Genomic DNA, 57,159 nt, shown 5'->3' with positions numbered 1-57,159 from the left:
GCAGCTCCGGGCAGGAGATTTGTCATGGAAAAGTCGAAGTTCACCGAATAGCAGATTGCCTTCGCATTGCGCCAGGTTGAGTCCGGCACCATCGTCGCCGAGGTTTGTCGCAAGATGGCCGCTCTTCTTTTGCAAGCGGCCACGGAGTCCTTCAAAACCACTAATTTAAGAATCCTGCCAGGCGCCCAGCGCTAGCTGCACTTGCACATAGGCCGCAATCGCATCGGCATGCGCCGCTAGCCCGGCACGGCGCGCCTGTTGCAGGCTGGCGTGCGCCGCCAGAGCCTGACTTTGCGGCTCCAGCCCGGCCTGGCTGCGCGCCTGGCTGTAGCTGGCGGATCGGCTGGCCAAGGCTTCGGCATCCCGTGCGCTGGCCAGTTGCGCCTTGGCGGCCTGCCACTGCCTCAGGCTGGTTTCACTTTCCTGCAGTGCGTTCAGCACGGTCTGCTCGTAGTGATGTAGGGCCGCCTGGCCTTGTTGCTCGGTGCTGGCGCGGCGGGCGGCGCGGCGGCCGGCATCCAGCCAATCCCAGCTGAAGGCAGGGCCAAGCGCATAGCGCAGCGCGTCGGCATTGCCCAGCAGGCCAAAAGGCGCCATCGCTCCGGCTGTCAGATCCAGGCTCAGGTGCGGTAGGTGGGCGCGATCCGCCAGCGCCGCCTCGCCCAATTTACTGCGCAGCTCGGCGTCGGCACGTACCACATCCGGACGCCGCGCCAATAAATCGTGCGGATAGGCAATCGCTGTGTCGGCCGGCACTTCCGGTAATTTCGGCTCACCGCCGGCGCGCGGCGACAACAGCGGGTTGTCGCCGCATAGTACGGCGAGCGCCGCCAGCGCCGATGCGGCGGCGGCGTCATTGGCTGCCAGTTCCGCCTCGAGTTGATGACTGGCGCTGGCGGCGGCCAGGACTTCGCGCGGGTCGATCAGCCCAGCCTGCTGCCGGTATTGCAGTTGGCGGTGACGCTGTCGCAACGTTGACAGCTCATCCTGCAGCAGCTGGCGATTGAGCCTGGCCTGCTGCCAGCGGGTGTATTGGCGGACCACGTCGGCCTGCAGCAGCACTGTGGCGGCATGCAGGTCGGCCGCGCGGATATCGGCCTGGCGCTCGGCCACGGCGGCGGCGGTTGCGGTGCGGCCGAACAGATCGAGCTCCCAGCGCAGGCTTTGCTGCAGCACGCCGATATTTTGCGCCGGCGGACGGGGCAAGCCCTGACGGTACGGGTCAACCTCAATACCTGACAGTTGCTGCCGCTGCGCCTGGCCACCCAGGCTGCCTTGCGGAAGGGCGTCCCGCGCGGCGGCATCGGCAGCGCTGCGCGCTGCCCGCACGGTAGCCAGAGCCTCCTGGCGCTGGTGGTTGCTCTGCATCGCCTGTTGCAGCAGGGCATCCAGCTGCGGATCATGCAAGGCCTGCCACCAGTTGGCCGCCGTTTGCCCCACGCGAATGCCGGCGGCGCTGGCTGCTGGGCTGGCGTGTACCGCCAGCGCCTGGCTGCTGGGCGCAATCTGGCTAGGCGGCACCACCGCCGCACAGCCGCCCAGCAGCGCCAGGCTCACCCAGATAGCCTGGCGCGGGAATGTCAAAATAGGATTAAACATGGTGAATCCTTAGGCGGCCGGCTGGCCGATACGATAGAAACTGGCGTACAGGGCCGGAATCAGACCCAGCGTAATCAGCGTGCCCAGCGCCAGGCCGCCCATCATGACCACGGCCAGGCTGGTCCACACGACACCGCCAAACAGCAGCAAGGGCAGCAGGCCGAGAATGCACACCATCTTGGTCATCACAATGGGGCGCAGACGTTTGGCTGCCGCGTCTTCGATCGCCTGTAGCGCGGGCAGACCTTCGCGCAGGGCTTCGTCAATGGCATCCAGCAGCAGTACGGCGTTGTTGACGATGATGCCAGCCAGCGCCAGCAGACCCAGGGTGCCGACAAAGGTGAGCGTGGTGCCGCTGATCGTCAGCGCCAAGGCGGAGCCGATCACCACGAACGGTATGCTGGCCAGCACGATAAGGCTCTTGCGCACGCTATCGAACTGCCATACGAAGAGGAGGAACATCACCATGACGCAGGCCGGAAGCAGCTTGGTGATGGCGTTGTTTGCGTTAAGGTTTTCCTCGATCTCGCCGCCCAGCGTGATGTTGACCTTGCCCTCCGCGGCCAACTTGGCCATCAGCGGCGCCACGCGGTCGGCAATCGCTTGCGCCGTCAGTTGCGGATGACGCGCCAACAGCGTCACTGTGCGTTGCTGGTTGATGCGTTGGATCACGGCAGGCTGGCTGGCAAGGCCAATGCGGGCCACCTGGCCCAAGGCCACCGGTCGCGCCATGCCTGGCGACTGCACCGGCAAGGTTTGCAAGCGTGCAATGCTGTGGCGCAAGTCTGCGCTGCCTCTTACCACCACCGGCAGCAGGGTATCGCCTTCACGGTATTGGCTGGCAACGCTGCCGGCCAGCAAGGTATTCAGGCTTTGGGCAATATCGCGGCTGCTGAGGCCCGCCGCATGGGCGCGGGCCTGGTCGACACGCACGTCGAGCTGCAGGATGGAGCGCTCAGCGTCACTGCTCAGTTGCTGCATGCCTGGAATGGCCTGCAATGCGGCGTACAGTCGCTCGGCGGCAGCCAGATGGCTGTGTCCGTCGCTGCTGCTGAGACGGAACTGCGCGACGCCGGCATCGGACGATCCCATGGAGAAGCGCTTGGGTTCAAAGCGCACATCAGGAAAGCGCGCGGCCAACTTGCGCTTCAGCGCCGCAATCGCCTCATCGTGGCTCACATTCGCAGCCAGTGTCAGCACCGCATAAGCGCGGTGGCCGGCCGGCGTAGGCGGATTCAGCGCCAGGATGAAGCGCGGGCCGCCATCTCCCATGTAAAGCGCGTGGCTTTCCAGCTCCGGGAAGGCCTGATGGTCGGCCAAGGCGCGGCTGATCGCTTCGCTGCGCGCCAGCGTGTGCGCGGTGCTGCTGTCGGGCGCAAGCTCTATGGCCATTTGCAGCTGGCGGCGCTCGGAAGCCGGCATCAATTCCGTCGGCACGTGGGTAAACAGCCAGCCGGCGCCGACCAGCAGCAGCACCATGCTGCCGATATACGCTGTCTTGTGCCCCAGGATCCAGCGCACCTTGCCGCGATACCAGCCGGTAATCGACTCTATCGCCTGCGCGGTGCGGCTCAGCTTGGCATGCTGATGGGCAAAGCGCTGGCACAGCAAGGGCGTAAAGGTAACGGCCAGCAACAGCGACAGCAGCAGCGCAATCGCCATCACAATGCCCATGCTGCGCAGGTATTCGCCGGTTTCCGTGCTGGACAGCACCAGCGGCATGAAAGTGAGAATGATGGCCAGAGACGAGACCAGCAGCGGCAATAGCATGGTTCGGCCGGCTTCGGCTGCAGCCTCGGTACGTGACTGGCCCAGCGCCAGCCGGCGCTCCATGTCTTCAGCCACCACGATGGCGTTATCCACGAACAGACCCAGCGCAATAATGATGGCGCCGATGGAAATGATGTGCAGGTCTATGCCAAGCAGTTTCATCACCGCCAGCGTGCCCAGCACCGTGGTCGGAACAATGGCGCCGACAATCAGGCCGGTGCGCAAGCCAAGGAACAGCACCACCACGCCTATCACGATCACAGTGGTTTCCATGAACACCTGGCCCACCTGTTTAAGCTGCTTGGTGACGATTTGCGCCTGGTCGGTAATCGGCGACAATTTCATGCCAGCCGGCAGGCCAGCTTCCAGGCGAGCCACCTCGCCACGCAGCGTGTCGGCAAAGCTGACCACGTTGCTGCCGTTTTTCATGGATACCGCAATCACCACAGCTGGGGCGCCATCGACAAAAGCGCCGCCAAGAGGCGGATCTTGCGTGTGGCGGACCACGCGCGCCACCTGGCTCAGCAGCACGCTGCCATGCTCCGGCAAGGTAATCACGGTATTGCCCAGCTCGGCAGGATTGGCGACATCGCCGCTGACGTTCAGCGCCAGTTCGCTGCTGTCAGCATCGACGAAGCCGCCTGGCACCACGATGTTGCGGCGGGAAACCGCATCGATGACGGCCGATGGCGACAGGCCACGCGCGGCTAGCGCCGGGATGTCGAGCAGGATTTGCACTTCCTCGTCACGGACGCCGTGCAGGCTCACACGCTCCACGCCCGGTACGCGTAGCAGGTTGTCGCGCAGTTGGCGTGCGCTGTCGCGCAACTCGCCAGCGCTGTAGCCGCGGCCGCTGAGGCCCAGGGTCATCACGGCCACGCGGCCGAATTCGTCATCCACCATCGGGCCGATGCTGCCTTCCGGCAGTTGGCCGCGCAGCTCGGTCATGCGGTTGCGCAGCCGTTGCCAGACATCGGACAACTTGTCGCCGGACACTGTCGGGTACAGCTCGACATAGGTAAATGCCATCCCGGGACGCAAGGTTGTCCTGACACGTTTCACCTCGGGCAGGCCGAGAATGCTGATCTCGGTAGGGCGGGCGACCAACTGCTCCATGCGCTCGGTGCTCGCGCCGGGGACAAAGCTGAGTACGGTTGCGGTACGGATGGTGACCGGAGGCTCTTCGGTTGACGGAAAGTCCAGTACTAGCCACAAACCGGTAAGCACCAGCGCCAGTACCGCCAGAAAAGTAAAGCGGGGTCGAGCCAGCGCGGCAGCGGCCAGATTGCTCATGGCTGCTCTCCTTCATGCGGCTGGACCGGCGTGATGCGGCTGCCCGGCGCAATGGCGGCGCCACCGGCAACGATGATACGGTCGCCGGCTTTCAGACCGTTCACAACGCTGACGCTGTCATCATGCGGCGCGCCCAGCTGCACGGCGATTTTCTCTACCGTCTTGCCGTCACCGGCTAGCCGCAGCACATAGCCATGCCGCGCGTCCGTGCTTGGCAGCAGCGCGCGCAGCGGAATGACTGCGCCGGAAGACGATTGGGAGGGGATTTGCACCTGCCAGGTATCTCCCGGCTGCGCATCGGACGGCGCACTGACAAATACCTGGCGCTGGCCACCGGCACCCAGGGTGGCGGCGATGCGCAGAACCTTGCCGGCATGGCGTTGGCCTTCATGAAGCAAGGACAGCGACTGGCCAACGTTCAGTTCAATGCCGGCCGGCAGCCACAGTGCCAATTCACGGCCGGCGCCTTCAATGGTGAAGGCCGGGGAGCCAGGACTGACGGCCTGGCCCAGTGCCAGTGCCCGACTGCCGATCACGCCATCGACAGGCGCCCGCAGGCTGGCCTGTTGCAGCGCCCAGTTGGCCTGCTGTTGCTGGGCTTTGGCCGTGATCAGGGCGGTAGTTGCCGTTTGCAGTTCGGCGTGCAATGCGTCCAGCTCGCCCGCGCTGATTGCCTGCGCCTGACGTGCGGCCTCGGTACGCGCCAGCCGCTGGCGCACTTCTTGCAGCTTGGCGCTAGCGGCCTGTTGTTCGCCGTCGGCCGCCGATTGCTGGGCACGCAGCGTGGTGTTGTCCAGTGTGGCCAGCAGTTGGCCGGCACGGACAGGGTCGCCGAGGTTAGCCTGCAGGCTGCTTACACGGCCGGAGACCGCAAACGCCAGCTCGGCGCGCGACACGGCACGCACTTCGGCGATATAGCCGCCAGTTTGGCTGGCCGAGCTGGCAACCTTGACCACCAAAGCAGGAGGGGCGGCGTCCTGCTGGCCGACGGGTGCGGGGGTGTCATTGCAGCCGGCCATGACCAGTGCTGCGCAGCTCATCCACAGCCTGGCCACGGGGCGATGTTCGAGAAAAAATAGGGGCACAATGGCTCTCCGGTTCAAATAAAAGCATGACCCGGCAAGAGTGCCCTGCCAGACCGGCGCAAACTGTAAAAGCCAGAGGGGACACAGCGTGAGGACAAAACAGGCCATTGGCGGTGCTATTGCGGCCAGCAGCAGACTTTCACTGTTGAAACGATAGTTTCAGGAGACAAAATAGGACATTTATGGATCGAATTCGGCCAGAGTGTCATATGCATTACGCAATGGGTGAATTAATTATTCTATTAATTCAAATGCTTGATGTGTTGTCTCTGCCATGACTCATCTATCACCCAAACTAATGAAGTGACAAATCTGGCCATCTACACCACGATTAATGGTGTACTAGCTTTGGAGTTAAGGTGTGAACGTCCCCCTCTCAATTCCGCAGGCCGCAGGGCAAGACTCGCACGCGGCAAGCATTCCGCCTACCACAGCCCGCTCCCTGCTGGGACTGGTGGAAGACCGTGGTTACAGCCCGGAGCGCCTGTGCCAGGGCCTGGGGATACGGTACGAAGATCTGCTATCGCACCAGCTGCTACTATCGCACCGCCAGATCAAGGTGTTGATCTTGCGGGCGCAGGAACTCTTGGGCGAGCTGGCTTTGGGCCTGGTAGCGGGAGCGCGGGAAACGCCGGTCAGTTGGGGAGTGACGGGTCTGGTCATGCTGACCTGTGAAACGCTAGAGGAAGCAATGGAATATGCGCTCGCAAAACAGAACGAAGCCGGCACCATGGTACAGCACCAGGCTAGCATCTACGGCAGTGAAGTGCGCATGCAACTGGTCAGCCATCGTTTCGACTGGGAAATCGAGAACTATCTGATTGACCATGCGATGTCGGGGGCCGTCGCGGTGGCGCGCTATCTGTTGGGCCCGGCGTTCAAGCCGCTGCGGGTCGACCTGGTGCAAGCCATGCCGGCGCACCAAGCGCTATACCGCCAGTTTTACGACTGCCCGGTGCGTTTTGCGGCCGGCAGCAACCTGCTGGTTTTCGACGCGCACTGGCTGGGGGCGAGACTGCCGGGTTACGACCGCATAGCCAGCCAGATGCTACGCCGCCAACTGGATAGCCTGTTGCAGTTGAGCCCCGGCCGCCATCAGCTGATCGAAACCGTCAGTAACCATATCCGATACGCCAGCGTGCAAGGCGCCGACCAGCTGGCAGTGGCCAGCATGGTGAATGTCAGCCCGCGCTCCCTGCGCCGCAAGCTGGAGCAGCAGGGCACCCACTATCGCCATCTGCGCGATGCCACCCGTTACCAGACCGCCTGCCAGCTGCTGGATAACAGCACCTTAAGTCTTGCCGCCATTGCCGAACAGTTGGGCTATGCCGACGCGCGCTCGTTTCGGCGGGCCTTCAAGCGTTGGAGTGGCATGCTGCCAAGCGAATACCGGCGCGATAAATGATTGAGTGTGTTTGATACGTTGACGGCTGTTTCGATTTCGGAGACGGATGCCAGGGAGGTAGGTTGTGACTGTCTGCTAAGCCCGATCTGCTGTCACTTGAATCGCTCCCGCTTCACGTGGGTGGCAAGGCATCTGGAAAAGCCGTGGCGATTCAAACTTTGCCTCCCTGCTGTAGGGAGGCAAAGTTAGTGAAAAAATCATTCCTTGCCAGATAAGGCTTTTTGCACTTTCTTGTCAGCGTAGCAGGAGTGATCAGGTGCAGAGTTCCTGCAAAAACTAACTTTTCTGCGCAGTTGTTGAAAAAGTCTTTTGGTCAAGATGTCCCGAACTCTGAAGTGGCCGTAAGTCGGCCTTTGCTGCCGCTCGGAGGTGCCCCGCGCTACGTCAGCAATCCGTAAGGAAGCTGCCGGTGGCGGTAGGCTCAGTCTGAATGACTGCATTCCTCATCGTCGAGGAACGTATCTCGACCCACTGCGGCCCTTCGCCTCCACAACGGTGCAACGGCAGCAATCAGCGCGGAGCAGTCCCCCACTGCAGCTGCTCATGGACAGCAGATCGGCCATTAGCCGCCGGCGAGTACGGCAGCGGCTAATGGCCGGTTTACACAGAGTTCTGGACATGCCCACAAGTGGCTGTTTCCCCGTCATGGAGGAGCTAGTGGCGGTGTTGAAGCATGATGCCACCGTTTCCGCAGGCATTATGGACACGGCCACGGAGTCAGGCAGATTGGAGGCTGGCATACGTGGATTTCCATGATAAATGACTTGATCAATATGGCATTTGGATGGGGTGATGACTATCAGCAATATCAATTGATATATGGACCTTGGTGTCCGTTTAAACTATGTAAAACTACTGGGTATATCACGCAGCTTTATTCCATTATGAAGGAATGCTTAAATGAAAGGCAGTTGCTTGTGCGAAAGCATCGAATATGAAATCGACAGTATTGATATGCCTATTGGGCATTGCCATTGTCGAACTTGTCAGAAAGCTCATGCAGCAGCATTCGCCACAACCGCGGGAGTAATGCGTGAACATTTCCGCTGGCTCAAGGGCGAGGAAAAAGTAGCTTCTTTTGAGTCATCACCCGGTAAATTTCGTCATTTTTGTCCATCGTGTGGTTCACATTTGGTCGCAGAGCGGACAAATCAGCCCAATGTTATTATCCGGGTTGCCACCCTTGATCAAGATCCCGGTATAAAGCCAGACAAGCACATCTGGATCTCACATGACCTGCCATGGCTAAGCCATGAAAACATTCCAACATATCCTGAATGGCAGCCAGATAGATGACCGATCTGCTGCATACCTGGCCGGCTCATTGGTAGTTGGCCAGCCGAAGTTGCAATTCCTCCCCCAGATATTGACTGTTTTCTCAAGCTTTGCGGTCGTTGGCGTGGTGGACTCAGAGAATCTGCTCAGATACCAAAACCGGACTTTCACCCATCTGTTGGGCAAATGTCCGGTTTTATCTTTTGCCAACGGCCGGAATCGACCCGGAGGGGCCGTTCAGGTCGGTGCCGGTGAGCGGTAGATATCGGAGCTAACCAGCACTACGGACTGGTCATCGGTCTTTGGGACGCGGCAGAACTCTGGGGTGATGCTGCCGAGTGTGGTCTGGAGCAAAGAAATTCAGAGGCTATCGAGCGGGCTGGTTACAGAACGAGCAGCCTGCTGTACGTGAGTGTAGATCATCGTGGTCTGGAGGTTACGATGCCCCAAGAGCAACTGAATGGTCCGAATGTCGGTCCCTGCTGTCAGCAGATGGGTCGCGAAAGAATGGCGCAGGCAATGAACGCTGGCGTGTTTATGGATCTGGGTCTTGGCCATGACCTTCTTGAACGCCCGCTGAATGGTCGAATCGGACGTATGCCAGCGAGCAAGGCGCTTACTGTCTCCCCACGGCCATGAGCACCATGGACGGAAACACATATTGCCAGGCGAACGAGCTGGAAGCGGTCGGATATTTCCGCTCCAGCGCATCCGGCATCGGCGCTAGGCCGCCGCCTCGAGCCAGATCCTCCTCGTGTAGAGCTGCCACTCGCAGCAGATGCTGCTGTAACGGCGAAGCCAGTTGCGCCGGTAGGACTGTCGTTCAATCCTTGCTCCCTTTGCTGTTGCGGATGGAAAGGGTCCGGGCGGTGAAATCCACGTCCTTAACCCGCAAGGTGACGCACTCATGCACGCGTAAGCCTGCGCCATACATCAACTGAGCCGTCAGCCGGCAGCTTCCCTCCATCAGCGACAATACGGTCTTGACCTCATCCTGGGTCAAGACCACTGGAATCCAGTGCCGCTTCTGCACCCGGCGTAGCCCCCGCATCTGTCCCAATGGTTGAGCCAGCACACTCTCATAAAGGAAGACCAAGGCGTTCAGAGCCTGGGATTGGGTCGACGCAGCGACGCGTCGCTGTACGGCCAGATAGTTCAGGAAGGCCTCGGCAGTCCCCATCTCACCAGGATGACGTTTTCCGTGAAGCAGGATGAACTGTCTGATCCAGTAGCGGTATGCCATTTCGGTGTTACGGCTGAAATGGCGGCGCCGGCAGATAGTGGAAACCTGATCGAGCAGCTTGGGACGGTGGGCAACGACTTCACCCCATGAGTGTCACTCCTTCAGGGAAAAAATCGTAGGGTAGCGGGCGTCCGGCGGCATGGCCAGGGCGTCCGGTAGATTGGAGTGGTTATACGGACATGTTCATGACAAAGTGCTTGAAAATTATGGCCTTGGGATACGATAATGGCTGTCAGTAATATCAATTGTTATACGGACCCCGATGTCCGTATAAACACTGTTAGACGGTGGAAAACATCGCGGTGTATCAGGCACCTTAGTCCCACGCCTAGGTCAACGCTTTAAGAAATTGCCTGCATCAGGCTATCAGGGGGACGCAATGGCCATAACATTCAAAGATGCATCTACTGCCGATGCGGAGGCTTTAGTAGTAATTCGCATCAGAGCAATGCGCGAGAGCCTAGAAAGTATCGGACGCTTTAATCCCCAACGGGCTAGAGATCGATTCCTATCGTCCTATGACCCACAGAGCACTAGCATTATCCTTAAGGACAGCCAGACAATCGGCTTCTTTGTTGTCAAATCCATCGACAATGGTCTGCTGCTAGACCACCTTTACATTGAGCCAGAGCATCAAAGCCAAGGCATTGGGGCAATGGTCCTATCTCACGTTTTCGCGGAGGCCGACACAAGGAAGTTACCGCTAAAGGTTGGTGCGCTTCGTGGTAGCCAATCGAACAATTTTTACCTCCGGCATGGGTTTGTAAAAACAGCAGAGGAAGAATGGGATATTTACTATATCCGCCAACCAAAAGAATAAAATCATAGCCATCAATAGCAAGCGACATCGGAAAGCCGATGGAGTGCCATCCAACGTTAAGCGGTGGCATGTTCATAGTCTTTTCGTAACACACCCGCTGGCACTGTTGTTCGGCTATCTGTACAACGAAAAGAAAGGGCGCCTGTCTGATCGAAGCCACCATTCGAATGGCTGATCCGCAGGAGCGACCAGGGGCCGCTCCTGGCCGATTGTACGCGTACAACATGACAGCAGAAACGGCCGTTTGCAAAAATATGCACGACCGCTGACGTTGGTCAGATCTCAATTTGCTCGGAAATCTCCAACGCATCATCTACCTCAATGCCGAGGTACCGTACCGTGCTTTCCAGTTTGGTATGCCCCAACAACAGCTGCACCGCTCGTAGGTTTTTGGTTTGCTTATAGATCAGCGTGGCTTTGGTCCGCCGCATCGAGTGGGTTCCGTAGAGAGATGAGTCCACTCCCGCTGCCTTGGCCCAATGATGCACGATCCGTGCATACTGACGGGTGGAGATATGAGGTGAAGCCTTGACCCTGCTCGGGAAGAGGTCACATGATGGTGCATCGACATTGGAACCTTACCTTACGGTCATGTACTTTTTTGGCGATATGCCAAGCACCTTCTTGAACATGGCGACAAAGCTGGTTGGATTTCCGTACCCTAGGCTCAGTGCAACGGCGGTAACGGTTTTTCCACTGGTAAGAAGATCAATGGCCTGATGCACCAACAGGCGACGATTCCACTCCCCAAGCGTCATCCCGGTTTCATGAACAAATAGGCGTGCCAATGTACGCGAGCTGACACAAGCTAATGCAGCCAGTGCATCCTGATCAGGGTTGGCCATCGGACTACGCGTTAATGTCTCCGTCACACGTACCAAACGGGGATCATGTGCAGAAGGAAGATCAATTGGCGTGGGTTCAGCCAGACTGAGTTCATCAACTAGCACCTGCATGAATCGATAACCCGCCTCATGTGGCTGGTATTTATCCCCCCAATCGCAGGCGCGGATGATCATTTCCCGCATGAGCGTTGTCACCCTGAGTACCGTACAAGCCTCAGGTAACGAGCGACAAGCTATCTCGCTCACAAACAGACTGAATAGCGTGACTTTGCCTGGGAAAAATACATCGTGTTCCTGATGGGGTGGAATCCAGATGGCCTGTGTTGGTGGTACCAGCCATGTGCCCAGAGGCGTGATGACACGGACCACGCCGTGGCTGGCGTAAATCAACTGTCCTCGTGGGTGACTGTGCGCACTGGCGGAAACAGCATCCTGCACGTCCAGCCTGAGGGGAATCACCGGCAAGTCTTTCTCGGCGCGGAACCCTTCGGTCACCGGCGATAGCGTTGTCCGTTTCTCTTTATATATTGTCATTTATTGCCAATTGCGCCACGCCGTAAGCTGACAAGATGATATCACTTACCAAGGAGAAACCTATGAAAGCCACTGACGCTCACAACGAACGGATCATTGATCAGTTCTCCAAACAGTCGGTGCCATTTACGAAAGTACCTGGACATCTTGATGCTATTGACACTCTCGTCTCGATGAGCGGCGTAAAGCCAATGCATACCGTACTTGATGTTGCCTGCGGTCCAGGGATCGTGTCCTGTGAGTTTGCAAAGATCGCGGAGAAAGTTGTTGGCGTAGATGTGACGCCAGCCATGCTGGAGACGGCGCAACGACGACAAACCGAACTCGGGTTACACAATCTGGTTTGGGAACGCGCGGATGCGTTGAGCTTACCTTTTGCAGATCAGACCTTTGACGTTGTGATGACTCGCTACAGCTTTCACCACCTTCTTTCACCAGAAGCTGGCCTTGCTGAGATGGTTCGGGTTTGTAAGCAAGGGGGTGTTGTGCTGGTGGCGGATGTAGCTATTCCTGAACAGAAAGTTGCCCGCTACGACCACCTGGAACGCTTGCGCGATCCTTCGCACACCCATGCATTGACGGAGGTTGAGTTTGACCGCTTGTATCATTCTTCCGACTTAACGGATTGCCGCTACACAAGCTATACGGTCGACATAGAACTTGAGGCCCAGCTCAACGCGTCCTTCCCAAATCCTGGCGATACCGAGATCGTCAGGGACTTGGTCACTCGGGACGTTGGGTTTAACAGGCTGGGGATCAATGCAAGAAACATTGATGATCAAATCCGCTACACCGTGCCGATTCGGGTCTATGCGGGAAGAAAGTAATACTAGATGTTCAGATGAACTGGCCTATAGATCAGCAGTTGTAGCCGCTGTTATTACAATGGCTTTGCTCTGACATGCTACCGAAGTGGACGATTGGCAGGAAGGCCTACAGGAGCCGGGGCAGTCCACTTCTCCAAGGAAAGCAGTCATTTTTTGCATGGCATGATAAAGACCGCTTTGGCCGATCTGCTGTCACTTGAATCGCACCCGCTTTACTCGATTTCGTGTGGGCGGCAAGGCATCTAGAAAAGCTGGGGCGATTCAATAGCATGTAATTGCTATGCCCCATTTTGGTGCAATTTCAACTGTGTGCAAAGAGTGTGCAGTAACTTTGAAAATGTAGGGAAGCAAAGTTAGTGAAAAAAGCCTTCCTTGCCAGATAAGGCTTTTTGCACTTTCTTGTCAGCGTAGCAAGACTGATCAGGTGCAGAGTTCCTGAAAAAAACCAACTTTTCTGCGCAGTTGTTGAAAAAATCTGTTGGTCAAGATGTCCCGAACTCTAATGATTCCGGCCACTCGATTGGCTCCAGTATTTTCGCGGAAGGGGTTGAGCGTTTGGGGTACTTGCGGCGCAAACGCCGCGCCACATCACCGAGGGCATCCGCACGGTCAATGGCATAGTGGATAAGGAGCGCCGCCGCTTCGCGCGGGTTGGCATCCTTATCATGCTTGCGATCGGCTTCCCCGCCGAGTAGGGCCTTGCGCCATCCCTCCGTGGCCCTGGCCGGATCGATCTGGTCGAGGATGCGGGTCAAGCCTGCCTTATCGATTTCGGCGAGAACGCGGATAAACAGGGCGGCCTCGTCCCAGAAGGACGGACTTTGCTGCGACAAGATCGCTGCGATGGGGGCATAGTGCGGCTCCAGAAGGGCGGCCAATAGGCTGGGTCTAGTACGCGCGATACGTGCCAGTATGGCTACGCCGAGCTCCCATTCGCAGTGACCGTGCTTGGTAATGGAAACGGGCTTGCCCGCAGTCAAGTGACGAAAAGCCACTTCGGGGGCCATCCAAGCGAGTAGAGGCGAGAGATTGGTGATTTGGGCTTCATTGCGTGCAATAAGTTTGCTGATGGTCGGTCGGGCCGCGGGAAGCTGCCAAGCCACAGATAACAGCATGCGCGCGTCGCCTATCTCCTCCTTCCAGCCGGGCCCGATGGCGGTTCCGATCCTTTGCCAATCGAGCGCTTGAACCGCTTCTGCGAATACGGTAGGGCAGACTTTTCTCAGGACATCTAAGAGTCCGGCGGCTGCTTGAAATGATCGCTGGTCGCTTTGCGACAGCTTGCCCGCTAGGTATCTCGGCTCCCAGCAGGCGCACATCCGGCGTGCGGCGCGCTTCATCTTGGTTGTGGGGCGCCGCTTTCCAACGTACAGTCCAAGCGGATCGTAGACTCGCAGCGCATGCCAAAAGACATCGTTGAGCTCGTGGAACGCGTCTTGAGGATCGTTTTGAAGCCGTTCTGCGATCGAGGGCGCGAGCGCTTCGATCAGATCGCAGGCCAAAGCCTCATCGACATAGCTGATGTGTTTGCAAAGGTCGGCGACTAAGGAGAGCGGGGCATCAAAGGGCCAAGTGGAGACCAGACGAAAGAGGTAGTCGCGATCAAGCGCAGCCAGGTAGGCGACCTTCCACGGCTCATCGTTCGTCAAGTGACTTAGGGAGATCAACTCAGCGATCTCGCAGGCATGGACCGAGGTCGCGGTGCTGATCGCATCCGCTACGACGCTTGGAGAAACTCGGGCCTTGATGGCGGCGCCCAGTTCTTTTTCATGAGACATGATTTGGTTCACAAGCCTGCCCAAGGCATAGCAGGCGCCTTTGGGTGTGGCCTCGATCCAGCCGACGACGACATCTTTATGGTCTGCGGCACCGATTCCGCCCGGTTCGAAGTAGCTCCTGACTTCGTTCAGGGCCCAGCTTGCATGGAGGATTTCTTCAGGGGTACAGGCGGACCAGGCACGATCGAGCAGCGGACGCAGCCATTCCGGCTTTATTAGGCAAGACCAACGCCCATAGTCGCCAGTGCGCCGCAACTCACCAAGAAGTACCGCAAAGCCCCCCAAAGGGAGCATCGGGTTGGCAAGTGTGGACTGCAGCAGGCGAGCTATTCGATTGATGCCTTCCGGATCCTGGCCACCGAGAATTTGCCCGAGCAGAACGCCTGCTAGGCGCTGGTGAGGACAGCGCAAGTCGGAACGCGTGAGCAGCAGGCGTTGGGTAAGCAACCAGTCAACGGCGGGCTGAAGTTCGGCATCTGCGACGTGGCCTTCTACTTGTGCTCTCAGACTGTCAAAAGGACAGGGCGCGTCGCGAGAGGCAAGCTGTCGGATGGCTGCAGCAGCCAGTACTACGTCCGCGCCAGCGGCGCGCGCGGAATCGGCCATTGATTTAGACCGTCGCCAGCCTCCACCGAGGATGAAACAGAATTGCCATGGAAATTGCGCGGTTTCGGCCTGATTGAGGCGCCAGTCGAGAGGCTCCTCGGACAACCCAGGCCCTACGCGGTCGTCAGCATTCCGGACGGCGGCAAGTGTGCGCTCGGCATCCGCACGAAGGGCGTGGGCGATGACCGCGACTGCTCTCTTGGCGTCAAGGTGAATGGTGCCAGCGGCAGTCACCTTTCCATCCAACAGCGTATGAGCACTCAACACCCATCGGGTAGCTGAGGCTGATTCCTCCAGCGCCCGTAGCTGCGCAGGTGGTGCCAGATGGGCATCGTCAACGATGTAGAGTGTCGGTTCCGGAGTCGATGCTGCGGTCGGAACACCCGCCGTCGGATCGGTAAGACGGAAGGTGCGCCAACCGCTCGCGCCAATGGCTCGTGCGGCCTGCAAGGCGCATATCGATTTGCCTGCGCCGGGAACACCGGCCAACCGCGCCGTCCCGGCTTGGCGGAGCTCCTGAAGCAAGGTTTCGGCCTCTGGCAAGGTCGGGCAGGCGCCAACGTCCGCAGGCCCAAGTGGGCGTCCCATAAGGGCAGGGCCGAGATCGCGCAGCGACATGAAGGAGACCTCCGCCCAGTCAGGAGCCGTGGCAGTCTTTTCAGCCAGTGCGGCTAAGAGCTGTTGGAACGCGCTAGATTGCCCGGGGTAGAATTCCTCGACGACCTTGGGATGGGACGAGAGCAGGCCAACAATCGACTCCCACCCGAGCACTGTCACGGGGAACTGGCCAGCCTTTACGCGCCGCTCCGATACGGCCGCGACGTGCCGTTGAAGCGCTCCGTCGTTTGGAGCTGTAGTAGCAAATACCCACTGACTAAGTTGGGGCGTAAAACGCTCTGCCTTTGCGAGTTCCGCATCGAACTCGTCAGCCGTCGCGGCGGCGCCGTAGAGCTGGTCCTTCCCCTTACACTGCACGCCATAGGTGTGACTCGGCTCGTCTTTCGGTGATCCGAAAACGTCGACACCGTGCTGCACTTGACCCGCCCGGCCGTGCCGCTGGATGAACGTGTTCTCCCATTCTGCCGCGAAGAGGGTGTAGGGAGGCAAAGTAAGTGAAAAAAGAGAGCCTTGCCAGATAAGGCCTTTTTCATTTTGAATGTTTCCTGCTGGGTCAAACAGGTGCAGAGTTCCTGAAAAAATCCAACAATTCAGCGAAGTTGGTGAAAAATTCCTTTTGATCGAAGAATTGAGGACATGTCTATTGGCCTTCTTCATTCAGGATTCCCGGCTTGGGCTAAGGGTTTCTCTCAGTGGCCTTTGACGGGGTCTTGGGCTTCTTTGATCTTACCCGAGGAGGTTGGGTGGCCAGTGCCGGGCACGCTTTGATTCCTAGCGCTCGTACCTCAACCGCTCCTGTATGATTCGACTTAATGTTTGATGCAAAAGCCTGCAGGTGCGCAATGAGTCGGTCGAAGTTCCACACTTCGCCGTTGACTCGCCATGTCCTGTGTTTGTGGAGGCTGATAGCCAGAATCCCGTGACGGCGGTTTTCTGTCCTCAAGTAGTCTCCCGCGAGCTGGCTGGTGAGGGCCTTTTCTAACTCGTTGACGGTCCATCCCATATTGGCATTTTTCACCTCTATGGCGATTTGGATGTCTGCGGACGTGGAGGAAATCAGGATGTCTGGCTCATTCCGATCAGCCACTTCTGCTTCCCGATGCACGTGATAACGGCCACAGCTTCGTTCACTCAGTCGTTCCGTAAGCCAATGCTGAACTTCTTCTTCATCTTCAGCTCGGGCCAAGACTGCACGGCTGGAGGCATCAGCGTTTTCGAGAGAATTAGAGATTTCTGTAAGCACCCCCATCGACAGGCCAAGCAATTGCATGCCGGTTTTGACTGGGGCCGAATACATGCGCCCAAAGTTGAAGACTTCAGCGGCACTCCAGGGAATGATATCTGCATCGGCTTGTGCCATTCCATGAGCGAGTTCTCGAAACCGTAACGAAGAGTCAACGAAATCGGGTTCGCTCGCCAGCATGGTAACGGCAGCGTACGCCTCTGCACCGCGTCTCGACAGTAGTGCGTCCAGTAGTGCGCTTCGGGCCCCGCTTGCCATTTCGCGACGCGTTACCAAAGATTCTGAACTTGAGTGTCGGTCACCAAGGATGGGTACGTAACGGTATGCCAGTCGAAGGAGCTGGATAAGTAAAGTGATTGACATGTTCCTTAGTGCAGGATTCGCTACCCCTTGGCTAACATACGTATTGAACAAAGTACCCAGCCAATGCTGTACCCTTTCGATAAAATCGGATTCTGCTTCAGTAGTTCTTCGCACAAGCTGTGAGATCACATGATTGGCGACACTATCACCATCTAGTACAGCGAGCACTCCCATATACTCGAATAAGCGGTCCTCATCGTGTCCGATCAAGTGCCCTGCCAAACGTTTGTTAGCCAGCTTGAGCACTTCTTTGCTGGGCAAGACATCTAGGCCCCGATTGATGATACGTAGGCAATACCGCAACGTATCTTTTCTGGCTGGTTCTGTTGCCTTCAACAGGCGGAAGACCTCAGCAGTGACTGCTGGTCGAGCTGCGGTATCGTTGTAGGCGGTCTGTACGAGAATGTCGCTGAACTGACCGCCAGACTTAAATTCTTTTCGAACAGCCAAAGTGATTTCTGGCAGCACAGCAACCTGCTTCTTCACAATGAGCTGATCAACCCATTTAGCTTTGATCGTGCCAGCCATGGTTGCATGGCGGATTGCAAGTTGTGCATCCGTGTCGCTCAGCCCGGAAGGCCATCCTGGGTCGAGACTTTCAAGTTCCAAGGCATCGACCGCCAGGATATTGTTGTTTTTGGTTGTGTAGGTATTCCCCGCAGTTATGATGGGTCGTGCTGGTTGGATGCAGCGCCATGCTTTCCGCATTGCGGCCGCATAGTGTTCAGCGACCTCCGGACTGAAGGCTGTGCTGAGTAGTGGCCAGGAGGCCATCCCTTCTTGCCCCTCCTGGGCGGCCTTGAGCTTCAGCCACCTAGTGAGGTTGTGCAGCCGCTGCAGACCGGCCGCCCATGACGTTAACGCCTCCGGCTTGTCCAATATGCCCGGTTCTGACTTTAGCTTGTTACGAAACACGATCCAGGATTCTTTCGCCGCATCACGCTCTTTTTGTGCTTTCTGCTGGTAAGCCTGATTGCTTTCTTCCCATTCTTCTGACCTTCTTGGTGCTGTGTACTCAGTGAAATCTGCAAGCAATACCGAATCATGTGATGTCAACGCGTCGAGAAGCGCATGTTGATCATCAAATTGGCCAGAACGATGCAGAACAGTCAAGATGGCGCTGAACGCAATACGTCGCTCATTTTCGTTGGGCATGCAGCGTGCGTCATGAGAGAGCCAGTCGAGATCCGTTTCGTCCATGGCCCACAGTTGGTGGCGAGTGTGAAGGCCAACCTGAAATATGTGAACAGGAAGAGGCTCCCTAGGTGCACCCTTGCGGGAACTTGCCGCATCAGCCCACATGAGCTGGCGGTTGAGAGATTTGTTTTGCCGCACTTGTGCAGTAAGTGCCTGCACCGCTTCTTCACCATGAATTCTGTACGTTCGCTCAATAGCCATTAGGAGTCGCAACGTACCGTCATCGACCTTTCCAGGGGCGCATTGAGTAAGTTCTGCACTACCCAGTTCAGCAATGCCGGTGCAAAGCTCGTCGTGCCGGTTTGGGGTTTCGCTATCTTCGTCCGTTTGCGGCGGGGCAAAAACTAGTGTAGCGATTCCGGCAACCAGATGCTTCTGCGCGTCACGCGATGGAGATTGGCTATGGAGTGCGGCAAGGTGCGGCGCAAAGCCTTCCGTCGAAAAGCGCTGTGCTGACTGCGATCGGTCGATGAGCTGTAGTAAGTCAGCGGTATTGAGGTGCCATGGGTAAAGCAGGTTGGCTAGTTGTGGTGCCAAGCGGGCGCTCAAGCGATCTGGTTCCGCACGAACCTGATTTGCAAGCGCCTTCAAGCCAGAACGATCCTCGCATGCGACAAGAGCGCGGGCAGCCAGCAAGCGGGTGTACTGATCTTGAGACCGGTCCAGAGCGGCCTGCTTTGCAAGGTCCACGCACTCCTTAATGCGGCCTTCTTCTATGAACTGCAGCAGGTGTAACCTGAAATTAGCTCGTGAATTGATATTCCATGCTCGGCGGACTGCTTTGGCGAGTGCAGGATCGGAGAACATCCATGCAGCTCTATAGTCGATGTTCTCTGCATCAAGTTGGCCCACTGCATCGAGTTTTGCATATGAGTCCAGCAAGGACTCTCGGACATCCAGCGAGAGCGATTTGGGGTCGCCATGCACGATAAGTGCAGAAGGCTCCCTTTTAATCAGTTCGTCGCGCACGGATGGCTCCCACTGAGACAGCCAGGTTGCCACGGCGAGAAGGCTCGGAACCACCGTCTTGACACCGTAAGGTTCTGCGAAGAGTAGCCCGTGAATTTCCGTGATGGGGCAGTTGTTGTCCAGCAACGAGCGGAGCCAGCTTGCAGCGAGGTATTCCTGTGTCACACGATGGTGAAATTTTACGCGTCCATACGTGCTCGGGGCGAACAGCCCCGTCCTCAGTAAAGCACCCACAGCCCCTTGATCCCAGTCGTTCAGAACATTGGAGGGGTCAATGGAGCCGTGTGATAACGTTGGGTCGGGCTCCTGCCCAGGGGCCTTTAGCGAGAAGGACTTACCGAGTACCAAGGCTGCTGCAAGCCGTTCAGCCCCCTGCCTGGCTTTTTCAGGGCTCAGGACATCGGCACCTGGTCGGTAGGCATCTTCTTCCCGAAGCTTTCGACATACACCTTCCTCAGTCATGTCACGGAGCGACCGGAAGGCTTTGTGTTCGCCCCAGTAACCGATTAGTTCGATAAGGTCCCCTGGACGTTCTGCCATGGTGTCCAGCCCGGACATACTTATGGCCTGCAGGAAGGCATCTCCATCTACGCCTGCAGCTATTGCCATTTGCAATTTTTGCTCGTTCGACAGAGGGGCTAGCTGGACCACGAGAAGCTCGTTCGATCTAATCTTCAGCTGCTTCTGAGAGGTAGATATCTGCGGCTGTTTCTTTTCGGTGTTGAAGATAGGAGATAAGAGGATTTCATCGGGATCGCCGAGAGGGGCTGGGGCATCAGCAACTTCCTCAAAGGGCAGCTCGTTCTGCAGCGTTTCTCGATCGGCCTTTCCTTTCCAGTCGCTGGCCCGGCAGCTAACAATAACGAACGACCGATTCAAGTTGGCACGGCCGAGTTCTCGACGGAATGCTTGCAGCGCATTTGAGAACCGTTTGCCATTGAGTCGAGCCTCGTCGATTGAATCCAGAAAGAACCAAGCGTCGCCGGAATCTAAGCACTTCCATGCTCGGAACGACTCAATGTCATCTTCATTAAGCGCAGCCTCAAAGCCTCGATCAGCTAAATCCTCGATGCGGACGAAGAAAGCCAGACGTCCCTGTTTATTGAGGAAGTCTGCACGAAACTCGAGTTCTTCTGTTTTGCCGCTTAGCGCCTCTGCGAGCAGCACAACACGGCGATACGCTAATAAGTCCGGCCAGCTGAGCCAGCCGCCGTACTTACGCCCCCAGTGAGGCCCCCAATCGACTATGGCGTCCTTGTCTTTTGCAAGCGGGACGAACAACCTGTCGAGGTTGATAAATTTCATGTTGCTATGGCTCCCTGTGGATCGCCCCCGTTTTCTAGATATTGTGAGGCTGCCGGTGCTCTGGGAATGGTTGTTCCGGTGACGATTGAGATAGCAAAGAAGATTGTTGAGTTTGTCACTAACCCTGCGGTGTAAACTTTCCATATGGGGCGACATCCAACATCACTTCACCTGCAGTTGTCCGCCCCTCATGTCAAACGTAGACTGCAGCTTTTCGGCCAAAGCAGACGTTTGAGTCCCAGGAGGACTGTGACCACTTACCAGTTGGAGGTAGCCAGAAAAGTATCTAGCAAACGTAAGGCGATTCAATGGCATGTATCCGAGTTGGTGAATGGCCACGAATTTCTAGTCTCTTGATTATATCTTCGCACGTTTGCGTCGCTTCTTGTAATCAGAGTTATCTGCTCCTTTCACCCAGGCGCCCTGCGATGGATCATGGAGAAGAAAATCTGGGCTGATGCCTAATGGCGTTATGGTGACTCTTGTTTGCGAGCCAATAGTGGAGATCGCAGTGACTTCGCCAATAACTGAACGTTCAGCCTCCGTGGATAAGTGAGTTCCCATCGATGTCATGCTCAAGGACATCCAAAGGTCGAAGAGAAATATCAGTCTGACGTTAGTCGTGCTAACGGAGCCCTGTAACCATCGACCATTATTTGGATAACCGTCAGGGTTTTTCAAAATATCAATTTGCGATCTGAAAAACACAAGCATTCCGTTCCTGACGTACATCTTTAAGCAGTCCTTATCCTGTAGCATGTCAGTAATGTCGAGTACCCCAGAGTTTTGAATTAGCCTACCTAAGATGTCAGAGACGTAAATGGCCATCTCTTGAGCGCGGGACGAATCAAAAATATAGTCCTTTTTGGGCTTTGCTAAGGTTTCTTGCCACTTGTCCTCCGGTGCGATATGACCATTCTTTTCAATGAAGCCATTTTTAAGTAATATATTCGCATGCGGATCAATTAATTTTATGTACAAACATGGCAGGTTCTGGGTCATAGCACGTAAGCGGTCTAGGTGGATCCAAAACCATCTAGCTTCTCTATGATATGGAGACAGTAGTGCTTCGCGATAGGAATCGCGGATTTTCTTGGCCTTATCGATCCATTCCCGCTTAGCCTCTCTGATATCGGTAGCTGAGAGGGAATTTTTTGCGAGACCACCAGAGATGTGAGCTCTGTCATGGTCTATGAGGCAAAGGACCGCTAAATTTTCTTCTTCATGTGTTCCACCATCACTCCATTCTTTTATGTGATGCACCACGATGGCACGCTCTCGTTTGTGGCAAATACAGCAGATTCGCCAACTTTCTTCGAATAAGCGTTTGAGCGTAGCTGCGGGAATTGCCGGTCGGTTGTCTCGGATGGCAACAATATGTGAGTCTTCTAAGCCGAGCTTTTTAAGCTCACTGTCATTCATCTTTGCGAGGCCTCCCAGCGTCTTCTTTGCGAGAGCCAAATTCTGTGCCAGAACTGACGGAATGTTGCGGGAGAGTAGAGCATTCAGCGTTGAAACCATAATTTGGCATCCAGATGGCATCGGTGTGACCGATCAATTATGATCGGGAGCAGCCGCCGAATGATGCCAGAAATCAGCGGTACGGTTTAGTAGGAGGAGTACCTAGCGAAACTAGACTTTCGTCAGCTCCGAAACCTTTGACGTGACACTGATCCCAAAGCTGAGGAGGAACTAGGTCTGTTCAGCCCAGAGCTCATGGACTGCTTACCTGAAAATATCGGCCGCTTATGCAGCAGTGGCTGTATGTCGGCCATGGCTGATTAGCAGTCTACCCAACGCAGATATGGCCGCTCGTCGGCCATTCTCACCGTTCGGCTTGTCAGCTTGACCCGTCAGCAATGGTACGGTTACCTGCTGTTCAAGGCCGAGCCGTACGCAACGACAGCTATCAATCAGCGAACGTGAACTTCCGACCCAAAGTGGTCACCAGTTTTCCCTGGTCGCGAGATAGTATTGCGCCATCCTGGAAACTCGACACCTCTTTCCAAGCCACAAAGGCAGCCAGCCTACTCGTGTTCCTAGACTAAAAATGGCCGATCCTTCGAATAGAACACTGTCTAATCATGACGATCCACGCGCGCGCAAGGATTTCAGCCATTCCAGAGTCTTTATGACGGGGGGATTGTGCTGGTCCGCTGGAATAAAAGGGAGCTCATCCAAATGCAAAACTGAGGAGGCCATGTGGTTAGTGCTAATCTCCCAGGCGTTGATTACGGTCAAATTCTGCTTGCCGATAGGCAAATCGAAAATGGGTTCGGGTTGCGCCATTTTGTTTGGTAGGTGGGCAGGAAGCAGCACGTATCGACCATGACGCGCATAATCTTCGAGGAACAGATCGAGGTTCTGTGTGGTCTTTGGATACATGCGATTGATACGTGAAACGAAGCCGATAATTTTTCCCTCAGAGAGCGGAACATTGTCGGGGTTTGGGCTCACCATCACGGCATAGGCCGCGGGATTGTCGCGCGAAATGCCGCGAACGATGGTGATTTTAAGATCGTCTTTGTCGTCGTCATCGCCGTACCGCTTACGCCATGACTGGAAGATGTCTTTGGCAGCCGAAGGATTTTCGTAAGCGAGTCCTAGCATGGGTGGAGGCGCATTGGGGCCGGGCGGGCACCACATGAAGAGGGTCCCGTTCCATTTCGCCTTGTCCCATTTCTGTGTGTCGATGGGAGAAATCCAGCGCGTTCCCGAATGCTTACCTTTCGCCGCATCGTGCATTTCTTTGGGCGCAAGGCCTTCGCCGCGTTGCGTGTTGCCAAACGACTTAATGGGTTCCGGAGGCAGCACGGGGAACCATGCTTCTGTGCGCTTGACCACATACGTGCGGTCGGCAGGATCGATCCAATCGGCGAGGGAAAGTAGAACGCGATCCCCATGCAGGTTACCAAGCATGGTGGGAACGTCCGAGAATGTCAGTGCGCGATCTAGGGCGCGTTCGTCTTCGAATAGTGCCTTACCCCATGTCTCGACTTCTTGAGGGGCGGCAAAGCGGAGAAAGATTTCGAGGACAGCTTTTTTCATCCAATTCGGAAAGGACAGCGCATCCTCTTTGGTCTTATATTCCATGATCATGCGATGTGTGATCGTGCCAACAGGCTCGCCGTCAACGTCGGCAAACTGCAGAACAGGCGCCAACCCGACAGCATCAGAGGGCACAACCCGCAGCTGTAAGTGGTCCACCTGAGGCAAAATTCGATGATCGAGGCTTGTCGCAAGCAACGCTTCAAGTGAACCGAGTACAGCCTCACCGATTCCGATAGAAACAAGATTGTTGGCGCACACCACATGGATGCGACATCCGAGCACGTTGGATGACAGTATGACGGTTTCGCCAAGTGCGAAGTCTGGAATGGCATACTCCGCTTTCACGCCGTAGTCGCGCAGGTTGCGCATGAAGGCCTCTGCACCTTCGGACGTTTCCTGTTCCGGAATCCAGCCTTCCGCTCTCAAGATATCTTCATTGCCCATCAGGTAAAGCAGAGCGACGCGGGACATCGGTAATGCGAGACGTTCGAGCGCGTCGGGAAGTTGAGCGATTTTGCTCATTTCATTAACAGGCATTTGCAGAAGCAGCGCTGCGATTTTCATCATGTGCGCCTCCTGCACCTTGTCGAGGTGACGGCGCTGCCCGTCAGTGCGCGCTTGCGCATTGCGCACGATCATTTCGAGTTCGTGTGCGCTTAGGATCTGTGGAACGCGACCAAGTTTGAATTCAGTATCGAAGTACCTGGACAAGACAGAGGCGCGCAGCGCGCCTATGCTGCCGTATCTTTTGAAGGCTGAGAATTCCTGACTGACGGCGGCGAGGGTGTAATTCCTTGCCGCCCAAGGAAGTCCAACTTCCTCGAAGGCAAAGCCTGCACCTATCAAAGCGTTGATCAGGTCGTCCTCGTATTCCTCCTTAATGAGCAGTGCGATAACACGTCCGAACCATCGGATTGCGTCGTAGGGTAACCCCTTCGCAAGCTTCTGGTACGCGCGTTGAACATTTTTGGTTGCAGCCTCACCCTCGCTGCTGCGTGCCGCGAGAGCATCGGTGATGGTCTCGAACAGCGTATCGAACTCATCGCTGTCAGCAATAAACTCTCCGAATTGTGTGAGGGCATCCGCAATGCTTGTGAATGGGAATGTTCCTAGCCCTTCGGCTCGTTTGATGATGTCGGTGAACGAGGCCCAGATGTCCTTGAGCGCATCGTCACGATGCTCAACGCCTTCTTCGGTGACCTGGATCATCAGCAACAAGGCTTCTGCATGCAGGGCATTGTTGGGGCGATTTGTCTGATCCGTCAGTGTTTCCAGTGCAGTTTTGAGTGCGGTGGTACGGTCCTTAAGTTTCCCTTTCGATTCGTCCATCGAGCCCGAGTGCACACTCATGCGTATCAGGGGCAGAAGATTGCTCAGACGCTCCAAGTCATTTGCATCGTCTGAACCGAGAGCGAGGTGTTCGACATCGTCGTAGAGTTCAGACGTGCGGATGTGGTCCTCATGCCAGAAATGAGAGGTCCATGCCCACTCATAGGCAATCGCGAGTTCAAGCTTTTTGATATTATTGCCTCGTGCGAGACGAAGTGCGCGGTCAAAGCGTCCGTTCACATCGGCGGGCGCAAGCTCTAGTCCTCGAGCCAGAAGGGCCGCATGTCGCGCATCTTCTATCAGCGCCGCAGGTTGCCCCTGATATTGCGAACCGTCGGCGATCTTTGCCTCAAGGATGTCAAGCTCTGCCGCACGGGTGGTATCACTAGGGCCGAGTTTCTTTGTTTGCTTCTCGGTACCCTTGCCAACGCCAAGCTCCTCGACGGCAATGGCCATGCTGTCGTGCTTGAGGACGCGGTCAAGGAGCCACATACGATCCAGAATGGTGACTGGGATGCCGTGCTGCTTGAGAAGCTCGTCCTGTAGATCAGCCGACTTTTTTGCGGGGACGAACTGGTTCGTCACGCAGATGATCTGATCGTAGTCACGCTTGGTGCTAGCGATGGCGGCAACGTCTGACTTAATTTTTGGCTGCCAGGTCTTCTTAGCGCTAAAGGCGAAGGCCTTACGCTCGCCGGCCTTGTCATTGTCGGGCACGAACCATCGCGCGGAGATTTCACCCGACACGGGGAAGGTCTCTGCGTCAGTCTTACCATCGCCACCGCCAACCGGCCCCGTCTGAGGACGAATATTTGGCGCGATGAATTTCTCGCACAAGCGTTGAGCGAAATTCTCAAACGCGCTTTCGTCTTTCTGATTGGTGAGCGTTTCGAGGTGGTAGGACAGAACCTCGCGTTCGACCTGATATTCTACTTCCGAAACTGAGTCGGAAAACAAGTCAGGGTGACGGTCGCGCATGTAACGCGACGGCGAATATTTTGGTTTTTCGGGTGCGGTCTTTGTCTGTTGGGTCATGATCCGAAAACCTGCAGGACTCGAATGAAAATATCATACTGCTTCTATGACTCCTTTGGTGAGAAGTAGCTACCTTCTTCTCTTAATCAGCCATTACAAATGCGATCGGGCAATGTCCGCTTGTGCCCGGTAACAGATGCGCCCAAACCACTCATCGAGTGTCCGCTTAGGCCGAAAACCAGGCATTGACAGTTTGTAGGCCTAAGCGGCCGGTGAAGCTGTATTTCTTGAAGGACCGCTGTGCAGCGGTTGCTGTCGACGTCCCCCGTTATTGAGTAGCACTCGCCCATTGAGCGAGAAAGCCATCAATCTTTTCTTCGATGTGGCTTTCTACGGTTCGTAGGCGCAGGATGGGAATATTGCTCTTCGTCAGGATGCTGTTTTTCAGGGCATCGCGCATCGCCTGCTCTGGCCGGTCGTGAGAGCCACCGTCCACTTCAATCACCCCCAGCGGGGTTTTACCCACCTTGAAATACACTACGAAATCGCAGCTGGCATGGTTGCGCATGAACGCCACCTCGCGCTCGGTTAAAGCAGGGTTGATCGAAGAGGCGACCTGGTTCAGCCGGACCTGGGCGTGGTATGTCAATGTCCGGTATGGCTCCTTGGACAGCGCTTCACGCAACAGTTGCGCCACGATTTGCTCGGATTGGAAGCGCGAGTCTTCGGGGCGCAGCCTGGCCTGGAGTCGCGCCAGGGACTGGTCAAATTCCCGGTACAGCAGATCAAACGCTGATACCACCGGGGCCCGCGCAATGTGTCCATCCTCCGCGTAATACTCCACATAGCGAATTAAGGCCGCGATATGGCCGTTATTTGCGGTGAAAACCTCATCACCGGTCACCAGGGTGAATCGGCTCTTGGCCCGCGACATCGCTACATTGACCATGCGCGGGTCATCGACAAAATCCAGTCGTTCCTGATTGTGGCGCTTCTTGTCCAGCACGGTGGAGAAGACGATTTCGTCACACTCCCTGCCCTGGAACTTGTGAACGGTATCTTTGACGAAATCCGCAGGCAGGCAGGAGCCAGAGAGCTTGACCTGTGCCCTGAAGGGAGAAATGAAACCGCGGCCGTCCTTGTGCAGCTCGATGGGCTCGCCTTCGCCGTCCAACACCTTGAGCAAGGAGTCCAGTTCTCGCTGATTGGTGTTCTTCCGGGTGTGGTTGCCCTTGGCGGTCAGCACCAGCCGCAGGGGCGCTTCGCCCTTGTCCTGGGTCATTGGGATCAATTCATCGTCATAGAATTGCTGGTTGCAGAACTGGATAATCCTGGGATGGCAGCGGTAGTGCTCTTTTAGCAAAGTCCTGAGTAGCGCATCCTTGAACACGACGATGCAGGAATCCAGCAGGCTGTATCGCTCGCAATCATAGACGTCGGCGGGGGCCGGCAGGTCCAGCTTCACGGGAATGTGCGCCAGTTGCCGACTGTCGCCGACTACTATCAGGTTTTTTGCACAGCCCAGCGCCAGAATGCCAGGCACGATGTCCTGCTGCGAGGCCTCGTCGATGATCACGTAATCGAGGATCGCTCCTGGCGCGATCGAGTTGACGATAGAGTGCGTGCTGCTGCCGATAATCGGAAAGCGCTTCACGAAGTCATCGAAATGATTGCGGTATGTTTTTGTGTCGAAGGTATCCGATGCTCGGTCTGGAGTATGCAGATGCTGCTTCAGATAGCACATTGAATTTACCGTCAATGCTTGCAGCAGGGCAGTGAAATTCCCGCGCGCCAGCGATTCGCGGCAAGTCTGCAGAGCCGCTTCCTTGTCTCTTAGCGCCTTGTCGTAGTAATGCATCTGCAGGGCATGGAAGAAGGACAAACGATTGTCGCCCTGAGCAAAAGGCCTGGTGCGGAAAATCTTGAAGTTGAATAGCAACTCAAAGCGGTCCTTGAGCCGGACGCGCTGTTCGCCAAGATGGGATAGATAAGCCATCAGGTCCGCCGTTTTGCGCGGGGACAAGCCGTATTTGTCCAAGGGGACTGAGATGGGGACTCCGCTGTCTTCCTGCCATTGTTGCAGATAGCGCCGCTCGATGTTCAGCTCGTCGATTTCCGCCTGTAGCTGGGCCGCCCGGTTGTGATTGTGCAAGTGTTGTTTCAACCGCGCCAGCATCTCCTGGATCTCGGCCATCTCCGGTGCAGCCTCGGGTTCAGCTGACGGCCAGGGAGGCAGCTTGGCGAAGAAGTTGTCCCGATTTTCCTGGCTGCCAAGCTTGGCGACCAGGTGGTCAAGGTTGAACTTTTCTAGCTTGTTGTAGACGTTTTCTACCGCTGCATTGTTGTTGGACAGCACCGCGACTGTTTTTCCGCGCAGCAGGATATTGGCCAGAATGTTGAGGATGGTTTGCGTCTTGCCGGTACCAGGCGGGCCCTCGATCACACTGATCTGGGTGCTGAAAGCCTGTTCAACCGCCGCGAGCTGGCTTTCATTCACACCAAACGGATAGATCAGTCCTTCGCCCGGCACCTGTTTCCCATTCTGCCTCGTACAATAGGCATGCAAGGCGGTATCGGCGCAGGCGGGCAGTTTTTCCAGTTGGCGTACGACATTCGCAGCGATGGATTGTTGGTCCGATGAGCTGGCGCGGTCCCGCCGGGCATTCGCAACGTTTGCAAAGTAGCGAAAGACCGAGCTTTCCTTCATCGCGGTCTGTGCGACGAAGCTGATGCTGTCCAACTTGTGTAGATAGGGCTGAGTAGTGCCCGGATAGTAAACAAGGGCATACCGTTCGCCATAGATCATGGCCTTTTCAATAGGCTTGACGATGGTGCTGTTGCGCTTCTTCAGCAGCAGCTCGCCCAATTCACGGGTTGGCACGATGCGGCACTCGCTGAGCGGGCGCGTGTAGGTTTTCTTGGATGGAAAGTGGCAGGTCAGCTGCAGACCTTCGTGCTGTTTACTCCAGGTAATTGTCCAGTCGCTGATTTGAGCGGTTTTGTCCTCGCCATCTATATGGATAGAAACCATATGTCCCTTATTCATCCTCGAACGGTCTCTAAATTTGTCCTAGTGTCAAACATCGAGTACCGCTATGCCTTGAATAAGGTATTATGATGGAATTAATGCCAATTGAGTTTAATTGTCTGTTGCCTGCCAGGCACCATCAGTGATGTGCTACTCAATACCGGGGGGGGGGCGTCGGGGTGATCCGTGCCGTGCTATCGCGGATCCTGCATGGTCATGCGGGCATTAGCGCAGATATGGCGTTGCGCCTAGCCGAGGGCTTGGGTACGAGTCCGGAGTTGAGGCTCGGCATGCAGACAGCTTGGGAGCTTTGGCAGACCAAGCAGAAGCCGCGCCCGCATGTCGAAAAGCTCTTGCCAGCCTCACCCATTTCCAGAGCAACGGCAGTGCCTTACTTGGCATTCCTAGACCGGGAGGCCATGCTCGATCGACGCTAGAACTCGTCGTGCCATACCACCCCCTAGTTCCGTATCCATCAGGGAGAGCGGGGATGCGTTCAGCGTGATGTTGTGTTGCTGGAGCCAGATTCCCGCCAGTTTCTTGTTTCCCAGAATGCCTTCAGCTACGCGAGCAATCCTCATGATGCGAAGCAGTTTTTCGCTAGCTGGCGAGTCTAACAGGCGCTGCCGGCTGATTCGGTGCGATGCTAGCCGTGGCGATAGACCGAGCACCAGGCATAGATGTTCTATGGGGATGCCAAACTCTTCGCTGAAGGCCTGAATGGCTGTAGCAGGTAGCCCTTGGCGGATCATCTCGATTTGGGTGTTTGTGGGGATCTCCAGCCACGCTGTGGCCGCTGCTGCGCTTGTTGAAGGGTATCCCATGTTCCCTTTCCTCCTTCGAGCCGCTGACAAGATCTCTGATCCTACGTGGCGCCACCATGCGGTACTACTTGTACTGTTTGTGTCAGCGTGCCTTGGCTTAGGTACTTGGCGAGGTTTCGTGAGCAACTCTTATTTGGGTGTCGAGCGCTGCAGCAGAGTGGCGCGTTTGAGGGCAAAGTAGCGCTTGGCCTCTTCATGTGGAATACCGGGGCGGGGATCATCCAGAGCCGCCTGGACGGCTTGGCGAACGTACTGGTCATAAGCAGTCGCAGACTCGGGCGTGGGACAGATGGGTTCAAGTTTGGGCATGGCATCTTCTCATTACTCTCCATTTTGAGTGTATTCCAAAAGGGGTCTTGCATGGCAGCGGAAATCAAATTTACAGCGCATCGCAGAGCTGGTGGCGTAGATAATGAGCATATATGTCATTTTGATTGGACTGTTCTAGCTCAAGTGGGCAGACCATTGCCCACTTGAGTTGGGTTGGTCGAACTCGTGCAATCGCGTACCTATGGAAAATTATGGGAATCCCATAATTATTGGTTTCCCATAATTTTCACAATTTGCTCAAGCCAGGCTTGCAGCTACATCCGCGCGCCAAAACACATACTCGTCCCCATAATTCTCCATTGGCCCATAGAGGGGGCATAGTCCTTGTTTAACCAAGTGTCTGGCGGCCTGTCGCACCGGTTTGTTGACCATTTTCGCCAAGCGTTCGCCCCAGATGTAGTCGTTGGTCAACCGTTCCAGCTCCTTGGCCTCGATACCCAGCAGCATCCGCTTTTCATAGCCATACTGCTGCTGGCTAGCGTGGGCATGTCCGGCGCCAATCAGGTGATAGAGCAAGTTGACGTCCATCTGGATGGCAGCTGCCGCCTCCCTGACTGTGAAAAAACCGCGGGAGCGGCGGTATTGCTCATGCCAGAGCGTGAATTGCTGTCGGGAAACCAGCAGCGCGCGGAGGCCATGGTCGGCCGGGGTGCGACCTACCACTTCCAGCGAGCCATCCTGCAGGGCGCGGATGACCGCCAAGAAGGGTTGGCTGCCTTGCATCCACCGTTTGGTGATTTCCCACACTGACAGCAGTTCTGGATTGTCCGGTTCTGGGCTGATCTGGCCATGGTTCAGTTGCTCCAGGAAAGCGTTGATGGTTTCCAGCTGAAAGCACCATCGAGTACGTTTTTTATCGTGGGGCAGCGGTTGCAGCAAGCCGCTTTCGATCAGCAAACGGATCCGTTTTGGGGTGATGCGCAGCATGCGTTCCACCTCCGAAATGGTTAGCGTGCCATGCTCACTGCGGGCGTAGGCATCCAGCGAGCTTCGCTCCACCATCCAAGTGGCTTTCCCTTTGGCTGATGAGGATTGGCAGCCTTTGATGGCGCCGCTTTCGATCAGCTTGTGTACGGCGCCTGTTGAGAGATTGAGTTGTTCCGCTGCCTTGGCCAGGCTGATGATGGGATGGGCCTGGCGCAGGTCCTGCTGCAGGATCAGTTTGTCCGGCCAGTGTTCATGGACATAACGCTCGAATTCTTCCCGTACAAATAGCAGCTCTGGATGAATCAGCAGCCGGTAGAGGGCCTGATGTATTTCTCGCAAGTACACCCGCAGCGATGCCGTGTTACCGGATATGGGCAGCGTGTACTCCTCCAGCAACTGATGGAAGTGTTGCGGCCAGTGCTGGGCGATCTGCATGGCCAACTGCAGATAGGGCTGAATGATTTCGATTCGGCCATGATCGGCTATTTTTTGTCGGCGGGTATTGGGCCGGTGCGAGGCATAGGCGCCAAAGAACCAAAGCAGGTCGCATAGTTGCGCCGGATGTAAATTATCTAATTCAGGCGGTGTCGGGATGTTGCTGACAGCGAGGTCGGGCAAACCAATCAGCGGCCGGATGGCCTGGGCAATCAGTTTGGCGAGAGCCAACTCGGCAGCAGTGCCTGGGCGTGTGGCGGCATGGCGCAAGTCGGCGCCGCAGCTGCAGGTAAACATGGTGCCCTGATGCCAGCGGATGAGTTTATCGCAGCCGGGGCATTTTTCTCGCAGCAACAGGCGATGGGTTGGGCAGGCTATTTGCAGGGTCAGCAGCCACTCCGTTTGCCAGATGCCGTGTTCGGCCAGGCAGACGGGGCACCAGCGGCGATGATGGTGATTCCAATACGTTACCTTGAGACCGAGCCGATGGTAGCTGTGACGGCCCAGACTGGCCGGCGCCGGACCGGTCAGGCAAGCCAGGCTAGTCTGATCATGGCCTGTCAACCGGGTTAAATTCTGCCAGGCAGCGTCGTGCTTTTTGACGAATAACGATAGCCAAGTCTGTCCGGGGTAGCCGTTGGCGTGCCCGAGGCGCAGGCAATAGCCCAGCAGACTTTCACCCGCCTGCGGCTTGGGGCGGATCTGCAGTAGTGGGGAGGTCATGGTGTGTTCCGTCGGAGGATCGCCAGGGCGGCGATCCTCATGGGTTTACAACGCAGAGATGGCGGCTCTGGGGGCGTTTCGGCGGGAGAATCGTGTCGGCTCGAATGGCTCGTCAGGCTGATTCAGGCGTCGGAACACAAAGTTGGCATCGAAGGGATTCAGCTCGGACGGGCTGTCTCGCCAAACATAGTTGGAGAAGGCCATAGCCAAGACGCGTTGGTCGAGATCGTGCCGCTCCTGTTCGATCAAGCATTCCAATCCTCCCAGAATCACCTTGGAGAGATAGCCGAGCAGGCCATTGCTGGCATAGTGCAGGCGCCTGACGCACTCCCACTCGGCGAGCCCCCAGGTTGGGCGCCCCTGGTTGATCTGCGTGTCCCAGGCATGGACGACGTCGCGGAACAAGGACTTGTCCGTGTTGCTGGAGAAGCCGATCGGCGTCAGCGCCACGCGGGCGGCGAAGCGACGGCGCAACTGCTCGTTGGAGCGCAGGATCCACTCGCACTCTGGCAGGCCGGACAGTACCGTGGGAATGGCGATCTGATCGATCAGGGTCTTCAGCCACTCGGTGACCTCCTCGAAGGTTCTGCGGCCGGCATCGACGAAGTGATGGAATTCATCCAGCTGCAGCAACTCGGTTTTGCCGCCACAGATTAGCTGCACGATCTGGTTGGTCTTCTCCGCGGTGCTGCCCCGGAGCTGAACGCCGGCCCCTAGCGCGATCAGAATGGCTTCCGCCAGACCGCGGATGGTGGGGTGGGCGGGCACTTGGACATACACCACCGGGCGTATCGTCGCCTCCTCCGTTTCGTAGTTGGGGTGCTGTTTGGCAAAGCTGTGCAGCACCGAGGTTTTGCCGGTGCCGGATGCGCCAATCAGCAGCAGATGCCTGGCAGCGGCGCCTTGGCGCGACAGGGCATGGCTGTGCGACAGCCTTTCCAGTGCCGTGCTGAATTGTGGATGCAGGATCTGAATCCGCTCCGCGCGTCGAAGATCCGCCAGCGTGTAGTGCTCACTCATGGCCATCTCCTTCCGGATCGTGCGCGAGCACGGGCAATGTACTGGGCGGTGACCAGTTGTCTGCTAGAGGGAGTTCCATGTCCTCTGAAATCGCCGGAGGCAGTTTGCCGGTGGTCATCACCTTGCTTGAGTGTGCCCCTTTGGCCCGCGCGGCGCGCTTGCGGTCGGCCAGTTTGCGGCTTTGCAGCAATTGTCCGACTACCTCCTGCATGCGTACCTTGGCCCGGGCCAGTGATAGCGGATTGGCGGATGCCAGGCCTTCTTTTCGCAGCGACGCCTGAATCAGCTTGTGCTGGTGCAATTGCAGGTCTTCGGCGTAGTCCGGGGTGAGGCAGGGCACGGGCAAGGCCTCTTTGGTCTGCGGGTGGAGCGCGAATATCGAACCCAGGTTGTCCGGGTCGAAGCGGACCTGCACTTTGATACGATCGCCGAGCTGTTTGCGCCAAGGGAGTAGATCTTTGCAGTTGTAACGCAAGCCATGCAGCTCAATGCCGGCGTGACCCAACACGCGTTCAGCCTGCTTGGAGAGCACTAGCCGTAAGCGATCAGGATCGATGGTGCGAGGCGTGACGATTTCCGCCGCGCGTTGCCAGGCGGCATACGGCGTCTGCTTCAGGCCTCGATGGTAAGTCTGGGAGTAGATGTCGATGATCCAGATGTGCAGGGCGTGGACCAGCTCTGACAGGGTGACGATCGACTCTTTCAGTGGGTCATAGCCATAACGGTCGAACCAGTTGGCAAAGCTGGTGCCGGGCAGTTGATGGGCGAACTGCTCCGCCAGCGTCCGCAGCGATCGCTCGACCATGGGTTTGAACCACGGCGTGCGGGGCGGGCAGAACTGGTAGTTGATGCCCAGTTCGAAAGTGGCGCGAAGCAGGTCTTGGGAGTGAAACTCCAATCCGTTGTCGACGACAGCGGTGGTGGGAATGCCATGGCATGGCCAGTCATGCTGGATGTCGGGATACCGCTCCTTCACATAGTCTTTGCTGACGATGGCGTGCTGCAAGCAACGCAGCACCGCCTCGATGCTGGGCGGTGAGAACGACAAGTAGAAGCCCAGGATCATGCGCGTGTGGCAATCGATGATCACCGTGATATACGGGCGCCCCAGCACCAGCATCGACTCCTCATCGATGACGAAGATGTTGAACGGCGTATGGTCAATTTCGACGCGTTCCAGCAGGTACATCGTGGCGGGTGTGATGCTGCTGTGCCGGTACTTTTTGCGGGCGTACTCGCGCCCGTAGCGGGCTAGGTCGACCTCATAGCAGGGAAGCGAGCGGATATAGCGCCGTACTGTCGAATATGAGGGTGGCGTGATGAGGCTCTTGCCTGCTCGTTGAGAGTTTTCATAGGCGATTGAGCTTAATAGGGCTTCATAGGTTGAAGAAATCGACTTCCGTTGCAAGCTAAGGAAAGTCTGGTCGACAGCCTTCTCCAGCAACGCTAGCTGTTCTGCTTGGAGTCGCTGGCCGCTACCGCCGCGGGCATGAAATTTAGGGATGAGCGCACGCAGATCGTGCCCGCTGGTCACAAAGCTTTTGTGCCAGCGATAGATGGATATGGCTGATGGCGGTGACACATCCCCGATCCTTGCCGCAACCCGTTGGGCTAACTCCTTCAGCATGTCCTGCGTATGACGAACTGGGTGCTGTGCTGCAAGCGCATCGATATAGGCACGGCGTCGTAGTGCCTCTTGTTGAGCACCTGCAGGATACGATTCAAAAGTCCGCCCCAATTGCGGTGGAGTGTCGAGAGGTGCAGGGACGAGTTGTCCCGCAAGATTCAGGCTGGTGGCTTGATTGAGAGTAGCCATGCTCATACCCTCCTGATCTTGGTTTCGTTAGTCAGTGGGTGACGTAGGTCTATGGCAAGAATGCCTTGCCCGATCGCCGCTAGGACGAGATTTTGGCAGCCTATGCTATTGGTAAGCTGCCCCAGGAGTTGATCGCCGTGACGCAGGCTGTGCAAGATCTTGCTGATGATGTCAGTTGATAACTGAAGGTGCTTGTGGCTTTCTATCAACGACATGTTCTTCTGTAAGACTGGAGCGCGTAGCTGTCTTTCAGTTAGAACGGCGAACATGGCGTTGGCACGTGCCATCTGCTTGCCGATGACGTCGAAGCGGCGTTGGTTTGCTGGCTGATCTGCCTCTGCCTGCCATTTGACTTCAGTAACAGCACGACGCCCGTCGCGCAGAAACAACAAGTAGTCAGGGGTGTAGTTTCGGATCAACCCGTCCATTTCATAATGAAAAGTGAACGGTTCCGGGACGATCATGGTCACTTCAGGGGCAAGTTCAAATGTTCGAAGAGCATCTCTGGCGAGTCCTGATTCGAAAGGGATAGCTCCTGCGAAAGCCTTTGTTGACTGGAAGAAGCCACGATATGAACATCCGTGCCGATGAACTACATCGCGAGCAGGGGTAGTGGAGTTTAATAGCTCTCTGAGTATTGAAATGGATACTTCTTTGTTGGTATGCGACATGACAAGCTCCTGCCTCGGCTTGAGAAAGGCGCGTGGGTGCCTCTCAAAAGTCGAGTTCTAGAAAAAAGGCGTATAGGGAGCTTGACCGGCGGAGGGGAGTTGACGATACTGACTGTGCGAAAGACGTATCGTGTAGTCACCTACACTGGCAAGCGGGGCACTTCTGTAAAGGGGTGTCCTGTTTTGTTATCTGGTGTATGCGATCCTTTCGTTTACTGGCGAGCGGGGTACTTTGTGAGAGCAGTATCTCGTTCGGCTAGGTGGCATTGATCGTGTTGACTGCTCGCAAGCAGGGCACCTCTGAAAAGGGGTGCCCTGTTCTGTTATGTGCAGGCACTCTTTGCTATCTCGTGTATTTGGCCAGTGCCTCCATCTTGATGGTCTAGTCCACGCTTCAATTGGTTTCCCATCTTCCAAGCTAGACCATTCCTGTCATATTTTCTACATCCTAAGGTTTGTCGAGATTGTTGGCAAATATGAGTGCTTTCCCTATATTTTTTCCGACCTATCTCGGCAGAAAGTGCAATTCTAGTACATGTTTTTTATACTGGAATTGCAGATGGAAATTTTAAAATGCCAATTGAGTTAAATAAACTCAAGTGAATCAATGCGATTTTCGATTTGTTGTTTTTTTGCAATTGATATTTTGTGAGGAAAAATAAATAAAGTGGCCATTTTGGAAATCATGATGAGCTAAATGTTGAATAGGGGTGGTAAAAGAGAGGGAGATTGAGGTACTTTGTGTGCCCATTTGTTGAGTTGAAACAACAAAGGGCATAGCCATTACATGCTATGCCCCATTTTGGTGCAATTTCAACTGTGTGCACAGAGTTTCAATAATTCTGAAAACCTACAAGAAAACCTACAACTCAACCCGCCTTGAAATCCAAGCACACCGAGTTGATGCAGTAGCGCTCGCCGGTCGGCTCCGGGCCGTCTTCGAACACGTGGCCGAGGTGGGCGTCGCAATGCGAGCAGCGGACCTCCACGCGCACCATGCCGTGGGAGGTGTCGGTGATGCGGGCGATGTTGGCGCCGGCGGCTTCGGCCCAGAAACTGGGCCAGCCGCAGCCGGCATCAAACTTGGTGTCGCTATGGAACAGCAGGGCGCCGCAGCAGACGCAGAAATAGTCGCCCTTCTTGTTGTGGAAGTAGTGTTCGCCGCTGAACGGGCGCTCGGTGCCGGATTGGCGGGCGACGCGGTATTGTTCCGGCGTCAGTTGCGCGCGCCATTCGGCGTCGGTTTTTTCCATGGTCATGGCGGTTGTCCTTGTGTCGTCCGGCCCGGCGGGCCGGGCGCTTGATGGTTGGTCGCCGCGCGGGCGGCTTTCTTACCGGAGACTAACAAATTCCCGCCGGCGCGTGGAGGCGTGGTTCAGGACGCGCGCCGCGGCGGGGTTACTGGATTTCGTCAAGCGCGTTGCTGAGGTGGGATTCGTCGGCCCAGCGGCGCAGCGTCCAGCCGCCGTCTTGATAGTCCAGCCAGTTCAGCGCGGCGTTGGGAATGGGGAAGTCGCGTTTTTCTTCCAATGGTTTTGACGTGGCGGCGCGGTAGATGATGTCCAGCACGCCGCCGTGGGTGACGATCAGCACGTTTTCGCCGGGATGCAGGGCCGCGATGCTGGCGAGGCCGTCCAGAATGCGGGCGCGGAAACGGCGCAGGCTTTCGCCGCCTTCCAGGTCGAAGTCGGGATCGCGGGCCTGGTGCCGGCGGTAGAGGTCCGGAATTTGCTCGGCCGCTTCCGCATAGGTGAGGCCCTGCAGCGCGCCCATATGGCGCTCGCGCAGCTGCGGCGTGTAGTGGGCGTTGAGTTGCAGCCGGGTTTGCAGCGGAGCGGAAGTTTGCCGGGTGCGGATCAGGTCGCTGACGTATAGCGCCTGGAAGGCGTGGTCGGGCCGGAAGGCGTGGGCCAGCTGGCTGGCCTGTTCCAGTCCGGCGTGGTTGAGGGGGATGTCGGTATGGCCTTGCAGCCGGTATTCGCGGTTCCAGTCGGTTTCGCCGTGGCGAACCAGGCAGAAGCGGGTAACGGGCTGAGTCATTGTCGCCTTTCTTCGAGTATCTACAGAATGCCGACGCCGGACAGTTCGCGCGCCAGGTTGGCGGCGTAGTTGTCGGTCATGGCGCCGACGAAGTCCAGCACCTTCATATAGGCCTGGTACAGGCTGTCGTCTGTTTGAATATGGCCGTCCAATAGGCCCATCGCCAGGTGTTCGCGCGGCGTCAGCGCCTTGTCGTCCTTGGTGACGAAAGCGTGCACCGCGGGCACTAGCACATTGAGGATGGTGGCGATGCAGGGGTAGGAGGCCAGCTCGGTCACCAGCTTGGTGCGATGGCGGTACACCTTGTGGCTGGCCAGATCCTTGGCTTGCAGCAGCGCGTCCTGCACGGCCGGATCGCACAGATTGATCAGATCTTTGGCCGGAAACTCGCCGCGCAGCAGCGAGGGGTGGTGCATCATGAATTTTTCCGCCACTTCGGTCACGCAGCGGCCGATGGCCACGCCGCGCAGCGTGCCGCATTTCTGGCGGACATCGTGTACGCCCCATACGCGCTCGTGTTCGGAGAAGCCTGAAAACAGGGTTTCGAATTCCTTGAAATCCAGAATGCCGATCTCCACGGCGTCTTCCAGATCCAGAATCGCGTAGCAGATGTCGTCGGCCGCCTCCATCAGGTAGGACAGCGGGTGGCGGCTCCATTGCAGCGGGCCGTGGCGCAGCAGGCCCAGCTCCTCGGCCACCCGTTCGAAATACGGCAGCTCGGTGCGATAGATGTTGAACTTGTCGCGCTCGTAAGCCGGCGGCGCGTCGGCGGTCCACGGGTATTTGATCAGCGTGCCTAGCGCGGCGGAGGTGAGGCGCATGCCGCCCTCGCCGCTGTACATTTCCAGCGTGGCCAGCATGCGCAGGCCGTGGGCGTTGCCTTCGTAGGTTTGCACGTCGCGGATTTCCGCCGCCGACAGGCCGCTCAGCCAATGCGCGTTGCGCTCGTCGCGGAACCAGTCGCGCAGCGCGTACTCGCCGGTATGGCCGAAAGGCGGGTTGCCGATGTCGTGCGCCAGGCAGGCCACCTGCACCACGGCGCCGATGTCATGCGGGGTGTAGCCGGCCGGCAGTAGGCCATCGTGCTCCAGCATCACGCCCACGCGGTTGCCCAGGCTGCGTCCCACGCTGGCTACCTCCACGCTGTGGGTGAGGCGGTTGTGCGTATGGTCGTGGCGGGCCAGCGGGTGCACCTGGGTCTTGCGGCCCAGCCGGCGGAACGCGCTGGAGAACACCACGCGGTCGTGGTCGATGTGGAAGTCGGTGCGCAGGCCGGAGCCGCCTTCCTGAGTGGCCGGGGTCCGGGTTTCCCTCACTTCTTGCTGGATGATCTTGAAACGGCGGGTGGAGAGCAGGCTCTCCCAGTTCATGGTTTGGCTCATGGCTTGGCCCGGTGTGGATTCCATCAGGATGATAGGGGCGCGGGCCTCAAAACAAAAGAGCCAGCGCTTGGGCTGGCTCTTGCCGATGCCGGGTCTTAGCGCTTGCCGGTCTGATGGCCGATCACGCCGCCGACGGCCGCGCCGCCTACCGTGCCGATGGCGTCGCCGCCGGTGAGCACGGAGCCGAGCACCGCGCCTGCTGCGGCGCCGATGGCGGTATTTTGTTGGCGGTGCGACATGTTGGCGCAGCCAGAGAGCATCGCGACTGCGATCAGTCCGGCTGCGGTGAGTTTCAGGCTGGTCTTGGCAGTATTCATGGTAAAGGTCCTACGGGTGAGATATATGGCTTTGGCAGTCTGCTGGGGCCGCAGTTCCGGCCGGTATGTTACTGATTGTTATAGATTGGCGCAGAGGATGGCAGGTAGTTTGCGTTATGGTCTTTACTGGTAGTGTTTCATTTAGTACATTCAGCGCCTTCCACGTGTTTGGCGCCCGCCCCGACGCTGGGGCCGCGCGCTGGATGCCGCGCCCTGCGCGCGGACGGGCGCCTCTGTATCAGGGCCGCCATGCATTTCACCATTTTCGATACCCCCATCGTCCGCGATCTGTTCCGCTGGCTGTCCATCGTCATGCTCAAGCTTTGCGGCTGGAAGCTGAAGGGCGAGTTTCCCGCTCTGGACAAGTACGTGATGATAGGCGCGCCGCATACCAGCAATTGGGACTTTCCGATCACGCTGGGCCTGTGCTTCGCCGCGCGCGCCAAGATCTACTGGATGGGCAAGCATACGTTGTTCAAGGGGCCGATGGGGCCGGTGATGCGCTGGCTGGGCGGGGTGCCGGTGATGCGGCATCAGAACAATTCGCTGGTGCAGCAGATGGTGGACGTGTTCCAGCGCAGCGACAGGCTGGTGCTGGCCATTCCGCCGGAGGGCACGCGCAAGGCGGTGAAGGAGTGGAAGACTGGTTTTTACCACATCGCCTGCGGCGCGGGCGTGCCGATCGCGCTGGCTTATCTGGATTATGGGCGCAAGGAGGGCGGTTTCGGGCCGCTGTTTCAGCCTAGCGGCGATATCGCCGCGGACATGCCCAGAATCCAGGCTTTCTACGCGGACAAGCAAGGTCGTTATCCGCGCTGAGGCGGGACTGCAAACGACAAAGCGCAGCCATGGGCTGCGCTTTTTGTTTTGCGGCGTGTCTTACTCGGCCGGTTTGGGCGCGAACATCGCCTTCCAGCCGGCCAGGCCCAGCTTTTGCAGCGTTTCGATATTGCGCTCGTAGATGGCCTCGGCTTCCGGAAACGCTTCCACCGCGCGGTCGATGCTGGCTTCGCGGATCAGGTGCAGCGTCGGATAGGGCGAGCGGTTGGTGTAGTTGTCGATATCGTTGACGCCGGTGCCGTCGAACTGGAACTTGGGATGGAAACTCGCTACCTGGATCACGCCATCCAGGCCCAGGTCTTCGACGATGGCGTCGGCGATGTCTAGGAACTCATTGAAATCCAGAAAGCGGGCCAGCGTATTCGGGTGCACCAGCAGCGTGGTGTCTATTTCCTGCGGATCGGTGTCGGCCAGCAGCTTCAGCTCGGCGGCCAGTTCTTCGGCCAGTTGCTGCGGATTGGCGGCTTCGCTGATCTGGATGCGCACCTGGTTCTTCACGTACACGGACTTGGCGAACGGGCACAGGTTGAGGCCGATCACGGCTTTCTCCACCCATTCTCGGGTGGCGGCGATCACGTTTTCGTGGTTGTCGGACATGCGGGCTCCGATGGGGGGGGCGCGGATCTGCTCGGTCAGAATGCAAAAAACCCGGAATAATCCGGGTTTTCTCATCACGACCAAATGATCTCTCGAGAGAGATTAGATGGGCTGGATGTTGGAGGCTTGCTTGCCCTTCGGACCTTCGACGATGTCGAAGCTCACGCGCTGTTGCTCGGACAGGGAGCGGAAGCCCTTGGCGTTGATCTGGGAGAAGTGAGCGAATACGTCGTCGCCGCCTTCGTCCGGGGTGATGAAGCCAAAGCCTTTGGAGTCGTTAAACCACTTAACAATGCCGGTTGCCATTTTGTTAAATTCCTCAAAACGAGCAGTTGAATAAAAGGCACGAAGATCAAGGGAAATGGCGACTGAGGTACGGCTATTGCCACTACGACAACTACACATCACACAACTTGAGCATCCTGCGGGGGGAATAGTGCCTCTAGTTGCACGCCATGGCAAGCGTTTTCTGCAGGTGTGATCTGTTTTTACGAATATTTCAATACATTTGGACAGGATGTTTACATTGAAGGGCGTTGCGCGTGTCGGGATGCGTAGCGGCCATGCTTGCATATACTGGATAAAACGCCAATCCGAAGGGGTTCCATATGGCCACGCAGCAACTGATGCCGGAAATCATCGATCCCATTGCGTTCCAGGACTTTCGCGACGCATTGTCCGATTACGCGCCGCAGCTCGAACAGCTGGTTTGCCAGCTGGAGGACGGCAGCGGGAACGGGGAGAAAATCGCGCAGTTGTTCCGCATCCTGCATAGCATCAAGGGCGACGCCAGCTTGTGCCAGGTGCACTTCGTCGAACCTTATGTGCACGTGCTGGAGCATTTGCTGGACCGGGTCCGGCGCAAGGAGCTGCCATACCTGGACGTGTTGGGCGATGTGCTGCTGCTGGTGATGGACCGTCTGGTGCTGATGCTGGACGCGGTCGCGGACGATGCCCCCTTGGACGATCTGCGGATGGACGCCTTGCGGATGCGGCTGGACCCGTTGCTGGACAAGGGCGCCGACGAGCTGCCCCAGGCCTGCGCCTGGCTGGTGGCCAGTATGATGGGGCATCCGCCGGTTGTCGCGCAGGCGTCTGCCGAACAAACCGCGACGCATGGCGGCCATCGGTTTGCCGACCTGCAGTTTTTCCGTTCCCTGGCGGTGCAGCTGGAACATCGGCTGCCGGCCTATGCCGGCCGCACCGAGCGCAACCTGGCGCTTGCGCTGGAAACCAATCGCTTGGCCAAGCAGCCGTTGCCGATGGAGCAATTGGCAGCCGCTATCTATATGCACGATATCGGCATGATGCTGTTGCCGGAGTCAATGTGGCTGAAGGCCGGTCAACTGAGCGATGAGGAGCGGCGCGATCTGTCGGCTCATCCGGGTTGGGCGGCGGGGCTGCTGGAGCGCATGCCGGGCTGGGAGGAGGCGGCGGCGATGGTGGCCCAGCACCATGAGCGTCCGGACGGCAGCGGCTATCCGGACGGACTGCGCGACGGCGCCATCTGTTCCGGCGCTTGCGTGCTGGCGCTGGTGGACGCGTTCGAGTCGGTGATGCTCAAGCACGCCCAGCAAGGCCAGCGCCGCTCGATGCTGCGGGCGGTGGCCGAGCTGAACGCGTCGGAGCGGCAGTTCGATCCCTACTGGCTGCAATTGTTCAACCAGGTGGTCCGCACCCGGCTGGAACTGGGCAATGTGGTCGGCGGCGCGTAGCCGGCCGGCTCAGCGGACGCCATGGCGGGCGAACCAGTCCAGCATTCTGCGCCAGGCGTCCTGGGCATCCCGCGGGTGGTAACTGGGGCGGTAGTCGGCATTGAAGCCGTGGCCGGCGTCGGGGTAGACGACGATCTCGCTGTCCTTGCCGGCGGCGCTCAGCGCGGCTTTCATTTTTTCCACGCCGGGGAGCGGGATGCTCTGATCCTGCCCGCCGTACAGCCCCAGCACCGGCGCCTTCAACTCGCCGACGATGTCCAGCGGCTGTCGCGGCGCATTGGCGCTCGCCGGTCCCTCCAGCTTGCCGTACCAGGCCGCGGCGGCCTTCAACTGCGGGTTGTGCGCGGCATAGAGCCAGGTTTGGCGCCCGCCCCAGCAGAATCCGGTGACGGCCGCGCGCTTGAGGTCGGCGCCGTGCGCGCCGGCCCAGCGCCAGGTGGCGTCCAGGTCGTTCAGGACCTCGCTGTCCGGCACCTTGGAAACGATGTCGCGCAGCAGGCTGTCGATGTCCGGCGCTTGCGCCGGATTGCCGTGGCGGAAATACAGTTCCGGCGCCACGGCCAGGTAACCTTGCTTGGCCAGCCGGCGGCACAAATCCTGGATATGCTCGTGCACGCCGAAGATTTCCTGGATCACGATCACCAGCGGCCAGGGGCCGTTGCCTTCGGCCGGACGGGCGTAGTAGCCGGGCATCGTTCCCTTGCCGGTGTCGATGTCGGGATGGCCGGTCTGCAGTTGCCGGCTGTCGGTGAGGATGGTGCTGGCGGCGATCGGTTGCACGGCCAGGGCGAAGCCGAGGCTGCCTGCGCCGGCGAGGAAGCGGCGACGGGGGAGGGTGGCGCTGTTGTCGCTCATCTTGGGATGACTCCTTTGTCGGGGCGGGGACTGGTGTCCGCGCCGATTTTCGATAAAATTTGAATAAACGCTGGTAGCTGCTCTAACTAGAACTAACAAAATCGGCAATGCGTCCAAGCATCAGGACATGTTTGGACGATTTTTGAAGCGATGGCCGGCAAGGCGCCGGCGCAACTGATGCAAGTGGAATATGACGGATTCGTCTGCAAAGGTAAAACTGCCGCGCAATTTTCTCCGCGCCGGCCAGCAAGCTCCGGTCGATGTGTACGCCAAGAACGGCGTGCTGTTGCTGAAGCGCGGGCTGTATGTGCTGACCGAGGAGCAGCGCGATCGCCTGGCGCAGCTGGGGCATGGCGAAAGCGAAGAAGTGGCGGCCAAGCTCGAGCGCGAGCGGCTGGAACGCGCCGCCCAGCGCGAGAAAGAGGCTGATCAGCAGCGCAACAGCGCCAACCCGCTGCAGGAGATGGCCTTCTTGCTGCGGCGGGCCGAGGGCGTGCTGCAGCATGGACTGGCGGTGCGGGACCTGGCCGGCAGCCTGCTGGGCATGGCCGAGGGGCTGCTGGCGCTCAGCCGCCGCCACCCGGACGGCGTGTTGGCCAGCGTGTTCTTGTTGCCGTTCCAATGCATAGGCAGCGCGCAGAGCGTGCACGTGGCCGCGGTGCTGGCGGTATTGGGGCGGCGGCTGGGCTTGTCCGACGCCGAGCTGCGGCCGATGCTGGGGGCGGCCCTGAGCATGAATCTCGCCGTCACCGGTTTGCTCAACCAGCTGGCGGCGCAGAGCGCGCCGATGGATCCGGCGCAGCAGGAGGCGATGTTCGCCCACCCGGCGCTGGGCTCGGCCATGCTGCGGGAGGCGGGCGTCGACGACGAATACTGGCATTTGCTGGTGCAGCAGCAACATGAGCAGTTGGACGGCAGCGGCTATCCGCAGGGGCTGGCCGGAGACGAGATCGAAACCGACGCCCTGCTGTTGCAGATGGTGGATCTGGTGTGCGGCTGCGTGCACAACCCGCAGCCTCAGTTGCCGGCGCTGGTGCTGGGCAGCCTGTTCCGCGGCGAACTGGGCGGTTTCCCGCCGCAGCATGTGTCCTTGCTGGTGAAGGAGATGGGCATCTATCCGCCGGGCAGCTTCGTTCGGCTGGCCAGCAACGAAGTGGCGGTGGTGACGCACCGCGGCGACAAGGCCAACACGCCCAAGGTGGCGGCGCTGCGCAAGCTGGACGGCCCGCCTTACGCCGATCCCCTGCTGCGCGACAGCCGCCAGCCGGCCTACCATGTGATGGAGCCGGTCAGCGCGGCGGTGGCGGCGGTCAAGCCCGCCTATCTGTACAAACTGTGGTACAAGCCCTGAGTCGCTTTATGGCTGGGCCGCCGCAGGCATCGCCAGCGGGCGGATCTTCACCTGGCTCAGGTCCTTGATCTTCCATACCCGCCGCATGTGGCCGAAGTCGCGCCGCTGCTCGTCTGACAGCTTCACCTCCGGCAGGAAGGACATTTCCACCTGCACCTGCCCCAAATAGACCGTTTCGCCTTCATCCAGATGGAAGGGCGCGTTTAGCCGGAACTGCCGCATCTGCAGATTGGACCCGAAAGCGCCGTCGTCCACCCAGTGGCCCCACGCGCCGGAGACGCGGTAGTCGCCCGGGGGCAGCGCCATCAGCACCAGCTTGCCCTCGGCCGGCGACATCCCTTCCTCGCCGAACACCGTGTCGGTGATCAGGCTGGCGACGTCCTGGGCCGCCACGCGGCCGCCGGCGTCGCTGACTGTCAGGCCGATGGTGGCGCGGTCAGGGTCGAAGGCCTTGCCGGTCAGCGAAACGATGGCGTAGGCCTGGCCCGGCGGCGGGGTCAGCGAGCCTTTGAGGCGGTCGGCCATGGTGGCGCAGCCTGTCAGCAAGGCGAACGCGAAGCACAGTAAGGCGGAGCGGAGCATGTTTCCTTCCTTTTGCCGATCAGCCGGCCGGCGCGTCGAAGATCATGCAGGTGGTGGTGGCGTGGGCGTACAGCTTGCCCGCCTCGTCCTGCAGCCGGGCCTCCGCGGTAGCCATGCGGCCGCCGGCATGGATGACCTGGCCGCTGCACAGCAGTTTGCCGTGGCGGGGCTGGACGGCGCGCACGAAGTTCACTTTCAATTCCAGCGTAGTGTAGCCCTTGCCGCGCGGCAGCAGCGAGTGGACGCTGCAACCCATCGCGGAATCGAGCAGCGTGCTGATCACGCCGCCGTGGACGCTGCCTATCGGGTTGAAATGGGATTCGTGCGGGACGAAGGCGAATTCGACCTCGCCTTCCGCGGCGCGGACGAAATCGAAGCCGAGCAGCCTCATCACCGGCGGTGGCGGGATGCGGCCCGCCTCCATTTCCCGCAGGTATTCCAGGCCGCTCAGCGTCTGGGCGGCGCGGGCGCCTATCATCGGATCGTCCCACTGGACGGTAAGGCTGCGTTCGGCGGCGTCTGGGCTCGGCATGGAAAATTTCCCCTGGTGGCAAGTCTTCAAACTTGCCATTGCGGCGGCGGGATCGTCAATGCTTATGACGTTAGGGCGATGTGGTGGGCAGATGCAGCGCGATGAATTCCAGCAGCCGTTGCGGCAGCCAGTCTATCCGTCCGGGAAAGGGGCCGGTGGCGAAGCCGACATGGCCGCCGTCCTCGGGGAAGTCCAGCGTCACCGCGGCCGACACCTGGCTGGCGTCCGGCAGCGCGCTTTCCGGCAGGAAGGGATCGTTGCGGGCGTTCAGCACCAGGGTGGGGCGGGCGATGCGGGCGAGCTTGGGTTTGCTGCTGGCCTGGGTCCAGTAGTTGAGCGCGGTGCCGAAGCCGTGGATGGGCGCGGTGACCAGGTCGTCGAACTCGATGAAGGTGCGCGCGCGGCTCAGCCTGGCGCCGTCGAACAGACCTGGATGGCGCTGCAGCGACGCCATCGCCTTGGGTTTCAGCGTGTCCATGAACATCCGGGTGTACAGCAGCTTGCCCAGGCCGCGGTCCAGCCTGGTGCTGGCGGCCACCAGGTCCAGCGGCGCGGACACCGCGGCGGCGGCCCGCGGCAGCGCGGCTTCGCCGTCGTCGGCCAGGTAGTTGAGCAGCATGCTGCCGCCCAGCGACACGCCGACGGCGGCGATGGCGGCGAAGCGGCCGGACAGCCGCTGCAATATCCAGCGCACCTCGGCGGCGTCGCCGGCGTGGTAGGCGCGCGGCAGCGGGTTGTCCACGCCGCCGCAGCCGCGGAAATGCGATACCGCGCCGTGCCAGCCGCGCGCCGCCACCGCTTGCATCAGCGCCTTGGCGTAGTGGCTGGCGCTGCTGCCTTCCAGGCCGTGGAACAAGACCACCAGCGGTGCGCCGGGCTGGCCGTCGACGAAGTCCAGCGCGATGCGCGCGCCGTCCGGCGTGTCCCACAGCTCGCGGCGGTAGGGCGGAGCGTCCTGCTTGACGGCCAGCGCCGGCCAGATGGTCTGGGCATGGCCGCCTCGCAGCCAGCGCGGCGCGCGGTAGCTCATGGCGCCGGCTTGACGGCGGATTTGGGCCGGAAGGCCTTCACCACCGCTTCATCGGTTTCGATGTAGGGCGCGCCGATCAGGTCCAGGCAGTAGGGCACGGCGGCGAAGATGCCGGGCACTTCCACCTTGCCGTCGGCGCCGCGCAGGCCTTCCAGCGTTTCCTGGATGGCCTTGGGCTGGCCGGGCAGGTTCAGGATCAGGCTTTGCTTGCGGATCACGCCCGTCTGGCGCGACAGGATGGCGGTGGGGACGAAGCGCAGGCTGATCTGGCGCATCTGCTCGCCGAAGCCGGGCATCACGCGGTCGGCCACCGCCAGCGTGGCGTCCGGCGTCACGTCGCGCGGCGCCGGGCCGGTGCCGCCGGTGGTCAGCACCAGCTGGCAGCCTTCGTCGTCGACCAATGCCTTCAGCGCGGCCTCGATGCCGGGCTGCTCGTCAGGGATCAGCCGGCTCACCGTCTCGAACGGCGTGGCGATGGCGCGGGACAGCCAGTCCCGCAGCGCGGGCAGGCCCTTGTCTTCGTAGACGCCCTGGCTCGCGCGGTCGGAAATGGAAACCAGGCCTATCTTCAGCATCACTCGTCGTCCTCTTCCTCATCCTTTTGCCAGATGCGCGGCTTGCCCGGCTCGGGGATTTGTTCCTTGATCAGCTGGTACAGCTGGCGGAAAGCCTTGGGCGGCTTGTTGTCCTGTTTTTCCTTGCGCGATTGGCGCACCAGCGAATGCAGCTGCTTGGGGTCGGTCTCGGGGAAGCTCTGCAGGAACAGCGGCTGGTTGGCGTCGTCGGCCATCAGCTTGTCGCGCCAGCGCTCCAGCAGCTTCTGCCAGGCGATGTGCTCGGACGATTCGCCCTTGAGAATCTGCAGGTATTGCTGGATCGGCTCGGGATCGACATTGCGCATCAGTTTGCCGATGTACTGCAGCTGGCGGCGGATGGCGCCGTGCGCGGTCAAGCGCTTGTATTCCAGCAGCGCGGAGAGCAAATCCTCCGGCAGCGCCATTTTCTTCAGCGTATCCTTGGACAGCTCGACCAGTTCGCTACCCAGATCCTGCAGCGCGTCCATGTCGCGCTTGCGCTGGGACTTGCTGACGAAACCATCGTCGTCGTTCTGGTGGTCGGTCATTGTTGCTAGGTCTCACTCGGTTTTCAAGGCTGGTATGATACCGGAAAAGGCCGCCGGCCGTTTCCACGTTCCGAAAGATACTATGGCAGATAAGACATTCAGTTTCAGTCCCGATACCTTGAGCGGGATCGCCGGCCGCGTGCTCGAGCTGGCGCGCCAGCAAGGCGCCAGCGCGGCCGAGGCCGATGTTTCCGAGGGCGTCGGCCAGACGGTGAGCGTGCGCCTGTCCGAAGTGGAAACCATAGAATACAACCAGGACAAGGGCGTCAGCGTCACGGTCTACCTGGGCAAGAAAAAGGGCCATGCCAGCACCTCCGATTTCTCCGACGAGGCGCTGTCCGACACCGTGCGCGCCGCGCTGGACATCGCCCGCTACACGGCCGAGGACGATTGCGCCGGCCTGGCCGACCCGCAGCTCTTGGCCGACGACCTGCCGGACCTGGACCTGTTCCACCCCTGGCAGCTGCCGGTGGAGGAGGCGATCGAGCTGGCGCGCCGCTGCGAGGACGCCGCGCGCGCGGTGGACGCCCGCATCCGCAATTCCGAAGGCGCCAGCGTGTCCGCCCAGGCCAACCAGTTCGTCTACGCCAACAGCAACGGCTTCAGCGGCGGTTTCGCCGGCAGCCGCCACAGCCTGTCGGCCGCGGTGGTGGCCGAGCAGGACGGCGTGATGCAGCGCGACTACTGGTATTCCGCCGCCCGCCATCCGAACGATCTGGCGCCGGTGGAGGAGATCGGCCGCATCGCCGGCGAGCGCGCGGTGCGCCGCCTGGGCGGGCGGCGGGTCAAGACCGGCCAGCACCCGGTGCTGTTCGAGGCGCCGGTGGCGATGTCGCTGCTGGGCCACCTGGCCGCGGCGATCAGCGGCGGCAATCTGTACCGCAAATCGTCCTTCCTGCTGGACGCGCTGGGCAAGCCGGTGATGGCGTCCCGGGTGACGATAGACGAAGATCCGTTCCTGCTGCGCGGGCTGGCCAGCAGCGCTTTCGATAGCGAGGGCGTGGCGACGCAGTCGCGCCGCCTGGTGGACGGCGGCGTGCTGCAGGGATATTTCCTGAGCAGCTATTCCGCGCGCAAGCTGGGCATGCAGACCACCGGCAATGCCGGCGGCGCACACAACCTGGTGGTCCACTCCACCGGCGAAAGCTTCGCCGAGCTGCTGGGCCGGATGGGCAGCGGCCTGTTGGTGACCGAGCTGCTGGGCCAGGGCGTCAACACCGTGACTGGCGATTACTCGCGCGGCGCGGCCGGCTTCTGGGTGGAGAACGGCGTGATCGCCTACCCGGTGGAGGAGATCACCATCGCCGGTAACCTGCGCGACATGTTCCTCAATATCGAAGCGATCGCCGACGACGTGCTGGATCGCGGCGGCCGCCGCATCGGCTCGGTGCTGATCGGCGGCATGACGGTGGCCGGCGAGGAGTGAGCGGCAGCCTGTTCGCGCCGGACCAGGGGCCGTGGCTCGAGCCGCTGTCGGCCGGGACCGCGCTGCTGCACGGCTGGGCCCGCGCCGGCGAGGCGCGGCTGCTGGAGGCGGTGGAGGCGGTGCTGAGGCAATCGCCGCCGCGCGGCATGGTCACGCCGGGCGGGCAGGCGATGTCGGTGGCCACCTCCAGCTGCGGCGACTGGGGCTGGGTGTCCGACCGCCGCGGCTACCGCTACTCCGCTGTCGATCCCGACAACGGCCAACCCTGGCCGGCGATGCCCGATCCGCTGCGCGAGCTGGCGCGGGACGCGGCCGCCGAGTCGGGCTTCGCCGGTTTCGATCCCGACGCCTGCCTGATCAACTGCTACCTGCCGGGCGCCCGGATGGGCCTGCACCAGGACAAGGACGAGCGCGATTTCTCGGCGCCCATCGTCTCGGTGTCGCTGGGCCTGCCCGCGGTATTCCTGCTGGGCGGCCTGCGCCGCGCCGACAAGGCCGCGCGCATCCTGCTGCAGCATGGCGACGTGCTGGTATGGGGCGGGCCGGACCGGATGCGCTTCCATGGCGTGCAGCCGGTCCAGCCCGGCATCCACCCGCTGCTGGGCGAACGCCGCATCAATCTCACTTTCCGCAAGGCCCGCTGATCCATGCCCGTCATTCATTGCGACATTCCGCTGCCGGCTGGTTTCCGCCCGCAGGACATCCTGGCTTTCCACCGCCGCGACGGCGAGCGGCTGGCCGAGCAGGTGGGCGACGACGGCTTGAAGAAAGGCCTGTTGTGGCGGGGCCTGCCGGCCTGCCTCGATCTGCGCTTCCGTTCCGGCCGGGCCGTCCTGACGCTGGACGCGGACGGCGGGGCGGACGACGCCGGCGAGCTGGAACGCATGGGGCGGCGCATGCTGGGCCTGAACCAGCCGGTGGAGGCGTTCGAGCGCCAATACCGCGGCCATCCGCAACTGGGCGGCCTGATCGCCGCGCGCGCCGGCCTGCGGGTGCCGCAGACGGCGACGCCGTTCGAGGCGCTGGCCTGGGCGATCACCGGCCAGCAGATCAGCGTGGCCGCGGCGGTGACGATACGGCGGCGGCTGCTTCAGTTGTGCGATTGCCGCCATTCTTCCGGCCTGCTGTGCCACCCGGATGCGTCGCGGCTGGCGGCGCTGACGGCCGATCAGCTGGGCGAGGCCGGTTTTTCGCGCGCCAAGAGCCGCGCCATCCTGGCTTTGAGCCAGGGCGTGGCGAGCGGCGCGCTGCCGCTGGATGCCTGGCTGGAAGGCGCGGCGGCGGAAGATATTTCCGAACGGCTGCTGGCGGTGCCCGGCATCGGGCCGTGGACGGTCAGCTACGCCTTGCTGCGCGGTTACGGCTGGCTGGATGGCTCGCTGCACGGGGACGTGGCGGTGCGCAAGGCGCTGGGCATGGTGCTGGGCATGGCCGACAAGCCCGACCAACGGCAGACGCAGGCCTGGCTGGAGGCGTTCTCGCCATGGCGCGCGCTGGTGGCCGCGCATTTGTGGGCCTTGCTGCAGGCGGGAGGCTTCTGAGCGCCAGCTTGCGCCGCTTGGGCGCCATTTTCGGCAGGCGCTTTCGCCGTTCGCCAGTCCCCGCGTTTCCGGCTGCTCTGGCCCGGCTTCGTTCTGGCGCTTGCGGTCGCTTCGTCTTTTTGACTATGTCTAAATAGTACTGACAAGGCGTTAAGAAAGAGACGAGCATGGGCGGACCGAGCAGAATCGGCTTGGTGCTGTCGGGCGGGGGCGCCCGCGCGGCTTACCAGGTGGGGGTGTTGCTGGGCATTGCCCGTTTGCTGCCGGACCCCAAGCGCAATCCCTTTCCCATCATCTGCGGCACCTCGGCCGGCGCGATCAACGCGGTGGCGCTGGCGGCCGGCGCCGGCAATTTCCAGCTGGCGGTGAATACGTTGGCCAAGGTGTGGAAGCATTTGCATATCTCGGACGTTTACGACGTCAGCGCCGGCTACTTCATCAAGACCTTCCTGCATTTCGGCGTGTCCCTGCTGAGCGCGGGCCACGCCTGGAACAATCCGCAGAGCTTTCTCGATAACGCGCCGCTACGCGACACGCTGGGACGCTGGATGCCGTTCGAGGGCATCGCGCCATCGATAGATTCCGGCGCGCTGCAGGCGCTGGCGTTGACCGCGTCCTGCTACACCACCGGCATGTCGGTCACCTTTTTCCAAGGGCAGGAGCACTTGGGCGAATGGATGCGCTATCAGCGGCACGGCGTGCGCGAACGGATAGGGCTGGACCACCTGATGGCGACGGCGGCGATTCCTCTGATCTTTCCCTCGGTGCGGATCGGAGAGAAATTTTATTGCGACGGCGCGGTGCGCCAGCTGTCGCCGTTGTCGCCGGCGCTGCACCTGGGCGCGGAGAAGCTGTTCGTGGTGGGTTTGGCCAGCAAGCGGCCGGACACGATAGAGCGGCGCAATGTCGGCTCTTACCCGATGCCGGCCCAGATATTCGGCCACCTGCTCAACAGCGTGTTCATCGACAGCATGGCGGTGGACATGGAGCGTCTGACCCGCATCAACCATACGGTATCGCTGCTGCAGAGCCACGAGGAGCTGGCCCACCAGACCCAGCTCAAGAAGGTGGATATTTTCCAGCTCAATCCCAGCAAGTCGCTGGAGGGCATCGTCTATCGCCATACCCATTTGTTTCCGGCCATGCTGCGTTTCATCATGCGCGGCACCGGCGCCACCCGGCAGCGTGGCACCGCGCTCGCCACCTATTTGTTGTTCGAGCCGGCCTATTGCCGCGAGCTGATCGCGCTGGGCTACCGCGACACCCTGCAGCAAAAGGACGCGATCCGGGAATTTTTGGAGTTGTGACGCCCGGAACTTTGCCCCGCCGACCCAATCTCAGCTTTTCCGTTTACACTGCGTTCACTCACTGGACATAACAGGAAAGGTTAAGGGGGATGGGTTTGAATATCACGAACCGTCAGGGGTTCTTGCTGGTGGCGGCCGCCTGCGCCGGCGCCATCGGGTTTGCGCTGTTCGCGCAATACCAGCTCGGCCAGGAGCCGTGCCCGCTGTGCATTCTGCAGCGCATCGGCGTGATGGCCGTGGGCGCGCTGGCGCTGCTGGCGGCGCTGCACAACCCCGGGCGGACCGGCGCGCGGGCGTGGGGCGGCCTGGTGACGCTGGCCGGCCTGGCGGGCGCGGGGGTGTCGCTGCGCCAGCTGTGGCTGCAGAGCCTGCCGGCCGACCAGGTGCCGCAATGCGGTCCGGGCCTGGAGTTCCTGATGGAATCCTTTCCCTTGTGGGATGTGTTGTCCAAGGTATTGAAGGGCAGCGGCGAGTGCGCGGAAATCCATGGCCGCTTCCTCGGCATGACCATGCCGTTCTGGGTGGCGGTGTTCTTCGCGGGCGTCATCGTCTGGACGCTGTGGCTGGTTGCCCGCCGCCGCCGCGGCTGAGCGTTGCCCGAATTCTCAATCCAGTCGCGCGGACGCATCGTCCGCGCTTTTTTTTGCGCCGGCGTCGGATGAAAAGTAAAGGCTGGCGCGGTTGCGGCCGCCGCGTTTGGCTTCGTACAGCGCCTGGTCGGCCTGTTCGAACAGGGTGCGGGTGCTGTCGGCCGGGCCGGGGACGCAGGCGCGCACGCCTATGCTGCAACTGATCTTGCCGAGCGGGCTGGCGGAGTGGGGCAGCTCCATCGCCGCCAAATGGCCGAGAAAGCGCTCGGCGGCGGACAAGGCTTGCGGCGCGTCGCCTGGCGTCAGCAGCACGCCGAACTCCTCGCCGCCCAGGCGGGTGGCCAGTTGTCCCTTCTGGCGAAAACAGTCCTTGAGCGCCCGCGCCACTTTTTGCAGCGCTTCGTCGCCGGCGTAATGGCCGTAGTGGTCGTTGTATTTCTTGAAGTGGTCGATATCTAGAATGAGCAGCGCCAGCGGTTTGCGTTTTTGCCGGCTTTGCTCGACGGCATGGCCGAACACTTCATCGAAGTGGCGGCGGTTGTAGAGCCGGGTCAGGCCATCGGTGAAGGCCAGCGAGAACAGTTGGGCCTGGCCGCTGACGTAGCGCAGCGTGCCGCTGAGCAGCAGCAGGATGGCCACCACGCTGCCGCCGGCCCAAATCGAGGCGAAGTAAAGCAGCGCGGCCGACGACAGCAGCACGGCGCCGGAGGCCAGCGCGTAGCCGGCCAGCAGGCTGCGCGCGCGCACCCGGCGCGACAGCAGCCAGTCGCCCAGTCCCAGCAGCAGCGCGCCCAGCAGGCATTCCCATGGCAGCGGCATTGGCCGTATCTGTTGGTGGGTGAGCAGGCCGTGCACCATGTAGGCGTCTATTCCCACGCCTGACATGCCGGTATTGTTCGCCGAAACCGGCGTCGGCTGTTGGTTGCCCAGGCCGTTGGCGGTCACGCCGATCAGCACGATGCTGTCTTCGAAGAACGAGGCCGGCAGCCGGCTCAGCGCGTCGCTGTACGATACGGTGTGGAAGGGCTTGGGACCGCTGCTGAACGGCACCATCACCAGATCGCGCCGTTGCCAGGCCTGGCCGGGGCGGGGCGGCTGGGCTGGCGGGATGGCCTCTTTCTGGCCGTTGGCTACGGCGCAGACGGCGGCGGCGAAGCTGGGGTAGCGCGGCGCGCCCAGGCCGGCTCGCAGGTAGACGCGGCGTATGGTGCCGTCCTCGTCGCGCTCGTAATCGGTGTGGCCGAGCGCGGCCATCGCCGATGCGATAGGCGGCAGCGGGCGGGTTTCCAGCAGCTGGCCGGCCTGTAATTCCGGAAACACCGGGCCGACCACCTTGCCGTTGCGGCGGATGGCTTCGGCAAGGTGCTTGTCGGCTTCGGGGTGGTCGCGAGAGGGTTCGGCGATGGCGATGTCGAAGCCGACCGCGCTCGCGCCGCCCAGCTTGTCCAGCAGCTGGGCGTGGTAGGCGCGCGGCCAGGGCCATCTGCCCAGCTCGGACAGGCTCTTTTCATCGATGGCGATGACGATGAGGTTCTGGTCCGGCGGGTGCAGCGGGTTGGCCCGGGTCAGGCTGTCGTACAGCCAGAAATCCAGCCGGCCCAGCAGCTGGCTGGCGATCAGCAGCAAGCCTAGCAGGGCGAGCAGCAGGGGAATGCCCCTGCTGTAGCGGGAGATCTGGGTGGAGCGCATCGCGTGATTTTACGGCAAAAGCAGCGCGGGATACCGTTCTTCGGCATGGTATCCGCCGTCGCCGTCCACCAGAATGGTGACGACGAAACGCCCGCTGGGCATGCGCAGCAGCGACCAGGCGGGCTCGTCGGCGCTTTGCTGCCAGATGATGCGGCCGGGTTCGTCCGGCCGGGCCAGTTGCAGCGTGTAGCGCGCCTTGGCCACCGGGTAGCGGCGGGATTGCAGCTTGCGGTCGCCGGGCAGGCCCATTTCATACCAGGCCTTGATTCTCAGCTCCTGAGTGTTGCCGTAGGGGCCGGCTTGGCCCTTGTCATCCAGCGAGGCCAGCCGCCAATACCATTTTCCCTTGTCGGGCAGATTGAGCGCGAAGGCGTCCTGTTCCAGCCTGCCCTGGTACCAGATATCGGCGAAGGCGGGGTCGCGAGCCACTTGCAGCCAGGCGGGGTGCTCCGGGCTGGCGCTGCTTCCGACCCATAGCGTCTGCGCGCGCTGGCTGGTCCGCTTGGCGTCGCTGAAAATCAGCGGCGGCAACGGGCTGGCGGCCAGGGTGAAGCCGCGGCTGGCGTCGTAGCCCTCGATGCCTTGGGTGTTGCGGGCGCGAACGGTCAGCAGGTAGCGGCCATTTTGTGGGAGTTCGGGGTAGAAGCGTGCCGTTTCCGTGCCGCGGTTGTACAGCTGCTGCTGGGTCTGGGTGTCGGACAGCGCGAGCTGATAACCGGCTTCGCCGTTCTGTTTGTGCCACTCCAGCAGCGGAGGATTGAAGGGGCTGACGGTGATCATGCCGTCTAGGGTCGGGGCCTTGGGCAGGGCCACCGATTGCTTGCCGCCGCTGCGGCCGCCGAATCCCGCGGGAATGTCCAGCTCGTCGCCATCGGAGGCCAGGTTGACCTTTCCATGCAGCACTTCGGCCGCGGTGTCCTGGTCGTCCAGGCTGCGCACGCGGAACTCGGTGCCGCGCACCGTGGTCACCGCCGATGGGGTGTAGATCTGGTAACGGTTGGGCATCAGCTGTCTGGGCACCACGGCGTTGCTCGCCGAGCCGTGATCCAGCCGGTTTTGCGACTGGATGGCGCCGGTGGTGGGGTAGTACACCTGTTTGCCCAGCGTCAGCTTGCTGTTGGACCACAGCTGCAGCATGGAGCCGTCGGCCATGCGCAATTTCAGCATGGCGTCCTTGCCGGTGGAAATCCGGCTGCCGGCCTGAAGGTGGAGGCCAGGGGCCGCTTTCAGCGGCTGTCCATCCGCATCCTGGACGTTGACGGCGCCGGACAGCGCTTCGATGGTGACCGACGATTCGTTTTGCCGAGTCCAGCTATAGGGAACGGCCAGCTGGCTGCCGGGCGTCAGCCGATAGGGGTTGGCGATGCCGTTTTGCTGTTGCAGTTTCGGCACATAAGCGGGCGAAGTCAGGTGCTTGGCCGCGAAGGACCACAGCGTATCGCCCGCTTGAACCGTGTATTGCCATGTGGCCTCTTCGCCGCCGCTGCCGGCCCAGGAGGCGTGGCTGCTCAAGCACAGCGCCAGCAGGGCAGTCTTGTTCATGTGAAATCTCTTGATATGAATTTTTAAAAGTCTGACAGTATTGCCAGCAATCCGGCATTTTGCAACCGCAACATGCGAATGGGGTGGGGCGGCTGTGACGAGCGGCGCACGTGCGATGGGAGAATGCAAAAAAGCAGCCTGAGGCTGCTTTTTTGCAAGATTGGCGGAGTGGACGGGACTCGAACCCGCGACCCCCGGCGTGACAGGCCGGTATTCTAACCAACTGAACTACCACTCCGTTTTCTGGTGGGCGGTACTGGACTCGAACCAGCGACCCCTGCCGTGTGAAGGCAGTGCTCTACCAACTGAGACTAACCGCCCGAAAACTGTATGCTGCGACTGCTTGAAACTGTTGGCGGAGTGGACGGGACTCGAACCCGCGACCCCCGGCGTGACAGGCCGGTATTCTAACCAACTGAACTACCACTCCGTTTTCTGGTGGGCGGTACTGGACTCGAACCAGCGACCCCTGCCGTGTGAAGGCAGTGCTCTACCAACTGAGACTAACCGCCCGAAAACTGTGTGTTACGACTGCCTGAAACTGTTGGCGGAGTGGACGGGACTCGAACCCGCGACCCCCGGCGTGACAGGCCGGTATTCTAACCAACTGAACTACCACTCCAACCGAAACTTTGGTGGGCGTTGACGGAGTCGAACCGCCGACATTCTGCTTGTAAGGCAGACGCTCTACCAACTGAGCTAAACGCCCGATATCCGGGTACTGCTTTGTAACTGTTGGCGGAGTGGACGGGACTCGAACCCGCGACCCCCGGCGTGACAGGCCGGTATTCTAACC

General features: G+C 59.6%; 44 protein-coding genes, 6 tRNA genes and 1 pseudogene. 13 read left to right on the top strand and 38 right to left on the bottom strand.

Annotation, left to right across the window (positions count from 1 at the left end; all coding sequences use genetic code 11):
• Window positions 1-165 precede the first annotated feature (165 nt).
• Genes ACY3GB_RS06675 through ACY3GB_RS06665 form a run of 3 tightly spaced genes read right to left on the bottom strand, consistent with a single transcriptional unit; the run spans window position 166 to window position 5,747 of the window.
• Window positions 166-1,599 (bottom strand): TolC family protein, encoded by a 1,434-nt coding sequence (locus ACY3GB_RS06675; protein ID WP_463088060.1) that lies wholly within the window; start codon window positions 1,597-1,599, stop codon window positions 166-168.
• A gap of 9 nt (window positions 1,600-1,608) precedes the next feature.
• Entirely contained in the window at window positions 1,609-4,662 is a 3,054-nt protein-coding gene (locus tag ACY3GB_RS06670; RefSeq protein ID WP_463088059.1) for an efflux RND transporter permease subunit, read from the bottom strand.
• Window positions 4,659-5,747: an efflux RND transporter periplasmic adaptor subunit gene (locus ACY3GB_RS06665; RefSeq protein WP_463088058.1), complete on the bottom strand. Its 1,089-nt coding sequence runs from the start codon at window positions 5,745-5,747 to the stop codon at window positions 4,659-4,661. Before ACY3GB_RS06665 ends, ACY3GB_RS06670 begins: the two co-directional genes overlap by 4 nt.
• Window positions 5,748-6,108: 361 nt before the next feature.
• Here ACY3GB_RS06665 and ACY3GB_RS06660 point away from each other — a divergent pair, with 361 nt between their 5' ends.
• Window positions 6,109-7,152: an AraC family transcriptional regulator gene (locus ACY3GB_RS06660; RefSeq protein WP_463088057.1), complete on the top strand. Its 1,044-nt coding sequence runs from the start codon at window positions 6,109-6,111 to the stop codon at window positions 7,150-7,152.
• Window positions 7,153-8,052: 900 nt separating this feature from the next.
• On the top strand, window positions 8,053-8,448 hold the full coding sequence (locus ACY3GB_RS06655) for a GFA family protein (RefSeq protein ID WP_463088056.1): 396 nt from the start codon (window positions 8,053-8,055) through the stop codon (window positions 8,446-8,448).
• A gap of 339 nt (window positions 8,449-8,787) precedes the next feature.
• Here ACY3GB_RS06655 and ACY3GB_RS06650 read toward each other — a convergent pair whose 3' ends face one another.
• Window positions 8,788-9,087: a tyrosine-type recombinase/integrase gene (locus tag ACY3GB_RS06650; RefSeq protein WP_463090919.1), complete on the bottom strand. Its 300-nt coding sequence runs from the start codon at window positions 9,085-9,087 to the stop codon at window positions 8,788-8,790.
• A gap of 163 nt (window positions 9,088-9,250) precedes the next feature.
• Complete coding sequence (locus tag ACY3GB_RS06645; RefSeq protein WP_463090918.1) at window positions 9,251-9,727, bottom strand: phage integrase N-terminal SAM-like domain-containing protein; 477 nt, start codon at window positions 9,725-9,727, stop codon at window positions 9,251-9,253.
• 322 nt (window positions 9,728-10,049) lie between these two features.
• Here ACY3GB_RS06645 and ACY3GB_RS06640 point away from each other — a divergent pair, with 322 nt between their 5' ends.
• Window positions 10,050-10,490, top strand: coding sequence for a GNAT family N-acetyltransferase (locus ACY3GB_RS06640; protein WP_463088055.1), 441 nt, complete (start codon window positions 10,050-10,052; stop codon window positions 10,488-10,490).
• A 275-nt stretch (window positions 10,491-10,765) separates the two neighbouring features.
• Here the strand turns inward: ACY3GB_RS06640 and ACY3GB_RS06635 are convergent.
• Together ACY3GB_RS06635 and ACY3GB_RS06630 are read right to left on the bottom strand one after the other, a co-directional pair.
• Window positions 10,766-11,026 (bottom strand): annotated as a pseudogene (locus ACY3GB_RS06635) (tyrosine-type recombinase/integrase); the annotation flags it as partial.
• 42 nt (window positions 11,027-11,068) lie between these two features.
• On the bottom strand, window positions 11,069-11,869 hold the full coding sequence (locus tag ACY3GB_RS06630; protein ID WP_463088054.1) for an AraC family transcriptional regulator: 801 nt from the start codon (window positions 11,867-11,869) through the stop codon (window positions 11,069-11,071).
• Between the two features lie 62 nt (window positions 11,870-11,931).
• Between ACY3GB_RS06630 and ACY3GB_RS06625 the strand changes: the two genes are divergently transcribed.
• Entirely contained in the window at window positions 11,932-12,696 is a 765-nt protein-coding gene (locus tag ACY3GB_RS06625; protein ID WP_463088053.1) for a class I SAM-dependent methyltransferase, read from the top strand.
• A 482-nt stretch (window positions 12,697-13,178) separates the two neighbouring features.
• On the opposite strand, the gene ACY3GB_RS06620 is transcribed toward ACY3GB_RS06625, so the two are convergent.
• The 5 genes from ACY3GB_RS06620 to ACY3GB_RS06600 all read right to left on the bottom strand — a co-directional run bounded on the left by ACY3GB_RS06620 (window position 13,179) and on the right by ACY3GB_RS06600 (window position 29,176).
• Window positions 13,179-16,355 (bottom strand): hypothetical protein, encoded by a 3,177-nt coding sequence (locus ACY3GB_RS06620; RefSeq protein ID WP_463088052.1) that lies wholly within the window; start codon window positions 16,353-16,355, stop codon window positions 13,179-13,181.
• Between the two features lie 19 nt (window positions 16,356-16,374).
• Entirely contained in the window at window positions 16,375-20,775 is a 4,401-nt protein-coding gene (locus ACY3GB_RS06615) for an NACHT domain-containing protein (RefSeq protein WP_463088051.1), read from the bottom strand.
• A gap of 357 nt (window positions 20,776-21,132) precedes the next feature.
• On the bottom strand, window positions 21,133-22,296 hold the full coding sequence (locus ACY3GB_RS06610) for an HNH endonuclease (RefSeq protein WP_463088050.1): 1,164 nt from the start codon (window positions 22,294-22,296) through the stop codon (window positions 21,133-21,135).
• A gap of 561 nt (window positions 22,297-22,857) precedes the next feature.
• Entirely contained in the window at window positions 22,858-26,190 is a 3,333-nt protein-coding gene (locus tag ACY3GB_RS06605) for a hypothetical protein (RefSeq protein ID WP_463088049.1), read from the bottom strand.
• A gap of 268 nt (window positions 26,191-26,458) precedes the next feature.
• A complete protein-coding gene (locus tag ACY3GB_RS06600) occupies window positions 26,459-29,176 on the bottom strand; it encodes an AAA domain-containing protein (RefSeq protein ID WP_463088048.1) in 2,718 nt (905 codons plus the stop codon).
• Between the two features lie 161 nt (window positions 29,177-29,337).
• On the opposite strand from ACY3GB_RS06600, the gene ACY3GB_RS06595 reads away from it, so the two are divergent.
• Complete coding sequence (locus ACY3GB_RS06595) at window positions 29,338-29,595, top strand: HigA family addiction module antitoxin (protein ID WP_463088047.1); 258 nt, start codon at window positions 29,338-29,340, stop codon at window positions 29,593-29,595.
• Here the strand turns inward: ACY3GB_RS06595 and ACY3GB_RS06590 are convergent.
• From ACY3GB_RS06590 to ACY3GB_RS06545, 10 genes are all read right to left on the bottom strand, one after another.
• Window positions 29,563-29,982: an antitoxin Xre-like helix-turn-helix domain-containing protein gene (locus ACY3GB_RS06590; RefSeq protein WP_463088046.1), complete on the bottom strand. Its 420-nt coding sequence runs from the start codon at window positions 29,980-29,982 to the stop codon at window positions 29,563-29,565. The two genes, ACY3GB_RS06595 and ACY3GB_RS06590, sit on opposite strands and share 33 nt — an antisense overlap.
• A 129-nt stretch (window positions 29,983-30,111) precedes the next feature.
• Window positions 30,112-30,291 carry an antitoxin PaaA2 family protein gene (locus ACY3GB_RS06585; RefSeq protein ID WP_463088045.1) on the bottom strand — a complete coding sequence of 60 codons (180 nt, stop codon included), beginning with the start codon at window positions 30,289-30,291 and terminating at the stop codon, window positions 30,112-30,114.
• 258 nt (window positions 30,292-30,549) lie between these two features.
• Entirely contained in the window at window positions 30,550-32,397 is a 1,848-nt protein-coding gene (locus ACY3GB_RS06580; protein ID WP_463088044.1) for a TniQ family protein, read from the bottom strand.
• A gap of 45 nt (window positions 32,398-32,442) precedes the next feature.
• Window positions 32,443-33,417, bottom strand: a complete 975-nt coding sequence (locus ACY3GB_RS06575; RefSeq protein WP_463088043.1) for a TniB family NTP-binding protein — start codon at window positions 33,415-33,417, stop codon at window positions 32,443-32,445.
• Entirely contained in the window at window positions 33,410-35,233 is a 1,824-nt protein-coding gene (locus tag ACY3GB_RS06570) for a transposase (protein WP_463088042.1), read from the bottom strand. The genes ACY3GB_RS06575 and ACY3GB_RS06570 overlap by 8 nt, the downstream gene beginning before the upstream one ends.
• Window positions 35,234-35,235: 2 nt before the next feature.
• Window positions 35,236-35,904: a hypothetical protein gene (locus tag ACY3GB_RS06565; RefSeq protein WP_463088041.1), complete on the bottom strand. Its 669-nt coding sequence runs from the start codon at window positions 35,902-35,904 to the stop codon at window positions 35,236-35,238.
• Window positions 35,905-36,773: 869 nt separating this feature from the next.
• Complete coding sequence (msrB, locus tag ACY3GB_RS06560; protein ID WP_463088040.1) at window positions 36,774-37,163, bottom strand: peptide-methionine (R)-S-oxide reductase MsrB; 390 nt, start codon at window positions 37,161-37,163, stop codon at window positions 36,774-36,776.
• A gap of 139 nt (window positions 37,164-37,302) precedes the next feature.
• Window positions 37,303-37,944, bottom strand: a complete 642-nt coding sequence (locus ACY3GB_RS06555) for a histidine phosphatase family protein (protein WP_463088039.1) — start codon at window positions 37,942-37,944, stop codon at window positions 37,303-37,305.
• 20 nt (window positions 37,945-37,964) lie between these two features.
• A complete protein-coding gene (locus tag ACY3GB_RS06550; protein WP_463088038.1) occupies window positions 37,965-39,314 on the bottom strand; it encodes a deoxyguanosinetriphosphate triphosphohydrolase in 1,350 nt (449 codons plus the stop codon).
• Window positions 39,315-39,421: 107 nt separating this feature from the next.
• Window positions 39,422-39,643, bottom strand: coding sequence for a glycine zipper 2TM domain-containing protein (locus tag ACY3GB_RS06545; protein ID WP_463088037.1), 222 nt, complete (start codon window positions 39,641-39,643; stop codon window positions 39,422-39,424).
• A 249-nt stretch (window positions 39,644-39,892) separates the two neighbouring features.
• Here ACY3GB_RS06545 and ACY3GB_RS06540 point away from each other — a divergent pair, with 249 nt between their 5' ends.
• Window positions 39,893-40,462 carry a lysophospholipid acyltransferase family protein gene (locus ACY3GB_RS06540; RefSeq protein ID WP_463088036.1) on the top strand — a complete coding sequence of 190 codons (570 nt, stop codon included), beginning with the start codon at window positions 39,893-39,895 and terminating at the stop codon, window positions 40,460-40,462.
• A 60-nt stretch (window positions 40,463-40,522) separates the two neighbouring features.
• Here the strand turns inward: ACY3GB_RS06540 and ACY3GB_RS06535 are convergent, their stop codons facing one another.
• Window positions 40,523-41,080, bottom strand: a complete 558-nt coding sequence (locus tag ACY3GB_RS06535) for a DUF1415 domain-containing protein (protein ID WP_463088035.1) — start codon at window positions 41,078-41,080, stop codon at window positions 40,523-40,525.
• A gap of 102 nt (window positions 41,081-41,182) precedes the next feature.
• On the bottom strand, window positions 41,183-41,386 hold the full coding sequence (locus ACY3GB_RS06530; protein WP_021475250.1) for a cold-shock protein: 204 nt from the start codon (window positions 41,384-41,386) through the stop codon (window positions 41,183-41,185).
• A 302-nt stretch (window positions 41,387-41,688) separates the two neighbouring features.
• Here ACY3GB_RS06530 and ACY3GB_RS06525 point away from each other — a divergent pair, with 302 nt between their 5' ends.
• Window positions 41,689-42,795 (top strand): HD domain-containing phosphohydrolase, encoded by a 1,107-nt coding sequence (locus ACY3GB_RS06525; RefSeq protein WP_463088034.1) that lies wholly within the window; start codon window positions 41,689-41,691, stop codon window positions 42,793-42,795.
• 9 nt (window positions 42,796-42,804) lie between these two features.
• On the opposite strand, the gene ACY3GB_RS06520 is transcribed toward ACY3GB_RS06525, so the two are convergent.
• Complete coding sequence (locus tag ACY3GB_RS06520; RefSeq protein ID WP_463088033.1) at window positions 42,805-43,650, bottom strand: dienelactone hydrolase family protein; 846 nt, start codon at window positions 43,648-43,650, stop codon at window positions 42,805-42,807.
• Between the two features lie 190 nt (window positions 43,651-43,840).
• Here ACY3GB_RS06520 and ACY3GB_RS06515 point away from each other — a divergent pair, with 190 nt between their 5' ends.
• A complete protein-coding gene (locus ACY3GB_RS06515) occupies window positions 43,841-45,001 on the top strand; it encodes an HD-GYP domain-containing protein (protein WP_463088032.1) in 1,161 nt (386 codons plus the stop codon).
• A gap of 6 nt (window positions 45,002-45,007) precedes the next feature.
• Here the strand turns inward: ACY3GB_RS06515 and ACY3GB_RS06510 are convergent, their stop codons facing one another.
• The 5 genes from ACY3GB_RS06510 to yjgA form a co-directional block, all read right to left on the bottom strand.
• Window positions 45,008-45,583: a hypothetical protein gene (locus ACY3GB_RS06510; RefSeq protein ID WP_463088031.1), complete on the bottom strand. Its 576-nt coding sequence runs from the start codon at window positions 45,581-45,583 to the stop codon at window positions 45,008-45,010.
• 19 nt (window positions 45,584-45,602) lie between these two features.
• On the bottom strand, window positions 45,603-46,115 hold the full coding sequence (locus ACY3GB_RS06505; protein WP_463088030.1) for a PaaI family thioesterase: 513 nt from the start codon (window positions 46,113-46,115) through the stop codon (window positions 45,603-45,605).
• Window positions 46,116-46,185: 70 nt separating this feature from the next.
• Window positions 46,186-47,145, bottom strand: a complete 960-nt coding sequence (locus ACY3GB_RS06500; protein ID WP_463088029.1) for a YheT family hydrolase — start codon at window positions 47,143-47,145, stop codon at window positions 46,186-46,188.
• A complete protein-coding gene (gene mog, locus ACY3GB_RS06495) occupies window positions 47,142-47,720 on the bottom strand; it encodes a molybdopterin adenylyltransferase (RefSeq protein ID WP_463088028.1) in 579 nt (192 codons plus the stop codon). Before mog ends, ACY3GB_RS06500 begins: the two co-directional genes overlap by 4 nt.
• The gene (gene yjgA / locus ACY3GB_RS06490; RefSeq protein WP_021475258.1) at window positions 47,720-48,268 is read right to left on the bottom strand and encodes a ribosome biogenesis factor YjgA; all 549 of its coding nucleotides are present in this window, start codon (window positions 48,266-48,268) and stop codon (window positions 47,720-47,722) included. Before yjgA ends, mog begins: the two co-directional genes overlap by 1 nt.
• Window positions 48,269-48,350: 82 nt before the next feature.
• Here yjgA and pmbA point away from each other — a divergent pair, with 82 nt between their 5' ends.
• From pmbA to ACY3GB_RS06465, 5 genes are all read left to right on the top strand, one after another.
• Window positions 48,351-49,694 (top strand): metalloprotease PmbA, encoded by a 1,344-nt coding sequence (gene pmbA / locus ACY3GB_RS06485; RefSeq protein WP_463088027.1) that lies wholly within the window; start codon window positions 48,351-48,353, stop codon window positions 49,692-49,694.
• Window positions 49,691-50,338 carry a DNA oxidative demethylase AlkB gene (gene alkB, locus ACY3GB_RS06480; protein ID WP_463088026.1) on the top strand — a complete coding sequence of 216 codons (648 nt, stop codon included), beginning with the start codon at window positions 49,691-49,693 and terminating at the stop codon, window positions 50,336-50,338. Before pmbA ends, alkB begins: the two co-directional genes overlap by 4 nt.
• A 3-nt stretch (window positions 50,339-50,341) precedes the next feature.
• Complete coding sequence (locus tag ACY3GB_RS06475; protein WP_463088025.1) at window positions 50,342-51,235, top strand: DNA-3-methyladenine glycosylase family protein; 894 nt, start codon at window positions 50,342-50,344, stop codon at window positions 51,233-51,235.
• Between the two features lie 167 nt (window positions 51,236-51,402).
• On the top strand, window positions 51,403-52,542 hold the full coding sequence (locus ACY3GB_RS06470) for a patatin-like phospholipase family protein (protein ID WP_463088024.1): 1,140 nt from the start codon (window positions 51,403-51,405) through the stop codon (window positions 52,540-52,542).
• A gap of 89 nt (window positions 52,543-52,631) precedes the next feature.
• Window positions 52,632-53,132, top strand: coding sequence for a disulfide bond formation protein B (locus ACY3GB_RS06465; RefSeq protein WP_463088023.1), 501 nt, complete (start codon window positions 52,632-52,634; stop codon window positions 53,130-53,132).
• Window positions 53,133-53,147: 15 nt separating this feature from the next.
• On the opposite strand, the gene ACY3GB_RS06460 is transcribed toward ACY3GB_RS06465, so the two are convergent.
• The 8 genes from ACY3GB_RS06460 to ACY3GB_RS06425 form a co-directional block, all read right to left on the bottom strand.
• Complete coding sequence (locus tag ACY3GB_RS06460; RefSeq protein WP_463088022.1) at window positions 53,148-54,821, bottom strand: CHASE2 domain-containing protein; 1,674 nt, start codon at window positions 54,819-54,821, stop codon at window positions 53,148-53,150.
• Between the two features lie 9 nt (window positions 54,822-54,830).
• Complete coding sequence (locus ACY3GB_RS06455) at window positions 54,831-56,363, bottom strand: FecR family protein (RefSeq protein ID WP_463088021.1); 1,533 nt, start codon at window positions 56,361-56,363, stop codon at window positions 54,831-54,833.
• Between the two features lie 161 nt (window positions 56,364-56,524).
• A tRNA-Asp gene (locus ACY3GB_RS06450) sits at window positions 56,525-56,601 on the bottom strand.
• Window positions 56,602-56,607: 6 nt separating this feature from the next.
• A tRNA-Val gene (locus ACY3GB_RS06445) sits at window positions 56,608-56,684 on the bottom strand.
• A 32-nt stretch (window positions 56,685-56,716) separates the two neighbouring features.
• Window positions 56,717-56,793, bottom strand: a tRNA-Asp gene (locus tag ACY3GB_RS06440).
• A gap of 6 nt (window positions 56,794-56,799) precedes the next feature.
• Window positions 56,800-56,876, bottom strand: a tRNA-Val gene (locus ACY3GB_RS06435).
• A gap of 32 nt (window positions 56,877-56,908) precedes the next feature.
• Window positions 56,909-56,985: transfer RNA gene (locus tag ACY3GB_RS06430), tRNA-Asp, on the bottom strand.
• A gap of 11 nt (window positions 56,986-56,996) precedes the next feature.
• A tRNA-Val gene (locus ACY3GB_RS06425) sits at window positions 56,997-57,072 on the bottom strand.
• Window positions 57,073-57,159: the final 87 nt, after the last annotated feature.

The sequence above is a fragment of the Chromobacterium sp. Ag138 genome (assembly GCF_055181315.1).
The sequence above is the reverse complement of the archived record's forward strand: the minus strand, read 5'-3'. Positions and strand labels throughout refer to the sequence as shown.

Excerpts from the sequence above, each read along its gene's own strand:
- ACY3GB_RS06515 (WP_463088032.1), top strand. The coding sequence starts at position 43,841 with ATGACGGATTCGTCTGCAAAGGTAAAACTGCCGCGCAATTTTCTCCGC.
- ACY3GB_RS06650 (WP_463090919.1), bottom strand. The coding sequence starts at position 9,087 with ATGTGTTTCCGTCCATGGTGCTCATGGCCGTGGGGAGACAGTAAGCGC.
- ACY3GB_RS06580 (WP_463088044.1), bottom strand. The coding sequence starts at position 32,397 with ATGACCTCCCCACTACTGCAGATCCGCCCCAAGCCGCAGGCGGGTGAA.
- ACY3GB_RS06620 (WP_463088052.1), bottom strand. The coding sequence starts at position 16,355 with ATGAAGAAGGCCAATAGACATGTCCTCAATTCTTCGATCAAAAGGAAT.
- ACY3GB_RS06550 (WP_463088038.1), bottom strand. The coding sequence starts at position 39,314 with ATGAACTGGGAGAGCCTGCTCTCCACCCGCCGTTTCAAGATCATCCAG.
- ACY3GB_RS06655 (WP_463088056.1), top strand. The coding sequence starts at position 8,053 with ATGAAAGGCAGTTGCTTGTGCGAAAGCATCGAATATGAAATCGACAGT.
- ACY3GB_RS06585 (WP_463088045.1), bottom strand. The coding sequence starts at position 30,291 with ATGCCCAAACTTGAACCCATCTGTCCCACGCCCGAGTCTGCGACTGCT.
- ACY3GB_RS06460 (WP_463088022.1), bottom strand. The coding sequence starts at position 54,821 with ATGCGCTCCACCCAGATCTCCCGCTACAGCAGGGGCATTCCCCTGCTG.
- ACY3GB_RS06630 (WP_463088054.1), bottom strand. The coding sequence starts at position 11,869 with ATGACAATATATAAAGAGAAACGGACAACGCTATCGCCGGTGACCGAA.
- ACY3GB_RS06670 (WP_463088059.1), bottom strand. The coding sequence starts at position 4,662 with ATGAGCAATCTGGCCGCTGCCGCGCTGGCTCGACCCCGCTTTACTTTT.
- msrB (WP_463088040.1), bottom strand. The coding sequence starts at position 37,163 with ATGACCATGGAAAAAACCGACGCCGAATGGCGCGCGCAACTGACGCCG.
- ACY3GB_RS06615 (WP_463088051.1), bottom strand. The coding sequence starts at position 20,775 with ATGAAATTTATCAACCTCGACAGGTTGTTCGTCCCGCTTGCAAAAGAC.
- ACY3GB_RS06465 (WP_463088023.1), top strand. The coding sequence starts at position 52,632 with ATGGGTTTGAATATCACGAACCGTCAGGGGTTCTTGCTGGTGGCGGCC.
- ACY3GB_RS06455 (WP_463088021.1), bottom strand. The coding sequence starts at position 56,363 with ATGAACAAGACTGCCCTGCTGGCGCTGTGCTTGAGCAGCCACGCCTCC.
- yjgA (WP_021475258.1), bottom strand. The coding sequence starts at position 48,268 with ATGACCGACCACCAGAACGACGACGATGGTTTCGTCAGCAAGTCCCAG.
- ACY3GB_RS06675 (WP_463088060.1), bottom strand. The coding sequence starts at position 1,599 with ATGTTTAATCCTATTTTGACATTCCCGCGCCAGGCTATCTGGGTGAGC.
- ACY3GB_RS06540 (WP_463088036.1), top strand. The coding sequence starts at position 39,893 with ATGCATTTCACCATTTTCGATACCCCCATCGTCCGCGATCTGTTCCGC.
- ACY3GB_RS06505 (WP_463088030.1), bottom strand. The coding sequence starts at position 46,115 with ATGCCGAGCCCAGACGCCGCCGAACGCAGCCTTACCGTCCAGTGGGAC.
- ACY3GB_RS06600 (WP_463088048.1), bottom strand. The coding sequence starts at position 29,176 with ATGAATAAGGGACATATGGTTTCTATCCATATAGATGGCGAGGACAAA.
- ACY3GB_RS06625 (WP_463088053.1), top strand. The coding sequence starts at position 11,932 with ATGAAAGCCACTGACGCTCACAACGAACGGATCATTGATCAGTTCTCC.
- ACY3GB_RS06530 (WP_021475250.1), bottom strand. The coding sequence starts at position 41,386 with ATGGCAACCGGCATTGTTAAGTGGTTTAACGACTCCAAAGGCTTTGGC.
- pmbA (WP_463088027.1), top strand. The coding sequence starts at position 48,351 with ATGGCAGATAAGACATTCAGTTTCAGTCCCGATACCTTGAGCGGGATC.
- ACY3GB_RS06500 (WP_463088029.1), bottom strand. The coding sequence starts at position 47,145 with ATGAGCTACCGCGCGCCGCGCTGGCTGCGAGGCGGCCATGCCCAGACC.
- ACY3GB_RS06605 (WP_463088049.1), bottom strand. The coding sequence starts at position 26,190 with ATGACCCAACAGACAAAGACCGCACCCGAAAAACCAAAATATTCGCCG.
- ACY3GB_RS06475 (WP_463088025.1), top strand. The coding sequence starts at position 50,342 with ATGCCCGTCATTCATTGCGACATTCCGCTGCCGGCTGGTTTCCGCCCG.
- ACY3GB_RS06520 (WP_463088033.1), bottom strand. The coding sequence starts at position 43,650 with ATGAGCGACAACAGCGCCACCCTCCCCCGTCGCCGCTTCCTCGCCGGC.
- ACY3GB_RS06470 (WP_463088024.1), top strand. The coding sequence starts at position 51,403 with ATGGGCGGACCGAGCAGAATCGGCTTGGTGCTGTCGGGCGGGGGCGCC.
- ACY3GB_RS06535 (WP_463088035.1), bottom strand. The coding sequence starts at position 41,080 with ATGTCCGACAACCACGAAAACGTGATCGCCGCCACCCGAGAATGGGTG.
- ACY3GB_RS06555 (WP_463088039.1), bottom strand. The coding sequence starts at position 37,944 with ATGACTCAGCCCGTTACCCGCTTCTGCCTGGTTCGCCACGGCGAAACC.
- ACY3GB_RS06525 (WP_463088034.1), top strand. The coding sequence starts at position 41,689 with ATGGCCACGCAGCAACTGATGCCGGAAATCATCGATCCCATTGCGTTC.
- mog (WP_463088028.1), bottom strand. The coding sequence starts at position 47,720 with ATGCTGAAGATAGGCCTGGTTTCCATTTCCGACCGCGCGAGCCAGGGC.
- ACY3GB_RS06610 (WP_463088050.1), bottom strand. The coding sequence starts at position 22,296 with ATGGTTTCAACGCTGAATGCTCTACTCTCCCGCAACATTCCGTCAGTT.
- ACY3GB_RS06575 (WP_463088043.1), bottom strand. The coding sequence starts at position 33,417 with ATGAGTGAGCACTACACGCTGGCGGATCTTCGACGCGCGGAGCGGATT.
- ACY3GB_RS06545 (WP_463088037.1), bottom strand. The coding sequence starts at position 39,643 with ATGAATACTGCCAAGACCAGCCTGAAACTCACCGCAGCCGGACTGATC.
- ACY3GB_RS06590 (WP_463088046.1), bottom strand. The coding sequence starts at position 29,982 with ATGGGATACCCTTCAACAAGCGCAGCAGCGGCCACAGCGTGGCTGGAG.
- ACY3GB_RS06565 (WP_463088041.1), bottom strand. The coding sequence starts at position 35,904 with ATGTCGCATACCAACAAAGAAGTATCCATTTCAATACTCAGAGAGCTA.
- ACY3GB_RS06640 (WP_463088055.1), top strand. The coding sequence starts at position 10,050 with ATGGCCATAACATTCAAAGATGCATCTACTGCCGATGCGGAGGCTTTA.
- ACY3GB_RS06510 (WP_463088031.1), bottom strand. The coding sequence starts at position 45,583 with ATGCTCCGCTCCGCCTTACTGTGCTTCGCGTTCGCCTTGCTGACAGGC.
- ACY3GB_RS06570 (WP_463088042.1), bottom strand. The coding sequence starts at position 35,233 with ATGGCTACTCTCAATCAAGCCACCAGCCTGAATCTTGCGGGACAACTC.